The 57,671-nt window shown below is 43.1% G+C and carries 49 protein-coding genes (2 of these 49 running past the window's edge); 17 read left to right on the forward strand and 32 right to left on the reverse strand.

The window, feature by feature from the left end; translation table 11 throughout:
* Positions 1-480: the 3' portion of a 3-deoxy-8-phosphooctulonate synthase gene (gene kdsA, locus INP83_RS08140; protein ID WP_219127017.1), read on the forward strand. The gene continues 300 nt to the left of window position 1, outside the view; the window shows 480 of its 780 coding nt (coding positions 301-780); the start codon falls outside the window, past its left edge; its stop codon occupies positions 478-480.
* A 34-nt stretch (positions 481-514) separates the two neighbouring features.
* The gene (locus tag INP83_RS08145; protein WP_255563278.1) at positions 515-832 is read left to right on the forward strand and encodes a DUF6122 family protein; all 318 of its coding nucleotides are present in this window, start codon (positions 515-517) and stop codon (positions 830-832) included.
* Here INP83_RS08145 and INP83_RS08150 read toward each other — a convergent pair.
* Positions 829-1,305 carry a nucleoside deaminase gene (locus INP83_RS08150; RefSeq protein WP_219127018.1) on the reverse strand — a complete coding sequence of 159 codons (477 nt, stop codon included), beginning with the start codon at positions 1,303-1,305 and terminating at the stop codon, positions 829-831. The genes INP83_RS08145 and INP83_RS08150 overlap by 4 nt on opposite strands.
* A 100-nt stretch (positions 1,306-1,405) precedes the next feature.
* Positions 1,406-2,020: an OmpH family outer membrane protein gene (locus tag INP83_RS08155; protein WP_146268800.1), complete on the reverse strand. Its 615-nt coding sequence runs from the start codon at positions 2,018-2,020 to the stop codon at positions 1,406-1,408.
* Positions 2,021-2,193: 173 nt separating this feature from the next.
* On the opposite strand from INP83_RS08155, the gene gyrB reads away from it, so the two are divergent.
* Positions 2,194-4,152, forward strand: a complete 1,959-nt coding sequence (gene gyrB / locus INP83_RS08160) for a DNA topoisomerase (ATP-hydrolyzing) subunit B (protein WP_219127019.1) — start codon at positions 2,194-2,196, stop codon at positions 4,150-4,152.
* Between the two features lie 61 nt (positions 4,153-4,213).
* Here gyrB and INP83_RS08165 read toward each other — a convergent pair whose 3' ends face one another.
* From INP83_RS08165 to INP83_RS08175, 3 genes are all read right to left on the reverse strand, one after another.
* On the reverse strand, positions 4,214-4,660 hold the full coding sequence (locus tag INP83_RS08165; RefSeq protein ID WP_219127020.1) for a retropepsin-like aspartic protease: 447 nt from the start codon (positions 4,658-4,660) through the stop codon (positions 4,214-4,216).
* Between the two features lie 65 nt (positions 4,661-4,725).
* Positions 4,726-6,978: a BamA/TamA family outer membrane protein gene (locus INP83_RS08170; RefSeq protein WP_219127021.1), complete on the reverse strand. Its 2,253-nt coding sequence runs from the start codon at positions 6,976-6,978 to the stop codon at positions 4,726-4,728.
* Positions 6,975-12,092 carry a translocation/assembly module TamB gene (locus INP83_RS08175; RefSeq protein ID WP_219127022.1) on the reverse strand — a complete coding sequence of 1,706 codons (5,118 nt, stop codon included), beginning with the start codon at positions 12,090-12,092 and terminating at the stop codon, positions 6,975-6,977. Before INP83_RS08175 ends, INP83_RS08170 begins: the two co-directional genes overlap by 4 nt.
* Positions 12,093-12,655: 563 nt before the next feature.
* On the opposite strand from INP83_RS08175, the gene INP83_RS08180 reads away from it, so the two are divergent.
* Positions 12,656-13,534 carry a hypothetical protein gene (locus INP83_RS08180; RefSeq protein WP_219127023.1) on the forward strand — a complete coding sequence of 293 codons (879 nt, stop codon included), beginning with the start codon at positions 12,656-12,658 and terminating at the stop codon, positions 13,532-13,534.
* 23 nt (positions 13,535-13,557) lie between these two features.
* Positions 13,558-17,184, forward strand: a complete 3,627-nt coding sequence (dnaE, locus tag INP83_RS08185; RefSeq protein WP_255563279.1) for a DNA polymerase III subunit alpha — start codon at positions 13,558-13,560, stop codon at positions 17,182-17,184.
* A 202-nt stretch (positions 17,185-17,386) separates the two neighbouring features.
* On the opposite strand, the gene INP83_RS08190 is transcribed toward dnaE, so the two are convergent.
* Positions 17,387-18,364 (reverse strand): integrase core domain-containing protein, encoded by a 978-nt coding sequence (locus tag INP83_RS08190; protein WP_219127024.1) that lies wholly within the window; start codon positions 18,362-18,364, stop codon positions 17,387-17,389.
* Between the two features lie 82 nt (positions 18,365-18,446).
* Positions 18,447-19,973, reverse strand: coding sequence for a phytoene desaturase family protein (locus INP83_RS08195; RefSeq protein ID WP_370630613.1), 1,527 nt, complete (start codon positions 19,971-19,973; stop codon positions 18,447-18,449).
* A 27-nt stretch (positions 19,974-20,000) separates the two neighbouring features.
* Between INP83_RS08195 and INP83_RS08200 the strand changes: the two genes are divergently transcribed.
* From INP83_RS08200 to INP83_RS08215, 4 genes are read left to right on the forward strand one after another with little or no spacing between them, the layout of a single operon-like run.
* Entirely contained in the window at positions 20,001-20,834 is an 834-nt protein-coding gene (locus tag INP83_RS08200) for a phytoene/squalene synthase family protein (RefSeq protein WP_219127026.1), read from the forward strand.
* Positions 20,835-20,843: 9 nt separating this feature from the next.
* Complete coding sequence (locus tag INP83_RS08205) at positions 20,844-21,419, forward strand: hypothetical protein (RefSeq protein WP_146268790.1); 576 nt, start codon at positions 20,844-20,846, stop codon at positions 21,417-21,419.
* Positions 21,419-22,093, forward strand: a complete 675-nt coding sequence (locus INP83_RS08210; RefSeq protein ID WP_255563280.1) for a lycopene cyclase domain-containing protein — start codon at positions 21,419-21,421, stop codon at positions 22,091-22,093. Before INP83_RS08205 ends, INP83_RS08210 begins: the two co-directional genes overlap by 1 nt.
* Complete coding sequence (locus INP83_RS08215; RefSeq protein WP_219127027.1) at positions 22,093-22,329, forward strand: cytochrome b5 domain-containing protein; 237 nt, start codon at positions 22,093-22,095, stop codon at positions 22,327-22,329. Before INP83_RS08210 ends, INP83_RS08215 begins: the two co-directional genes overlap by 1 nt.
* A 161-nt stretch (positions 22,330-22,490) precedes the next feature.
* Here the strand turns inward: INP83_RS08215 and INP83_RS08220 are convergent, their stop codons facing one another.
* Together INP83_RS08220 and murB are read right to left on the reverse strand one after the other, a co-directional pair.
* A complete protein-coding gene (locus INP83_RS08220) occupies positions 22,491-23,030 on the reverse strand; it encodes an RNA polymerase sigma factor (RefSeq protein ID WP_146268787.1) in 540 nt (179 codons plus the stop codon).
* Between the two features lie 271 nt (positions 23,031-23,301).
* Positions 23,302-24,321, reverse strand: coding sequence for a UDP-N-acetylmuramate dehydrogenase (gene murB, locus INP83_RS08225; RefSeq protein ID WP_219127028.1), 1,020 nt, complete (start codon positions 24,319-24,321; stop codon positions 23,302-23,304).
* A 90-nt stretch (positions 24,322-24,411) separates the two neighbouring features.
* On the opposite strand from murB, the gene INP83_RS08230 reads away from it, so the two are divergent.
* Positions 24,412-24,624, forward strand: a complete 213-nt coding sequence (locus INP83_RS08230; protein WP_219127029.1) for a hypothetical protein — start codon at positions 24,412-24,414, stop codon at positions 24,622-24,624.
* Positions 24,614-25,033 (forward strand): putative toxin-antitoxin system toxin component, PIN family, encoded by a 420-nt coding sequence (locus tag INP83_RS08235; RefSeq protein ID WP_219127030.1) that lies wholly within the window; start codon positions 24,614-24,616, stop codon positions 25,031-25,033. Before INP83_RS08230 ends, INP83_RS08235 begins: the two co-directional genes overlap by 11 nt.
* Here the strand turns inward: INP83_RS08235 and INP83_RS08240 are convergent.
* Complete coding sequence (locus INP83_RS08240) at positions 25,023-25,463, reverse strand: sterol desaturase family protein (RefSeq protein ID WP_219127031.1); 441 nt, start codon at positions 25,461-25,463, stop codon at positions 25,023-25,025. The genes INP83_RS08235 and INP83_RS08240 overlap by 11 nt on opposite strands.
* Before the next feature lie 168 nt (positions 25,464-25,631).
* On the opposite strand from INP83_RS08240, the gene INP83_RS08245 reads away from it, so the two are divergent.
* The gene (locus INP83_RS08245) at positions 25,632-27,992 is read left to right on the forward strand and encodes an ABC transporter permease (RefSeq protein WP_219127032.1); all 2,361 of its coding nucleotides are present in this window, start codon (positions 25,632-25,634) and stop codon (positions 27,990-27,992) included.
* 404 nt (positions 27,993-28,396) lie between these two features.
* Here INP83_RS08245 and lpdA read toward each other — a convergent pair whose 3' ends face one another.
* The gene (lpdA, locus tag INP83_RS08250) at positions 28,397-29,800 is read right to left on the reverse strand and encodes a dihydrolipoyl dehydrogenase (protein ID WP_219127033.1); all 1,404 of its coding nucleotides are present in this window, start codon (positions 29,798-29,800) and stop codon (positions 28,397-28,399) included.
* A gap of 826 nt (positions 29,801-30,626) precedes the next feature.
* Here lpdA and INP83_RS08255 point away from each other — a divergent pair.
* From INP83_RS08255 to INP83_RS08265, 3 genes are all read left to right on the forward strand, one after another.
* The gene (locus tag INP83_RS08255) at positions 30,627-32,492 is read left to right on the forward strand and encodes a CocE/NonD family hydrolase (protein ID WP_219127034.1); all 1,866 of its coding nucleotides are present in this window, start codon (positions 30,627-30,629) and stop codon (positions 32,490-32,492) included.
* A 159-nt stretch (positions 32,493-32,651) separates the two neighbouring features.
* Positions 32,652-34,319, forward strand: coding sequence for a M1 family metallopeptidase (locus tag INP83_RS08260; RefSeq protein WP_219127035.1), 1,668 nt, complete (start codon positions 32,652-32,654; stop codon positions 34,317-34,319).
* A gap of 253 nt (positions 34,320-34,572) precedes the next feature.
* Positions 34,573-35,268, forward strand: coding sequence for a head GIN domain-containing protein (locus INP83_RS08265; RefSeq protein WP_219127036.1), 696 nt, complete (start codon positions 34,573-34,575; stop codon positions 35,266-35,268).
* A gap of 108 nt (positions 35,269-35,376) precedes the next feature.
* Here INP83_RS08265 and trxA read toward each other — a convergent pair whose 3' ends face one another.
* From trxA to ilvD, 13 genes are all read right to left on the reverse strand, one after another.
* Positions 35,377-35,697, reverse strand: a complete 321-nt coding sequence (gene trxA, locus INP83_RS08270; protein WP_146268779.1) for a thioredoxin — start codon at positions 35,695-35,697, stop codon at positions 35,377-35,379.
* Between the two features lie 245 nt (positions 35,698-35,942).
* Positions 35,943-37,193, reverse strand: a complete 1,251-nt coding sequence (ilvA, locus tag INP83_RS08275; RefSeq protein WP_219127037.1) for a threonine ammonia-lyase IlvA — start codon at positions 37,191-37,193, stop codon at positions 35,943-35,945.
* Positions 37,194-37,196: 3 nt separating this feature from the next.
* Positions 37,197-38,363 carry a 2-isopropylmalate synthase gene (locus INP83_RS08280; protein ID WP_219127038.1) on the reverse strand — a complete coding sequence of 389 codons (1,167 nt, stop codon included), beginning with the start codon at positions 38,361-38,363 and terminating at the stop codon, positions 37,197-37,199.
* Between the two features lie 95 nt (positions 38,364-38,458).
* The gene (locus INP83_RS08285; protein ID WP_219127039.1) at positions 38,459-39,214 is read right to left on the reverse strand and encodes a class I SAM-dependent methyltransferase; all 756 of its coding nucleotides are present in this window, start codon (positions 39,212-39,214) and stop codon (positions 38,459-38,461) included.
* Positions 39,215-39,277: 63 nt separating this feature from the next.
* The gene (leuB, locus tag INP83_RS08290; RefSeq protein ID WP_219127040.1) at positions 39,278-40,354 is read right to left on the reverse strand and encodes a 3-isopropylmalate dehydrogenase; all 1,077 of its coding nucleotides are present in this window, start codon (positions 40,352-40,354) and stop codon (positions 39,278-39,280) included.
* Between the two features lie 35 nt (positions 40,355-40,389).
* The gene (locus INP83_RS08295) at positions 40,390-41,190 is read right to left on the reverse strand and encodes a methyltransferase domain-containing protein (RefSeq protein WP_219127041.1); all 801 of its coding nucleotides are present in this window, start codon (positions 41,188-41,190) and stop codon (positions 40,390-40,392) included.
* Positions 41,191-41,229: 39 nt separating this feature from the next.
* Positions 41,230-41,820 carry a 3-isopropylmalate dehydratase small subunit gene (gene leuD / locus INP83_RS08300; protein WP_219127042.1) on the reverse strand — a complete coding sequence of 197 codons (591 nt, stop codon included), beginning with the start codon at positions 41,818-41,820 and terminating at the stop codon, positions 41,230-41,232.
* 51 nt (positions 41,821-41,871) lie between these two features.
* Positions 41,872-42,264 (reverse strand): GxxExxY protein, encoded by a 393-nt coding sequence (locus tag INP83_RS08305; RefSeq protein ID WP_219127043.1) that lies wholly within the window; start codon positions 42,262-42,264, stop codon positions 41,872-41,874.
* Positions 42,265-42,276: 12 nt separating this feature from the next.
* Positions 42,277-43,692 (reverse strand): 3-isopropylmalate dehydratase large subunit, encoded by a 1,416-nt coding sequence (gene leuC, locus INP83_RS08310; protein ID WP_219127044.1) that lies wholly within the window; start codon positions 43,690-43,692, stop codon positions 42,277-42,279.
* A 140-nt stretch (positions 43,693-43,832) separates the two neighbouring features.
* Positions 43,833-44,891, reverse strand: a complete 1,059-nt coding sequence (gene ilvC / locus INP83_RS08315) for a ketol-acid reductoisomerase (protein WP_146268773.1) — start codon at positions 44,889-44,891, stop codon at positions 43,833-43,835.
* 206 nt (positions 44,892-45,097) lie between these two features.
* Positions 45,098-45,703: an acetolactate synthase small subunit gene (gene ilvN, locus INP83_RS08320; RefSeq protein ID WP_117390892.1), complete on the reverse strand. Its 606-nt coding sequence runs from the start codon at positions 45,701-45,703 to the stop codon at positions 45,098-45,100.
* A gap of 43 nt (positions 45,704-45,746) precedes the next feature.
* Entirely contained in the window at positions 45,747-47,501 is a 1,755-nt protein-coding gene (gene ilvB / locus INP83_RS08325; RefSeq protein WP_219127045.1) for a biosynthetic-type acetolactate synthase large subunit, read from the reverse strand.
* A 91-nt stretch (positions 47,502-47,592) separates the two neighbouring features.
* The gene (gene ilvD / locus INP83_RS08330; RefSeq protein ID WP_219127046.1) at positions 47,593-49,302 is read right to left on the reverse strand and encodes a dihydroxy-acid dehydratase; all 1,710 of its coding nucleotides are present in this window, start codon (positions 49,300-49,302) and stop codon (positions 47,593-47,595) included.
* 449 nt (positions 49,303-49,751) lie between these two features.
* On the opposite strand from ilvD, the gene INP83_RS08335 reads away from it, so the two are divergent.
* Together INP83_RS08335 and INP83_RS08340 are read left to right on the forward strand one after the other, a co-directional pair.
* A complete protein-coding gene (locus tag INP83_RS08335) occupies positions 49,752-50,864 on the forward strand; it encodes a DUF262 domain-containing protein (protein ID WP_219127047.1) in 1,113 nt (370 codons plus the stop codon).
* The gene (locus INP83_RS08340; RefSeq protein WP_219127048.1) at positions 50,864-51,556 is read left to right on the forward strand and encodes an MAE_28990/MAE_18760 family HEPN-like nuclease; all 693 of its coding nucleotides are present in this window, start codon (positions 50,864-50,866) and stop codon (positions 51,554-51,556) included. Before INP83_RS08335 ends, INP83_RS08340 begins: the two co-directional genes overlap by 1 nt.
* A gap of 60 nt (positions 51,557-51,616) precedes the next feature.
* On the opposite strand, the gene atpC is transcribed toward INP83_RS08340, so the two are convergent.
* From atpC to INP83_RS08380, 8 genes are all read right to left on the reverse strand, one after another.
* Entirely contained in the window at positions 51,617-51,862 is a 246-nt protein-coding gene (gene atpC / locus INP83_RS08345; protein WP_117390887.1) for an ATP synthase F1 subunit epsilon, read from the reverse strand.
* 98 nt (positions 51,863-51,960) lie between these two features.
* Positions 51,961-53,466 (reverse strand): F0F1 ATP synthase subunit beta, encoded by a 1,506-nt coding sequence (atpD, locus tag INP83_RS08350; protein WP_146268770.1) that lies wholly within the window; start codon positions 53,464-53,466, stop codon positions 51,961-51,963.
* Between the two features lie 193 nt (positions 53,467-53,659).
* Positions 53,660-54,640 carry an NAD(P)H-quinone oxidoreductase gene (locus INP83_RS08355; RefSeq protein WP_219127049.1) on the reverse strand — a complete coding sequence of 327 codons (981 nt, stop codon included), beginning with the start codon at positions 54,638-54,640 and terminating at the stop codon, positions 53,660-53,662.
* Positions 54,641-54,682: 42 nt separating this feature from the next.
* The gene (locus INP83_RS08360; RefSeq protein WP_219127050.1) at positions 54,683-55,423 is read right to left on the reverse strand and encodes a hypothetical protein; all 741 of its coding nucleotides are present in this window, start codon (positions 55,421-55,423) and stop codon (positions 54,683-54,685) included.
* A 2-nt stretch (positions 55,424-55,425) separates the two neighbouring features.
* On the reverse strand, positions 55,426-55,800 hold the full coding sequence (locus tag INP83_RS08365; RefSeq protein WP_219127051.1) for a GntR family transcriptional regulator: 375 nt from the start codon (positions 55,798-55,800) through the stop codon (positions 55,426-55,428).
* Complete coding sequence (locus tag INP83_RS08370) at positions 55,801-56,598, reverse strand: hypothetical protein (protein WP_219127052.1); 798 nt, start codon at positions 56,596-56,598, stop codon at positions 55,801-55,803.
* Between the two features lie 9 nt (positions 56,599-56,607).
* Complete coding sequence (locus INP83_RS08375) at positions 56,608-57,447, reverse strand: ATP-binding cassette domain-containing protein (protein WP_219127053.1); 840 nt, start codon at positions 57,445-57,447, stop codon at positions 56,608-56,610.
* Between the two features lie 138 nt (positions 57,448-57,585).
* Positions 57,586-57,671: the final stretch of an ABC transporter permease gene (locus INP83_RS08380; protein ID WP_219127054.1), read on the reverse strand. Its footprint extends 2,335 nt past the window's final position; the window shows 86 of its 2,421 coding nt (coding positions 2,336-2,421); the start codon falls outside the window, past its right edge; it ends in the stop codon at positions 57,586-57,588.

Raw genomic sequence — 57,671 nt, forward strand, 5'->3', positions numbered from 1 at the left:
GTAGATATTTTGCAAATACCTGCCTTCCTTTGCCGCCAAACAGATTTGCTGGTAGCAGCGGCAGAGACGGGCAAGATAGTGAACATTAAAAAAGCGCAGTTCCTTTCCGGTCAGGATATGTTTTATCCTGCACAAAAAGTAAAGGAAGCAGGTAACGAACAAGTGATCCTAACCGAACGCGGTAACTCTTTCGGTTACAACAATTTGGTGGTAGATTTCAGGAACGTGGCTGATATGGCCGAGTTTGGATACCCGGTTTGTATGGATTGTACCCATTCGGTACAGCGCCCGGGAGGTGCCGGTGGTAAAACCGGTGGCGATCGTAAATTTGTACCATCAATGGCGCGCGCTGCAAAAGCTTTTGGGGCTAGCGGCTACTTCATTGAAACTCATCCCGATCCCGACCATGCCTTAAGTGATGGCCCGAATATGCTATATCTCCGTGATCTGGAAGATTTGATAAAATCACTGATAGCCTAATTGCCGCATGGGCAATCACGAATTTCTAAGTATAATGCGGACTGTAGTTCACTACAGTCTGCACTTTTTAGCGCCGGGTTTACTGGCGTTTTTATTTTTTAGAAAGGAATGGAAAAAAGCCTGGTTGATTATGATAGCCACCATGCTGGTAGATACCGACCATCTGTTAGCTGATCCCATTTTCGATCCCAATCGTTGCAGCATTGGCAACCATCCCTTGCATTCTTACTATGCAATTTGCGTCTACTTTGTACTGCTATTTTTCCCCCGCACGCGCATTATTGCGGTAGGGTTGCTGTTCCACATGCTTACAGATTGGCAGGATTGCCAGTGGCTGCATTGGCTGCACTAATAATCAGTTTTATTTTCCGTCCGTTGCCATTGCTTAAACACCTGCAAAGCATCATCGTGCATTAATTGCTCAAACGGTAATTTGCGGTTGGCCATAGGCAGTTCCAACTCATCGTAAATAAAATGATCATCGAAGCCTATGTCTGCAGCATCTTTCTTGGTGTTAGCATAATAAACCTTGCCTATGCGCGCCCAATAGATAGCACCAAGGCACATAGGGCAGGGCTCGCAACTGGTGTATATTACACAACCTTCAAGGTTGTAGGTGCCAAGCTCTTTGCAGGCCAGCCTTATGGCAGCAACTTCTGCGTGTGCGGTAGGATCATTAGTGGGCACAACGCGGTTGGCACTACGAGCTATAACATCGCCATCTTTTACGATCACTGCACCAAATGGCCCGCCTTGTTCATTATCAACATTATATTGCGATAGCTCAATGGCCATCTGCATAAATTTTTTGTGGTCTTGTTCCATAACTTGTTCCATTAAAAAACCCCAACCAATGGCCGGGGTTTTAAATTTTTTTTATCCTTCACATTGCATCCCAATGCTTGTCGGGACATCAACTTTAGAATTATTTTTTGTCTTTAGCGTAAGCGTCGTTCAGGCCTTTTACCACGTCAGCAGTAATATCAAGGCTTGGGTCGCCGTACATCATGGTAGGGTCGCCTTTTTTGTAGGTTAACACCAATTTGTAACCATGCTCTTTAGCGTAAGTTTTAACAAAGTCGCTTAACTTTTCGTAAAGCTTGGTTTGCTCGTTCATCTGGTCGTTCTGTACTGCAGCACCTGCGTTTTGCTGATATTGCTGAAACTCCTGGCCTTTACGTTGCAAACGTTGCTCAGTTGCAGCACGCTGGTCAGCGCTCATGGTAGCTGCATTTTTTTGATAGTCAGCAATTTCTCGCTGAATGGCTTGCTGGCGGGAACCTACATCACTTTGTGCAGCCTTACCTTTTGCCTCTAACCTTTTGTCCATGTCTTTGATGTAATTGTATTGAGACACTACAGAATCCTGGTTAAAGTAAACGATCTCAGGTTTATCGCCGGTTGTTGATGCAGCGGTAGCAGGAGTTGATGAAGCAGCAGCCGGTTTATCAGCTGTTTTATTTTGGTTGCAGGCAACAACGCTGGCAGCGATGCCTATTGCTAATATTGATTTAGTAACTAAAGATGCCGTAAATTTCATTGTATTGGTCTATAAAAATTTTGACAAATATAATTTTTTAACTCAAGTTTCCTATTCATTAATTACATGTTTATGAGCATTCTTAGTTATCAACAATGCAATTATTCTTGCACAAGCCTGAACTATTTCCGGGTTTAAAATCGTATTTTTGAAGGTTACTGTTTAAGAAAAATATGAGCGAAGAAAATCAGGATAGATCAAATTATTCAGCGGATAATATACAGGTTTTAGAGGGGTTAGAAGCGGTTCGTAAACGCCCTTCCATGTACATTGGTGATACAGGTGTAAAAGGCCTTCACCACCTGGTTTACGAAGTAGTTGATAACTCCATAGATGAGGCACTTGCAGGGTATTGCGATACCATCAACGTTACCATTCATCAGGGCAATTCAGTCACCGTTAAAGATAACGGTCGTGGTATCCCAACGGGTATCAACACAAAAGAACAAAAATCGGCACTTGAGATCGTAATGACCGTGTTGCACGCCGGCGGTAAATTCGATAAAGATACTTACAAGGTATCCGGCGGTTTGCACGGTGTGGGTGTTAGCTGTGTTAACGCATTATCTACCCATGTAAAAACCGTGGTACACCGCGAGGGTAAGATATTTACCCAGGAGTACGAGCGCGGCAAGCCAATGTTTGATGTTAAAACTATCGGCGAGTCTGACCTCACCGGTACCATACAAACATTTCAGCCAGACCCGGAGATATTTACTACTACACTTGAGTATAAGTTTGAAACACTGGCTACCCGTTTACGAGAGCTGGCGTTCTTGAATAAAGGCATCAGGCTAACACTTACAGACGAACGCCAGACCAATGATGACGGCAGCTTTGTTTCTGAAGAATATTTTTCAGAAGGTGGCTTAAAGGAGTTTGTTAAATACCTGGATGGTACCCGTGTTGCCATAATTCCTGAACCGATTTACGTTGAAGGTATAAAGCAAGGCGTACCTGTTGAACTAGCATTGCAGTATAACGATACTTACTCAGAGAACGTTCACTCATACGTAAACAACATTAATACCATTGAAGGCGGTACACACGTAGCCGGTTTCAGGATGGGATTGACCCGTACTTTAAAAGCATATGCCGATAAAGAGGGTTTGTTGAAGAACGTTAAGGTTGATGTTACCGGTGATGACTTCCGCGAGGGTTTAACCGCTGTTATATCAGTAAAGGTACAGGAGCCTCAGTTTGAGGGTCAAACCAAGACCAAACTGGGTAACAGCGAGGTAAGTGGCGCGGTTAACGTTGCCGTTGGTGAGATACTGGGTAATTACCTTGAGGAGAACCCTAAAGAAGCGCGTATGATAGTGCAGAAGGTTATCCTTGCTGCTACTGCCCGTGCCGCGGCACGTAAGGCGCGCGAAATGGTGCAGCGCAAGAGCGTAATGAGCGGCTCGGGCTTACCGGGTAAATTGGCTGATTGTGCTAACAGCGATCCAACCCTTTGTGAAATTTACCTGGTTGAGGGTGACTCGGCGGGTGGCACGGCCAAACAAGGCCGCGACCGCGAGTTCCAGGCGATACTGCCACTGCGTGGTAAGATCCTGAACGTGGAGAAAGCCATGGAGCATAAGATCTACGAGAATGAGGAGATCAAGAACATGTTTACCGGTTTGGGTGTAAGCATCGGCACGCCTGAGGATGCAAAAGCATTGAACATTACCAAGCTTCGTTACCACAAAATTGTGATCATGACGGATGCCGACGTTGACGGTTCGCACATTACCACCCTTATCCTTACCTTCTTCTTCCGTTATATGAAGGAGCTGATAGAATACGGATATGTTTATGTGGCATCGCCACCACTTTACCTGGTTAAGAAAGGTAAAGAGCAGGAATATTGCTGGAACGATGAGCAGCGTGATGTGGCTATACAACGCCTTAAAGGCGCGGGTAAAGAAGATAGTGTACACGTACAGCGTTATAAAGGTTTGGGTGAGATGAACGCAGAGCAACTATGGGACACCACCATGAACCCTGCCAACCGCACCTTAAAACAAGTAAGCATTGATAACGCTGCAGAGTGTGACCATACCTTCTCTATGTTAATGGGAGATGAGGTTGCGCCACGCCGCGAGTTTATAGAGAAGAATGCGCGTTACGCACGCATCGACACGTAAGATGAATATGCAAATGTGCAGATGCTAAACGTACAGATGTTTTAAAATACCTGAGCCCCGCCTAAAGCGGGGCTTTTTGTTTTAACGTTAATTTTTTCCTGCCGAAATCTACAATACCTTTATATTTCATCATGATATCGCTTCCTATAACACCCAATATTTCGGGATGGCCCATTTCGCGGTAAGCATAATTAATAGTTGACAGATCGAGCACAGCAACCTCTATTTCAGGAATCAAAAAATCGCTGATATAAAGCTTTTTGATAACCGCAGTGGCCGATTCCATTGTGGTTGTTCCTAAGCCTGTAGATAACCTTTCGCTGGCGATTATATCGGCTTCTGCGTTGGCCGCCGTTAATACCTCACGATCGAAAGCCGTGCGGGATGCACCTGTATCAAGCACAGCCTTAAATGGCTTTCCAAAAACGGTAATGTCTAACAGCGGATGAAAGCCATCATCATGTAAATTGATAATTTGCAGCGGGATAGTAGATGATATGAAAGGCATGTTTATAACAAAGGCGGCAATATAGTAATAAAGCCGCCTTTGTAAATGTTTGTATTTGCTGTTGGTTAGAATGGATAACCGATAGCGATGTTTAAAATAGCATTTTTAAAGCTTGGGCTTATTGATCTCGTTCCGTTTACCGGCGTGTAAGGGCGCATCAGCGGGAAACCCAAATCGGTGCGGAGTACCAATATGGTAGCATCAAACCTTAAACCAAAACCTGCATCTACTGCTAACTGGCTTAGGAAATTAGGCCCGAATGTACCGCCTTCCTGGTGTGGTTTCGCGTTCCAGATATTACCGGCATCAGCAAATAAAGCACCGTAAACTATGCTGAAAAGTTTTTGCCTAAGTTCTACGTTAGCTTCCAATTTGATATCGCCAGACTGGTCTGCAATAAAAGAGTTGCCATCAGGGTTAGGATTAACCGTGCCCGGGCCAATAGATCTCGGCCTGAAACCTCTTAAACTGTTTGGGCCGCCAATAAAGAATTGCTGGTTGTAAGGAAGTATGGTTGAGTTGCCATAAGGTAAGCCCACACCGGCAATTAAACGTGTAGCTATCTTTGTTTCAGAGCTTAGCTTGTGGAAGAAACGTATCTCGCTTTCTACCTTAACATACTGGTTAAAGGTTGTGCCAAACAATTTTTTATCCTTACCAGCCAAAGTATCAGCGCCAGTTATTAAGCCATAAAGATTATTTGATAAACTTAATTTACTACGGAAATACAAGCTATTGGTGCGGTAGTCTTCTGTTGTGTTATCATAAGTATACGCATAGCTTGGCCCTAATGTAAACTGCGGATCAATGACGTGTTTAAGGGCAGGATTATTTGTTTTTGTTATGCTATCGAGATATAGCTGCTGAATATTACGTGGTTTCACAAATGTTGCTTCCAACACGTTAAGCTCATGCATTTTGTGCTCGTCCGTTTTGAACTGGTAACCAAATGAACCGGTGAACGAGTTAAGCGAATAAAGCTTTTGCCTTACAACCGATGAGTAGCCCAGTTGTAATACGGTACGCGGTATGTAAGCATTAGATGATGACACACGCCAAGGTGTTATCAAACGCGGCCATGACAGGCTGGTTTGAACACCATATTGATAAACGTTGTATCCACTGTTTTGCCCGCCTACCTGCACGTCAGTACTTCCGAAAAGGGTTACAGTAAGTAACTCACCGCCTTTAAATGCATTGCGGTTTTTCCAGCTTAGGTTAATTTGTGAACCGGTATAATTGGCTGATGTAGTCCGACCCAATAACTCTAACTGTAATGACTTTTTCTTGTAAGGTGTAAGGAAATAATACACATCTAGCTTAGGAGAATCCGGCGTTACGTCCTCAAACCTGTTTTTTACATACCGGTAGGGGCCAAGATTAATAAACCTGTTTAGTGAGTTATTATGCGTGGTACGACTGTAAACATCATTAGGGTGCAGCAACACAGTATTAGCAAACAAGTAAGGGCGGGCGGTATTGCGCGGGTCAACAATATTATACCAGCGGTAAGGCTTAGCCTGATCTAACTTTAAAGAGGTATCGCGTAGCGAATAATTTGGGTACACGTAAATATTACGGATGGTGTAAATCTCACGTGCACGATCAGGCGTTTCGGGTTTTATCTGTAACACCACGTCAACCTGATGGTTGCCTACGGTGCTATCAACCTTTGCTAATAACTGTTCAGGGGCAAAGTAGAAAAAGCCTTCTTCCTTTAAACGGGCATCTATACGTAAACGCTCATTTTTTATCACGTCGAGGTTATACTTATCGCCTTTTTTAAGCAGGGTCTGTTTCATGGTCCCCTTAACCGCGGTATCCAGGTTGTTATCCGTAGCGTTAGGGAAGGTAAGGTTACGTATGGTATAAGACGGGCCGGGATAAGCGGTAAATAATGCTTTTGCAATTTTTTGCTTACCAATGGTATCACCCTTTACGGTTGCCTGGAAGTAGCTGATGTTCTGCAAACGGTTTTGCATAATGTCGCTGTTCTTTTGAAGGTCAACCTGGCTTGCCAATACAGGCGGCTCGCCATATTTACTCAGGAATTTGTTGATAAAACCCTTACGGCTTTTGGTTTTATAGTAAAGCCATAACTTAATACGCATACCCAGAAGGGATGAGTTTGGTTTAGGCCTGATAAAGGTTTTAAGTTCCGACTCCAGCGCCTTTGCATCTTTTTTAGGAATATTCTTATCTTCTACCTTAACATCGCCACCGGTGTATAACTTCTCGCCGGGTGGGAGATATTTGGTGGTACTGCAGGCAGTTAAGGCTACCGTAAGAAACAGAAAATATATTACACGTTTGATCATATTGTTGTAGTCTGGGTTTTTTCTCTCATCTCCTTATCCTTCAGCTGTTGTTGCTTTTCCTTCTCGTCTCTTTCCTTCTGTTCCTGTTTGTAGCGGCGCTGTTGTTCGCGTTCCTGTTGAGTACGTTTTCTGCCAAATATTTCGCGGAAGCGGTTGTAATCTACTGTCAGGGCAAAGCCTAGGCCTGTTTCAATGATCTGGCCCTGTATCACCACAAACTCGTCTTTACGGTAAGCACGTAGGCTATAGCGGCCATCCTTGCTAAGCTTGTAGTTCACCGAAACGTTACCTGCAATGTTCGATGTTTTTTGCCCTGCCTGTGCACCTTCCAGATTAAAGTTATTACCTACACTAACCGTTAGCCTGTCATTAAGGAAACGTTTAGACAAACCAATGTTCAGATCCGTTCGGTTGGTTGCCGTACCTGAAGAGTAGTCTTCTCCGGATGTTACACCAAAGTTAAGATCCACGCCTTGTATCAGGTCGCCTGCCAGGCTATTTAACTGGTCGGTAAGTAAGCTGCTTACGCTGCTGCGGATTGCACCTTCAACGCCGGCGCTGCCACCCTGACTTTGTAGCGGGTTATCGCCGATAAAGTGACCAAGGATAAGCACACCTAAAACTTGCTTGTTCAATTCGTTAGGATCAGAACGAACCTGTGCCAAACGAGTGTTAACTGTATTGGTTACCTCTGTTGATACGTTCAAATTACTATCAGGCAACATAATATCAAAACTGATCTGAGGCTTCAGCAACTCGTTCTTCAGGTTAAGATTTACGTTGAATGGCAATTTTTGCTTGTATTGCGTTGTGTTATCCGTTATCTGATTAGATACAAGATCTATAGGCGGAACGTTTGCCACATAAATAGCGGTAAGATCGATATTGGCGCTTGTAGGGTCACCCGTCCAGGTGATGGTACTACCACGTTTAAAGTTAAACTTGCGGTTTACAGTGGCGTATGAAAGGTTGTAAGATCCTTCGTTAACAGTATAAGTACCGGTTAAGCTAGTTTTGCCACTTGGGTCGATACCGCCGCTTAAGTGCGCTTCGCCCTTAATATTTACCACATCGCCGTTGCGCTCATCAACAACAATGGTGAAGTTGGCATTTTTATCGATGTTTACGGTTGCGTTAACATCCAGGCCGGTAATTTCAGATTGCTTTAGCGAATCTAATTGCCGGGCTACCAAAATTGAGTCGAGGTTTTTAGCATCGGCATCATAAAACTCCACCACGCCTTTCCGGTCTTCAACGCCAGGGTCGGTTGTTGGTAAAACAATGGCCAGGTCGGTTTTATCATTCACAGTCAAGTTCGCATCAACCACAGGTTTAGCCATATCTCCGCGGATCTTGATATCGCTATTAAGGAATAGCTTACCGTAGAACAACTTATTATCTGCTTTAGTGGAGTTGATGACCCGGAAGTTCCTGGTCTGGATATTCATTCCAAATTTAAAGTCGGTGTAGGTTTTTGTGTAAATGGCACCGGAGATAACCGCTTTGTTGTTTGTAGAATCAACCAGTGTAAAGTCGTTAAATCGGATACCCTCATCATTAAAGGTTATGCTCTCCTTAGGCATGGTAAAGTAGGAGTTTAGCATAGACACGTTAAACGCTACCTTATTAAAGTTGATATCGCCACGTACAGATGGTGCCGCTGTTGTGCCCGTTATTTTTAAGGCACCGGTAATGTTACCGCTGGAGTTACGGATAGATCCAAAGGTAAAGCCTTGTATGCTCTTCATGCTCAGGTTTACAATGTTCAGGTTCATATCAAACCTGCTTGATGGGGCAGTATAGTACATACCGTTTAGGTCAACCTGATTACCTTTGCCCGTAATGCTCACGTTGGCAGCAAAGGCATTGGCGGTTTTATTATCAACCTTTAAGGCAATGTTACCTACGGTATCGCCTTTAAAATTAAAGTCGCTGATGTTAATGGCCGATTCAACTGTCGGCGATTTCTGGAAGTTGCTCACTATGGCATTACCATTAATAGTGCCACCAATTAATAGCGAATCTTGCTTAGCCAGTTTGGTTAAGGTCTCTATCTTGAAATTGCGGAAATCAACAGTAATAGGAGAGTTCATGCCGCCGGAACTGTTGGCACTTAACACCTGGTTGCTGTTGGTAATACTGAAATTGCGCGCCAACACACCCTTGCTGCCAAATTGCAAAGCATTATCTGGGTTAACTGCCCATGCAGTGTAATCCAATAATAGTCCATCACGCACAAAGCTAAACTGGTATTCGTTAGGCATGGCGCTAAATTCGCCGGCAACGCGGTAACGTTCTTTACGTTCTTTATCCCTAACCTGTAATTTGATGCCCAGTTTGTTGTTTTGGGCAGCACCGGTGATGCTGGTATAAAGCAAATCTAAAGATGAGCCTACTTTTATCTCGTCAACATTTAAACCGTAATTAAGCGCATTGTTGCCGGCATTTACATCTAGCTTAAGGTTTTTAACCGTATTGGTGCCATAAATAACGTTAGGTGCAGACCCTTTAACGATCAACTCGCCTGATGAGCTGTTGAAACTACCGTTAAATAATACCGGATCCAGTTGCTTCAAGTCGGGCACAAACTTTTGAACCAGGGGTGTTTTTACAAAACGAGCATCAAACGTAAACTGCTGTGGTGAGTATTTAAACTTTGGCGCAGCTTTGCTACCGCTGGCCAGGTTCATGTCGTAATATTTATTGATCACGTCCTGTATGGCAGGGGCTATTTGAGTAAGCTTGTACTTGCCATTCATATGCGCATAAAACATAGGCGTTTTAAGGCGTAATGTACTGCTATCTGCGCTTGCTGTTGAGATGAGGCTTACTGTATCTAAGGCAATGCGCTCGCCTTTATTTACCACCAGGAGGTTTGTCGCAAGTATATTGGCGTTTAGGTAATCAGGGTCAGCAGTTGGTACATCGGCCTGTATCTTCCCATGGAAACGCATAGGGTCTTTTACAAAATTGAGCTTTTGCAGGTCTATGCTATCCACATTCAGTGTTGCGTTAACCGCCGGGTATTTTTTGTTGAGATTAGCCTTTGCATCAAGTGTAAAGTTGATGTTAGGATCGCGCATAGTGGCTTTAGCGGTATAGGCACCATTGCGGGCTGTCCCGTTCATCACCAGGTTGCGATAGGTGTAGCCTTTAACGTTAGCGCTAACAACATCGCCGTTAAATTTAAGGCTTGCTGTTTTTGGGTCTAAGCCAGCACCGCTAATGTTGGCGCGCATGGTTACATAACCAACCATTTGCGGCTGTTTAGTTAGCGCCCCTACGTTAAGGTTGTTGGCTTTTATATTAGCGGTGTACGTTTCGCTGCCTTTACGGGCGCCGCTTTTCATTTGCGCTGTAAGGTCAACCGCACCATAGCTGCTGCGTAGCGCCATCTGGGTATAAAAGTTTTTCATACTTCCCTTAAATGAGCCTTTAAGGTTCATATTCTCGGGTATGCTTACATTAGGCGGAATAGTTCCCTTGGGTACCAAACGGGCAATGTCATAGCGTGTAGTACGGAAGTCTGCAATGTTAAGATCAAAATAAGCCTTGTTCACATCAGGCAGGCCGCGCATGGTTGCAGATGCTTTTACGTAGGTATTCCCAAAGCCGCTTATTTCCAAACTTGGTATGTGCAGATTATTTACAGTACCATTTACGCGGCCATTGATTTTGATGGTTGAGTTTGGCGACGACTTAAACGGTTCCATTGAAGCAATGGTTGGCATCAGCAACAGCACATCGCGCAAGCCTAACTTGCTGCCGTCTAAATTGGCGTTAATGCTTAGCTTACCGATATCTTTGGTAAGCGACTCGATAGAAGGGTAGCCTACCTGTAGTTCTTTTTGAATGACAGAGCGGGGGGTTATCAATAGGAGATCTTTCAGGTAAGCGCTTTTGGGGCCGTACAGGAATGAGGTTTGGAATTTGTTTACCTCAAAACCACTCTTATCACTAAAGGTGAAAGAATTAACTTTACCGGCTATAGTATCGGGCGAGTAAGCCAGTTTCTCAATATCTGCATTTAAGTTTTTGATATTCATGTGGCTAAAGTCCAAGCCCCGAGGCAGGGCCTTTTGCGCGTCATTATCAAACTTAACGTTGTTGTTGCTTAATACTATTTTATCTAAAGAAGCTCTCCAGCCCTTGGCTTGTGTTCTGGAAGCAAGGGTGTCTATCTTTTTAACCGTTTTTTCAACCGCTTTGGCTACGGTTTGTGGCTTAGCTAAGATCAGTCCTGCGTCGGTGCCATCTAGGGTGATAGATTTGATGCGAACGTTCTGGTTCTTCATGTCTATCTTATCCATGCTTACCAGAAACTTACCCAAATCTACCTTTGCCTTCATCTCGGCGCTTTGGTAGTCGACCTTTACCTTTTGGATGTCAATATCACCAAGGTTCAGGTCCATATTTAAAGGCTTGGTAGCAGTGTCAATAGTAGCCGCTTGCTTTATAGACGAGCCAACAGGCGTTTGGATAATACGCGCGTTCACACCGCTCAAATTGATCTTGGGAATGCTGAACTTCATTTTGTCCAGGTCAAAATCTTTTACACGTGTATCAAAATGACCCAGTAAGAATTTCACATCATTACCGGTGGTAACGTCCTTGTAAGAAAGGTTTATTTTATCCAGGATGATCTTACCCAATGATATTTTCATCGCCGAAGTCGTATCCTCCGGCTTTGGCTCTTTTTTGTTTTCGCTTGCAAAGGCTTTAATAATATAATCAAAGTTAAAGGCGCTATCAGCACCCCTGCTAACTTTGGCTGTAATGCCCTGTAAGTTAATCTCGTTGATCTCTACCTGGTTTTTCAGCAGCTTAAGCATAGAGATATCAACCTTAAGCTTATCACCAGCTATAAGGGTGTCTTTTTTCTGGTCCTCAAAGTAAACATCCTCAAGCACCAGCATTTTGGGCAGGCCAAGGCTGATGTGCCCTATCTCTACCTTAGTGCCTATTTTTTTCTCTAAAAAGGTAACAGCTTTATCTTTTGCAAAATTTTGTACGGCCGGTACTTGTATAAGAATTACGATTAGCAGCACCAGGAGTATGACACTTGCTATTATCCAAAGTATAGTTTTGAGGGCGATACGTCCAAATCGTTCCAAATTATTAAAGGTTAGGATTGATTATTAGATTGTTAATTAATACCTGCAGTAAAGCTTAGTTTGGGGTACTAATCCGTTAACATTTTGCTTTACCTTTTGTTTTTATTGGTTAACCAGTAAATGAATTAATACATTATTGGAAGTGAGTTTTTGCTTATTATCATAACCTTTGAGAATAAATTAATTAACAGGAAATATCATTATTAAATTATTATTAAATCGCTTTAAGTCAGTTGCTAAAGTAAGGCCCCAAAGGTATCTTCGTGCGCTCAAAAAAAAAGAGCAGTTTAATACCCCCTATAATGAATAAGCTATTTCTTGCTGTCATGGCTTTGTGCCTTGTCATGTCCTCTTGTAGAAAAGGACAAATCGTAAAACCAACAGAACCAGTAAAAACAGTTGATCAACCTAAGACCGGACAATCAGTAGATAATCCACAACCAACAAACCCTACAACATTTTCCACTCTTGACCTTAATAGTATAGAGTTCACACCAAGCACAAATAGAATTCCTCTTAATGCGTTTGCTTTTTCCTGCAAAAACAACACGGTGCCTATTACTATGCAACTTTTGGGAATTGGCTGGACTCACCCGTCTGTATTACATTTTCCGGTTAAATGGAATGGTTATTTTTATTGGATGGCTATAACCCCTTACCCAAATGGGGACAATCAATGGGAAAACCCAACTTCATTTTGTTCAAATGATGGCATAAACTGGAGGGAGCCCGATGAAAAAACGGCCGTCATCAATCTTCCCCCTACAGGTGGTGCTTACAATTCAGATCCATCTCTTTTTTACAACGCGGCTGATAACAGCATATACTGTTTTTGGCGTCAAAACGGCGTAGAAAAAGGCCGTGCATTATTTTTTGAAAAAACCAGTGATGGTGTTAACTGGTCAGAGAAAAAATTGGTTTGCTCATGGCCGGCTAAGTCAGTAGACGTAATTGCACCTTCTATAATACAAGACGAAGGTAAGTTTTATTGTTACGGCGTAAGTACAGATGAAGCTGCCAAAGGTAGTTACTTTACAGAAAGGGCTATCAGAAGGATGAGTTCAGACAACTTAACCACCGGCTTTAAACCAGATAAAGCCAATGGATACGACTTGGTGAAGATTGCCAACAGGCCATGGGGAGAGACTCAGGAGCCATGGCACTTAGAGGTGCGTAAGGTAAATAAAGTATGGATCATGTTAGTGGCAACTACCAATAACGGACTCTATGGTGCCGGCGGCAGATTGTTTATGGGTTACTCAACAGATGGGTTGGACTTTACCTTCGGCGAACGCCCGATAGCGGATATTAAAGCCACCTATAAAAGTTCGTTTATACCTACGTATGACCCTAAAAATCAAGTTTTAAACGTAGAGTTATGGAGGGCTATGTCTGATACCTGGACGGTGTACCACGATTATTTCTCGATAAAAGTTAAATAAAACAGTAACTTATAAAATCCAGTTTGAGTAACTTTGTACTCCACTGGATTTTTGTTGCTATGCCCGATTTTTCTCACTTACACGTACATACCCAATTCTCGTTACTTGATGGCGCTGCAGACATCAGCAAGCTTTACAAAAAAGCCGCTGCAGATGGTATGAAAGCGCTTGCCATTACCGACCACGGTAATATGTTCGGTGTGTTTAAGTTTGTAGCCGAGGCGGGGAAACACAACGTGAAGCCCATTGTCGGCTGCGAATTTTACGTGGTTGATGATAGGCACGTAAAGCAATTTACCAAAGAGAAAAAAGACAAGCGCTACCACCAACTTTTCCTGGCAAAAAACCCTGAGGGCTACAAAAACCTGGTGAAACTGTGTTCATTAGGCTACATGGAGGGGCTTTACAGCAAATGGCCGCGTATTGATAAAGAACTGATATTAAAATACCACAAAGGCCTTATTGCTACTACCTGTTGTATTGGAGCATCAGTGCCGCAGGCCATTTTGCGGGATGGGGAAGAAGCCGCCGAAAAAGAATTTAAATGGTGGTTAGACCTGTTCGGTGAGGATTATTATATCGAGCTGCAACGCCACGAGATCCACGAGCAGGAGATCATCAATAACACCCTGTTAAAGTTTGCCAAAAAATATGGCGTTAAAGTTATTTGCTCTAATGACTCTCACTATGTAGATCAGCAGGACTCAAACGCCCACGATATTTTGCTTTGTGTAAACACAGGTGACATGCAAAGCACACCTATTGCTACTGACGAAGAAGGTGGTAAAGGTTATCGTTTTGGTTTCCCTAACGATCAGTTCTATTTTAAAACGCAGGCCGAAATGGGCCAGCTTTTTCATGATGTCCCTGAATCGTTAGATAACACCAACGAAATAGTTGACAAAGTAGAAACCCTTAAGCTTAAAAGGGATATCCTGCTTCCTAACTACGTTATACCGCAGGAATTTAAGATCCATAGCGAAAGCACACCAGACGCCGATACGCTAAATCAGTGGGAATACCTTAAGCACCTTACTTTTATGGGTGCGAAGGAGCGTTATAAAGACATCAGCCCCGAGGCCGAGGAACGTATAAACTTTGAGTTGTTCACCATCCGTACCATGGGTTTTGCGGGCTACTTCCTCATCGTTGCCGACTTCATTAGGGCAGGCCGCGATATGGGCGTGTTCATTGGTCCGGGCCGTGGCTCTGCGGCAGGGTCTGTAGTGGCCTATTGTATTGGTATCACCAATATTGATCCGCTAAAGTACAATCTCCTGTTTGAGCGTTTCCTGAACCCGGATCGTAAATCAATGCCCGATATTGATACGGACTTTGACGATGCAGGTCGCCAAAAGGTTATCGATTACGTGGTTGATAAATATGGTAAGAACCAGGTAGCGCAGATCATTACCTACGGTTCAATGGCTGCACGTACCAGTATACAGGATGTGGGCCGTGTTTTGGATATGCCGCTTAGCGATGTTACTGCACTAAAGAAGCTTGTGCCCGAAACATTAGGTATCAACTTAAAAACGGCTATTGAGCAGGTGCCTGAGTTGCAGGAGATCTACAAATCCAACGATCTGAAAGGGATTGTGCTTCGCGAGGCTGAAAAGCTTGAGGGATCAGTACGTAATACCGGTGTACATGCTGCGGGTATCATCATTGCGCCTTATGACTTAACGGAAATTGTACCCGTTGCTACCGCCAAGGACTCCGACCTCTTAGTTACCCAATATGATGGCCGTGTAATTGAGGATGCAGGCGTTATCAAGATGGACTTTTTGGGTTTGAAGACCCTTACCATCATTAAAGATGCCTTACGCCTCATCAAGCAGAACCACAATGTGGAGATTGATATAGATTACATCCCGCTGGACGACGAGACCACTTACGCGCTCTACCAACGTGGTGATACCAACGGTACGTTCCAGTTTGAGAGCGACGGTATGCAAATGTACCTGCGCGATCTTAAGCCCGATAAGTTTGAGGACTTAATTGCCATGAATGCACTTTACCGACCGGGCCCGATAGAGTACATACCAAACTTTATCAAACGTAAGCACGGGCAGGAAGAGATCGTATTCGACTTGCCGGACATGGAGGAGTATCTGGGTGAAACCTACGGTATTACCGTGTACCAGGAGCAGGTAATGCTTTTATCGCAAAAACTTGCAGGCTTTAGTAAAGGTGATGCCGACGTGCTGCGTAAGGCAATGGGTAAGAAGCAGATTGAGGTGCTTAATAAAATGGAAGCCCAGTTTATGGATGGCGCAATGGCAAAAGGCCATCCCAAAGATAAATTGACGAAGATATGGACAGACTGGAAAGCATTTGCGCAATACGCCTTTAATAAGTCTCACTCTACATGTTACGCCTTTGTTGCTTACCAAACTGCTTATCTTAAAGCACATTATCCTGCTGAGTACATGGCAGCGGTATTGAATAACCAGAACAGCATGGAGAAGATCACCTTTTTCATGGAAGAGTGCCGCCGCATGGGCATTGAGGTTTTGGGGCCTGATATTAATGAAAGTTACATGTCGTTCACTGCCAATGCAAAAGGCGTTATCCGTTTCGGTTTGGCCGGGGTTAAAGGGGTAGGCGAAAAGGCAGTAGAAAGCATTATTGAAGAACGTATTGAGCGTGGTCCCTACAAATCTGTTTATGACTTTGCCCAGCGATCAAACACGCGTAACGTTAACCGTAAATCATACGAAAACCTGGTGTACGGCGGCGCATTTGACGAGTTTGGTTTAAAGCGTGCTCAGTTTTTTGCCAAAACAGAAAATGGCCTGCTTACCGGGGTAGAGCGACTTATTAAATACTCCAACGATTATCAGAATACCCAGAACACTTCACAAGCATCTCTATTTGGCGGTGCCGTTGCTTCATACATTCCGGAACCCACCATGCCCGAATGTGAGGAGTGGGGCCTGATCGAAAAGTTAAAATATGAGAAGGACGTTATAGGTATATACCTAACCGGTCACCCTTTAGATAATTACAAGCTGGAACTGGATAAGTATTGTAATACTACCATAACAGAACTTAAGGTGCTCCAAAAAGCGCGCTCCGGTGAGGGTGGCGATGCAATAATGGCCAAATTTGCCGAATTACGTAAACGCGGCGAAATATGCATTGGCGGTTTAGTATCAAGTGTGCAGCATAGGTTCACAAAAATGGGTAAACCATTTGGGGCATTTGTACTGGAAGATTACAACGACTCTTACGAATTTGCCTTCTTCGGTGAAGATTATGTGAAGTTCCGTAACATGATGGTTGAAGGTTACTTCCTGCATATTAAAGGCAATATAGAGGAGAAATTCCGCCAGAAAGACAATTGGGACCTTAGGGTGACCAGCATGAGCCTTTTATCAGAGATGCGTGATAAATTGAGCAAATCATTAACCGTTTGCCTTGATGTACGTAACCTGAATAATCAACTGTTGGATAACCTGATAGAAGTGATCAATCAGAACAACGAAAAGTACCCAGCCAAAAGCTGCCAGCTACGCTTTAAAATCATGGACGGAGAAGAAGCGATGACGGTTGATCTGTTCTCCAAGCTTTTCCGCGTAAGCCCAAGTGATGACCTGATGAATGATATTTATAACCTAACCAACGCAAGGGCTGTGTTGGCATAGTCTGAACCCGGATCTCAAGAATTAATGGAATTTATAGAAAGCTGCCCTATAGTCGGGTGGCTTTTTATGTTTACCACCTTGTCATTGCGAGCGATAGAGCGGCAATCTCCTCAAATACAGAGTATAAACGCGATGAGATTGCCACGTCGCTATCGCTCCCCGGAATTGTAAGGGTTAGGTAATTCGGTAACAGAATTAGGTATTATTTTTTGTTGTTTAGGGTAGCCATATCAATAGGTTTCTTTCCACCGATACCCTGATGAGGTCTTTCCCAATTATAGTAAACGAGGTATTTAAGCAGTTCATCTTCCAGTTCCTGGAGGCTATCGAAGTCTGTATCTTCGATCAGGTCCTCTTTGAGCGTCCGCCAGAAGCGTTCAACCTTGCCGTTAGTTTGCGGCCGGTAGGGTTTCATATATCTTCTTTTGATACCTGTTTCGACCAGCATACGCTCAAAAGGGTGGTTCATTTTGTTTTGACTTACAGCCGTTCCGAACTCCGGGCCGTTGTCTGCAATGATCTCCTCCATCTGGATGCCGAACTCCCGTTTGAGCGCCTGCATGCAATGCATTGCGGTGAACATCGTAGTGAGTGCTGTGATATCTGTCATCACCTGTGCCCATGCCAGGCGGCTGTAGTCATCCAGTACGCAAAGCAGGTACAGCTTTCTGTTTTGTCCGCGTATAACGCTTTTACTTAAATGATGGCAATCGATATGTCCTAACTGGCCCATGCGCTCCTTGACGATCTTTTGTTTGATTTCCCTGTCAACCGGTTTTAAACGGTTACGCCCATTGCGCTTCAGAATATTGTAAATACCTGATGGCGATGGTGTAAAGGTATTGGATTTCTGCCTGAGCTGGCTGTTGATCTCGAACTTATTGCAGCCTTTATCCCGCAATTCGAGCACTTGCTGTTCCTCAACCGGAGAAGGCCTGCGACTGCCGTACTTCGGCCCGCGCTTCTGCGGGAGCAGATCAAGCTCATTGCCTGATTGTTTGAACAGATTGTAGTATTTCAAAAACGCTCGGGCATCGGTATCATGGGCCAAATAGAAATCCCTGGCAAAGCGATAAACAGGATGTTCCCTGCGTTTGACCTGCTCGTATTCGCTGATCAGAAAACGGTATTTGCTCAGATAATTCCGCTTTAACGTAAGGTCATTATTAATGTTCCGCATAACAATATTGCTTTATTCTTTAAAGCTAATTCTGTTACCGAATTAATTGACCTTTACAGCAATGACATACTCTTTAATTTTTTTATTCCCCCATCATCTTCATCGCTTCCTTAGCTGCTATTTGCCCCGATATCAATGCTGGTGGTACACCCGGTCCGGGAACGGTTAACTGACCGGTATGCAGCAGATTTTTAACGTGCTTGGCGCGCATCGCCGGTTTAAAGAAAGCGGTTTGCGCAAGCGTGTTTGCCAATCCGTAAGCGTTTCCTTTAAATGAATGATAATCGGCTTTAAAATCATCAACTGCATAGCTTCTTTTTACAACAATGTTGTTTCGGATATCCTGACCGGTAATGCGTGCAAATCTATCCAGCAGCAAATCAAAATAACGATCACGCGTAGCTTCATCATCTTTCAGATCCGGTGCAATCGGCATCAGGAAGAAAAGGTTTTCGCCACCTTCAGGAGCACAAGCGGTATCTGTTTTTGAAGTACAGCAAACGTAGAATAACGGTTCGCTTGGCCATTGTGGTTGTTTGTAGATCTCGTTTGCGTGGCGGTCAAAATCTTCATCAAAGAAAAGGTTATGATGCTGTATGCCCTTAACCTTTTTATTGGTACCGATGTAAAATAACAAACTTGAAGGCGACATAGTACGTGTATCCCAATACTTGGCAGTATAATTGGCAGCCTGCTTTGGCAACAGGTGCTGATCGGTATATTCATAATCAGCTCCTGATATTACCATATCAGCCTGGTAAGCGCCATTCGTGGTTTGTATGGTGCTTACTTTATCGTCGCTTACCACTAAGCGGGTAACCTCAGTATTCAGCTTTATGTAGACACCTAAATCAGTAGCAATGCGTACAATTGCTTTAACGATCTCGTTCATGCCGCCCATAGGGTACCAGGTGCCTAATGCAAGGTCGGCATAGTTCATCATGCTGTACATGGCCGGTGTATCTTTTGGGGTTGCTCCCAAAAACAGCACCGGGAACTCCAGCATTTTTATCAGCTTAGGGTTTTTAAAATATTTACGCACGTGGCTGCTCATACTGGTTAGTAGTTGCATGCTAAAGCTCTTACGTATCAGCTGAAGATCTATAAACTCGGTAATGGAATGCGACGGGCGAAAAACATAATCGCTCATGCTTACCCTGTACTTGTATTCGGCCTGTTTCATAAACTCGCGCAGGCCTTTGCTGCTGCCCGGTTCAATCGACTCAAAAAGTTGCTCAAGCTCCTGCATGTTTGCGGGTACATCAAGTACATCATCTTTGCCGTAGTAAATACGATAGCCGGGGTCAAGCCGTTTCAGGTCGTAAAAGTCACTTGCCTTTTTGCCAAACAAAGCGAAAAAATTATCAAAGACATCTGGCATCCAGTACCAGCTTGGGCCCATGTCAAATGTAAATCCGTCTTTTTCCCAAACACGGGCACGGCCACCGGGCTGGTCGTTCTTTTCTAAAACGGTAACCTTATAGCCATCTTTAGCCAGTACACACGCCGAAGCAAGGCCGGCAAAGCCAGCGCCTATTACCACTACCCGCTCTGTTTTGTTCATCGTAGCCAAATTAAAACAATTACATTCACCTTGCTCAAAAACAATACACCTTTCATTTTGTACATTTGGGTAATGAACTTATTTGACGAAACCTGTTTTGAGTGCAGTAAAGTTATAACTAAAAAATACAGTACGTCTTTTAGTACCGGTATACGCGCCTTTAACAAACGTTTTCGTTATCCTGTTTACGCTATTTATGGTTTTGTTAGATATGCTGATGAAATTGTTGATACTTTTTACGGGCACAACCAGCGCGAACTCATAGATGATTTTCAGGCGGAAACCTTTAAGGCTATCGATAGGGGCATCAGCACCAATCCGGTACTGCAGGCTTTTCAGCAAGTGGTTAATCAGTATGGCGTTGAAAAAGATCTTATTGAGGCGTTTCTACTATCCATGCGTATGGATCTTGACAAGACAGCCTATAATGATGATGGTTACAAAACATACATCTACGGTTCTGCAGAAGTAGTTGGCCTTATGTGCCTGCGTATTTTTTGCGAGAACGATTCAGCATTGTATGACAGGCTGGTGCCAAGCGCCCGCAGTTTGGGTTCGGCCTTCCAGAAAATAAACTTTTTGCGTGATATTAAGTCTGACTATGAAGACCGTGGACGTACTTATTTTCCCGAGGTAGATTTTAGCAATTTTACCGAGGAAGATAAAAAACTGATTGAGAAAGATATAAAGCAGGATTTCGACGATGCCCTAATTGGCATTAAGCAACTGCCGGCGGGCAGCCGGTTAGGTGTTTACGTAGCTTACATCTACTACCTACAGCTTTTTAAAAAAATAAGTGCAACTTCGGCCCATACAATTATTGAGAAACGCATAAGGGTTTCTGATACGCAAAAGATAGGCCTGTATTGTAAGGCCCTGCTGCACCGGAAGCTCAACTTTATTTAACTGATACCCATGAGTGGCGTAGTTGTTATACCTCGTAAAATTTGGTTGTGGGTTTCCGTCCTTGCCGTTACAGTTATGTTCACCACCTCAGCATTCACTTTTGATCATGTAGCCGATACCGAAGTTCATAAAATAAGAAAGCTGCTGGTGACCGCGTTGGACAGTAAAAAAACAACCGATTCTCTGTACACGCATTTATCGGGAATAAAAGACCGGTCGGCATTGTTAAATGCCTACATGGGCACGCTTGAAGCATTGAAAGCCAAACACGCCTGGAATCCTTATTATAAGATCAAATACCTCAACGACAGCGAAAAAACCTTCAAGGGTGCCGTACAAGCTGACCCGCATAATATCGAGATCCGTTTTATGCGATTTTCAATTGAGCATAACGTGCCTAAGTTTTTAGGCATCAACAAAAATCTTACGGCTGATAGGGAAGAGATCATCAAACAGATTGACCGTAAGTATTATTCATCGGCAGATAAGGCACTGGTCAAAACCATTATCAATTTTCTGCTCGAGTCTAAACGCTGCACACCCGCGGAAAACGCCAATTTGAAAGAACACTTAGCCGCATTGTAGTGAAGCTATACACCTACCTTATCATCAACATACTTACCATATTTTTTCCGGTGGTGCTGTCTTTTGATAAAAGGGTGGCCTTTGCAAAAACATGGCGCTACATCTGGCCGGGAATGGCCATCACGGGCTTCGTCTTTTTGTTTTGGGATGTATTGTTCACCATTTACGGCGTATGGTCGTTCAATGATAAATATATTATCGGCCTTCATTTTTTCGGCTTACCGTTAGAAGAGATACTATTCTTCCTTACCGTACCATTTGCATGTATATTTATTTATGCCTGCTTAAATTACTATGTAAAGTGGCAGTTACCGCAGAACGCCGGTAAAGGCATATCTATTATGCTGATAATAGTTTCTCTGGTGCTATTGGCAATTTATCATGACAGGCTTTACACCGCAGTAACCTTTGCGTTGTTGCCGGTGGTTTTACTGGTTACCTTTAAAAAAAATTGGCTGCCGAGATTTTATCTGGCCTACTTGGTTTCTCTTTTACCATTTTATATTGTAAATGGGTTACTTACATCAATACCGGTTGTATTGTATAATAATGCGCAGAACATGGCTATAAGGGTAACAACCATACCGTTTGAAGACCATTTCTACAGCATGGCATTGTTGCTGATGAACATAGCTTTTTACGAATATTACAAAAATCGCAAAGCAACGCTCTGATGAACGATCTCCCTATTTATTCACGTTCACAACTGGCACTCCGAAACGGGCAGGATAAACCGCAGATATGGGTGGCCTTTAAAGGCATAATCTATGATGTTACCGAAAGCCGCTTATGGCGCAATGGTAAACACTATGAACACTGGGCCGGGCAAGACCTTACCGAAGAGTTAGCTGATGCACCACATACAGAAGGTGTGTTTGAAAAGTTTGTAGCTATAGGGAAGTTAGGCTAATCATATTTGTCATGCTGAACGTAGTGAAGTATCTAATGGGCAACTTGCATAAGGTGTAACAGATGCTTCGCTATCGCTCAGAATGACATGAGTTAGTGTGCAACAAAAAAAGCCCGTTTTACAACGAGCTTCTTGCTATATATATTGAGTTTATTTTATAATTAATCGATCTCAGCGTAAACCGGTTTTGCTACACCGTTATCATAAGCTTTCAAATTCTTTTTAAGCAATTTGCGTGCTACGTGGATACGGGTTTTTACAGTTCCGATAGGAATATCTAAATGGTCAGCTATCTCGTGATATTTGTGGCCTTCAAAATACATGGTGAAAGGCACATAGTAATCAGATGGTAAACGGTCTAAAGCGCGTTTAATATCGTCCATTACAAATTTAGCTTCGCCTTGGTTTTTAGTTGAACTGAATACCAGGTTTGGAGATGATATCTCATCGCTTTTGGTTACAAAAGTGCTCATCTTAACAAAACGGCGGTAGTTGTTGATGAAGGTATTTTTCATGATGGTGTACAACCAACCTTTAAGGTTAGTACCTTCTTTAAACTTATTGTAATAAGTTATCGCTTTCAACATCGTATCCTGAACAAGGTCGTTAGCATCGTCGGCGTCATGAGTGAAGTGCAAGGCATAAGACCTTAATGAACTTGCTTGACGTAATACCAGGGTGTTAAACTCAATCTTTGTCATTCTGTTAATGTTTTGTATCAAGGTTTATACAAACACGATACCAGTAATGAAAATTGAATGAAAATGGAGAAGAGACTAATACGCTTACCTAAATTGAAGGAAATTTCTTTTATATCTAAAAAGAAATTTAAGCTACTGAAAACAAGTGGTTTACAATACTATGACAACTGTAATTAAGGTTATTTGCAACCTAAAACTAACAACACATAATTGCTGCATTAAGTTTTTGTAAATGAATTAAATTTGAAGAAAATTGATTTCAGGAAACGCTTTACCGTACGATATTTACTTCACGCTGTAGTAAAACGCCAAATTTATCGTACACACTGTCTATAATTTGCGACGAAAAATTGTACACTTCTTCGCCCGTAGCGCCGCCGTGGTTTACCAATACTAATGCCTGGTTCTTCCATGTGCCGGTATGGCCTACCTGTTTTCCCTTCCAACCGCATTGCTCAATCAGCCAGCCGGCAGCGAGTTTTACCATGTTATCAGGCGCGGGATAATTTACAACATCGGGATGTTTGGATATCAGGGCTTCAAAATCAGCGCGACTGATGACCGGATTTTTAAAGAAACTGCCCGCATTGCCAATGGTAGATGGATCTGGCAGTTTAGATACACGGATGTGTGATACTACCTGCGATACATCCTTAAGGGTAGGGTTCTCTATGTTTCTATTAGCAAGCTCCTGCTCAATGGCGCCATATTTTAAATTAAGGTGTGGCACCAATGATAATTTAAACTTTACCGAAGTAATGATGAACCGCCCGGCAAGCTCCGCTTTAAACACACTTTCGCGATAGCCGAATTTACAATCATCCTTACTGAACGTACGAAACTCGCCGGTAGCTATTTCAAAAGCGTGGCAGCTTTCAAATACATCCTTCAATTCTACACCGTATGCACCAATGTTTTGGATAGGCGAGGCACCAACCGAACCCGGGATGAGGCTTAAATTTTCCATACCGGCAAAGCCGTGGGCAACACAATAATTAACGAGGTCGTTCCAAACCTCACCGGCACCAGCATCTACATGAACATCATCATGACTAATGCGGTGCTGAATGCCGCGAATATTTAACCGGATAACTAACCCATCAAAATCATTCACTAAAAGCATGTTGCTGCCGCCGCCCATTACAAGGCGCTGCACTTTGTGCCACTGCGGGTCGGCAAAAAGCTCAACCAGACCTGCTTCGTGGTTTATCTCAGCGAAGTAACGTGCGTTTACATCAATACCAAAGGTGTTAAAGTTTTTGAGGGATACATTTTCCTGTATTTGCAGCATGAGGCGAATTTCGGGAAATTTGTTGGAATTGATAACAACATGAAACTATTGTAAGATTGTTTGTTATCTCTTCATAATCTATATTTGTTTATGGACACACTGAAAATTGAAATAGTGAACCCCAAAGCGCTTAAGCTTTTAAAAGATTTGGCCGACATGAATTTGATTAATATAAAAGAGAGCCCAAAAAAAAGGTTTGAAAAAGTATTGGATGGTTTACGTTCGCAGTATGACACAACACCTTCTCTTGATGATATCACAGCAGAAGTAGAGGCTGTTAGGAAAAGCCGCAATGCCAAGTAGGGGATTAAGAGTTATTCTTGATACTAATTTATGGATCAGTTTCCTCATTAGGAAAGATCATTCTTTTTTGACTCAATTAATTCTTTCAAAAAAAGTCAGGTTATTATTCAGCGAGGAATTATTAAAAGAATTTATTGAAGTAAGCCGACGTCCTAAGTTTATAAAGTATTTTTCCGGAAACTCTGTCGACGAGATTTTAGATATTATAAACGACTTTGCAGAGTTTATAGAAGTCGATTCAGTAGTAACTGCATGTCGTGACGAGAAAGATAATTTCCTACTCTCCTTAGCAAAAGATGGGCGAGCTGATTATTTAATTACCGGGGACAACGACCTTTTGGAATTAAATCCTTTTGGTAAGACCAAGATCATTTTATTGTCTGACTTTATTTTGGAAGTCAATTCCTAAACCACTTCTTACTCGCCACAAGCAACCCAAATTCTTCCGAAGGGTTTTTCTCTGTGGATTTGTGGTGTATCTTATGCGCCCTCCTGATGCCTAACAGGTAGCGGTTAGTGCTCTTAAAGGCTTTAAAGCGGTTATGGATAAACCAATCGTGGAAGATGAAGTAAATGATGCCGTAAACGCTGATGCCTGCACCTATCCAAAAATGATAATCAAATGTCTTGCGGCCTGTCCACATCAGCCATAATGAAATTGCCGCAAAGCCAATGCTGAACAGGTCGTTCAATTCAAACCAGCCGTGGCGTTGCTGGTGGTGGGTTTTATGGATAAACCAAAGCGGCCCATGGAAGAGATATTTATGCATAGCCCATGAGAGGAGTTCCATCGTGGCGATGGTACCCAGTAATATTGATATATTTATCAGTATTTGCATGTGTAATTAACCGCTAAATTCCAAAGCTGTTTTATGTATTGATGCCGTACGTTAAGTGTTCGATTTCGAACGTTCATTTCTTAATTTTTTATTATAAATAATTGATAATCAATCAAATGAACTATTGGCACAAGCTTTATCATATATTAAGTAATAACGCTTACAGCTATGATCAAAAACTATTTCAAGATTGCCTGGCGCAATTTATGGAAAAACAAGGTGTTTTCCTTTATCAATATAGTCGGCCTTGCCACTGGTATGTGCGGCGCCATTTTGATATTTACCTGGGTGCAAAATGAGTTGAGCTTTGATAGGTTCCATAAAAATGCAGATAACCTCTACAAGGTTTGGAACCGTTCATACAAGGATGCAACCGGCAATATTTACACGTGGGACGTAAGTTCGGCACCGATTGCAACAGAGCTGAAACAGAAATATCCGGAAGTGAAAGCGGTGGCAAGGGTGTATTGGCCTACCGACCGCCTTTTTAATTACAAAGATAAGAGCATAATGGGCAATGGCCTTGATGTCGACCCGGAGTTTTTAAGCATGTTCAGCTTTCCGATGATCAATGGCAGCAAACAGGCTCTTAACGATCCTAAAAGCATTGTATTGACTCAGACTTTTGCAAAGCGAATATTTGGTAGTGACGATCCTACAGATAAGATACTCCGTATCAACGATAATGGCAATTATAAAGTTGCGGGAGTAGTTAAGGATCCTCCGGTAAATACACAGTTCCAATTTGATTACCTGGTATCTATAGTGCCGCTGGTAGGTACTTCCGAAGCAAATAACTGGAGCAATAGCAGTTTCAATACCTATGTACAGCTGCAGCCCGGAACTAATGTTAATGCTTTGGACAAAAAAATAAAGGGCATGATCACTCAACATGATCCCAATCTTAAATTCGGTATATTCTTGCACCCGTCAACAAAATGGCACCTCAACTCAAGGTTCGAGAATGGCGTAGCGGTGGGCGGTGCCATAGAAACGGTAAGGCTTTTATTGGGCATAGCGGTGTTGATATTGCTAATAGCCTGCATCAATTTTATGAACCTTACTACTGCCCAAAGCGAAAAGCGTGGAAAAGAGGTGGGCGTACGTAAAGTAATTGGCGCGGGCAGGCTATCTATTATCAAACAATTTTTAACAGAGTCCATACTAATTACCGCAATAGCAGGCGTTATAGCCATTGCATTGGTGCAATTAGTGCTGCCTTACTTCCAGGAGCTAACGGGCGTTAAAATGTTCATTAACTATACTGATCCTTACTTATGGTTGGCTGGTTGTGCTTTTGTATTACTAACAGGCCTGCTGGCGGGCAGCTACCCTGCATTTTATCTGTCGTCATTCAGGCCAGTTAATGTGCTTAAAGGTTTGTTTAAAACGAAGGCGCAGGTTATCAATCCGCGTAAGTTTTTAGTGGTTACCCAATTCACCGTTGCCATTGTATTGATCATTGCAACCATAGTTATTTATCAGCAGATCAATTATGTTCAAAGTCGTGATACGGGTTATGTGCGCAATAACCTGATAGAGCATCCGGTTACCGGCACGATAGGGAAGAACTTCGAAGCTTTAAAAAATGACTTGATAAACAGCGGTACCGCCGTGGCAGTAAGTAAAACAAGCATGCCGGTTACGCTTGATGCCAGTAACGGCACAGGTTTTAATTGGGGCGATATGGACCCGGCTCACAAAAATTTAAACTTCACCAGGTTTGGCACCACCGGAGATTTTGTTAAGACATTTGGGTTTAAACTTATTGCCGGGCGGGATATTGATTTCAATAAATACCCGTCAGACTCAAGCGCGGTTATGATGAATGAAGCAGCGTTGAAAGTAATGGGGTTAAAGGACCCGATAGGGCAAACCATACTAAGCGGAACCAACAAGCTTACAATTGTTGGTGTTATTAAAGATTTTATTATCGGCTCTCCATCTCAGGATATTAACCCCATGCTGGTTTTTGGTAACAAATACTGGTCAAACTCTTTAACCTTTAGGCTTGATGCCCATAAACCTGTTTCGGCGAGCCTTAAACAGGCGGAAGCTATTTTCAAAAAATACAACCCGGCATATCCCTTCCAATATCATTTTGTTGATCAGGCTTATGCCCAAAAATTTAAGAACGAACAACGAACCGGCAAAATTGCCTTTACGTTCTCCTGCTTAACCATCATCATATCTTGCCTTGGCTTATTTGGTCTTGCCGCCTACATGGCCGAAAGCCGTGCAAAGGAGATAGGCATCCGTAAGGTATTAGGTGCTGGGGTAGCCAACCTTATGCAATTATTAACGCGCGATTTTGTAGCTCTCGTGCTTGTATCCGTTGTAATAGCCGCGCCGATAGGTTGGTGGTTTATGAATAAATGGCTGCAGGATTTCAATTACCGCATCCACATCAGCTGGACTATCTTCCTGTATTCGGGATTGGCAGCAGTAGTGATATCAGTAGTAACGGTAAGCTACCAGGCAGCCAAAGCAGCTTTGGCTAATCCGATAAAGAGTATTAAAACAGAGTAGGAAATGTTTGTTGGAATGTTGTAAGTTTCGAAAGTTTCTATTGCTTCAGCAAGGCTAATAGTCAACTGATCAAACATCGAAGAGTTGACTCACCCGGTCTACGCTACGCTTGACCACCCTCTCTGCTGCAAGCAGCAAAGAGGGTTAAGAATAAAAGCTTTTTGATACCCTCTTTTCGCGCAGCGAAGAGAGGGGCGGCGAGCGTAGCGATGTCGGGGTGAGTTGATTGTTTGAGCGATACTTACCTCCTGTCAAATTACATGCTATTAAACCCATAAGCGGAACGCTTTAGGTAGCAGCAGAAATAAATAAAAAGGCGTACCAAATGGTACGCCTTTTTATTTATTCGATTAATAGAAGGACCACTTAATTGAACTGTTTAAACATTACAACCTTCCACAACATTAAATATGAATAGCGCGATTCTCTGTCGCTGCTAAACAAGCTTCACGCATTGCTTCGGTATAAGTTGGGTGGGCATGGCTTGCGCGGGTTACATCCTCTGCAGAGGCACGGAACTCCATGGCAATAACTGCCTCAGCTATCATATCTGCAGCGCGCGGACCTATCATATGTACACCAAGGATCTCGTCGGTAGTAGCATCAGCCAGTACTTTAACAAAACCATCCAAATCGCCGCTTGCACGTGCACGGCCGCTGGCTTTGAACGGAAATGAGCCCACTTTATATTTTGTACCGGCTTCTTTCAACTGCTCCTCGGTGAAGCCAACTGCAGCAACCTCCGGCCATGTGTAAACTACACCGGGTATCAGGTTGTAATTAATGTGTGGTTTTTGTCCGGCAATGATCTCGGCAACAAAAGTACCTTCGTCTTCCGCCTTGTGGGCAAGCATAGCGCCTTTAATTACATCGCCAATAGCATAAACACCTTTAACACTGGTTTCCAGGTGGTCGTTAACAGGTATTTTGCGGCCACGCTCTTCAACGGTAATGCCAATTTTATCTAAGCCCAAACCATCGGTGTAAGCTACACGGCCAACGGCTACCATACAGTAGTCGCCTTTAAGCTCTTGCTTTTCGCCTTTGGCGTTATCAAAGGTAACAGTTACCTCTTTGCCTTTAACGGTAGCGCCGGTTACCTTGTGGTTAAGATAAAAATCCATGCCCAGTTTCTTAAGCACCTTTTGCAGCTCGCGGCCAAGGGCCTTATCCATGGTTGGGATAATGCCATCCATAAACTCAATCACAGATACCTTTGCACCCAAACGGGCGTACACAGAACCCAATTCCAAACCAATAACACCGCCACCGATCAATATCAGGTGATTAGGTATTTCGGTCAGTTTTAAAGCTTCTGTTGAAGTGATGATGCGTTTTTTATCGATCTTCAGGAAAGGCAGGCTCGATGGTTTTGAACCTGTAGCAATAATTACATTTTTACCGGTAATTTCAGTAGCTGCACCATCAGCTTTAGTAACTGTGATGGTATTTTTATCTTTAAAAGAACCTACACCCTGGTGTACGTCAATCTTATTTTTTTTCATCAGGAAACTGATACCGCTGGTGTTGGCATCAACCACTTCCTGTTTGCGTTTTATCATCTGGCCAAAATCAATACCCAGGTTATCCAGCTTAATGCCATGTGTTGAAAAAGTATGTGCGGCATTGTGGTAATGCTCAGAAGAATCAAGCAGGGCTTTTGATGGGATACAGCCCACGTTAAGGCAGGTACCGCCAAGGGTATTATATTTTTCGACTATTGCGGTTTTTAACCCCAATTGGGCACAGCGAATGGCAGCCACATAACCACCAGGACCAGACCCTACAACGATAACATCATATTGCATAGTAGTGTAATTTGGAGGCCAAAGTTACGCAATGTTTACAGCCTTATAAATAGCTATTTAATTAAAATGTGAAGGGTTTGACAGAGATATATCTGTATAGGTTCTTTATTATATGTGTTGCGAGATCTTTAAATAATATCTAATTAACCAATCACTAATCTCTAACTGAGGGCGTTCCCCCGATGTATATCGGGGTCGGGCTTTACGTTCATACGCTTGCAGGCCTTAGGCGCGAGAGCATGTATCCACTACAATCCCTAACGCAAAATTGTCTGAATCAGAATTTACGGAATTAATGAATTAAAAGAATAATTAAATAACCTGTCATTCTGAGCGTAGCGAAGAATCTATGTACTCTACAGAGAACGCGGTTAGATTCTTCGCTACGCTCAGAATGACAAAGTATTTTTCTTCCGCCGCGTCAGCAAAAAAACTTCGGACGAAAGCGGGCAGAACAATGGCGGGCGGTGCGTTGGCAAGGGCATAGCAATACTTGCCTGAAGCGCCAGTCTCGAGGGAACGAAGTAGCGGCAAGATTTTGCAGCCCGTGGTTCTGCCCGCTTGCAGGGCATAGGCTTGTGCGCAAAGAAGCCTATTTGCTGACTTGATCTTTGGTTACTTTATATCAAGACAAAGTAACAGCCTCCGCGGCAATTGAGCGGACTAACGCAGAACAAACAAAATCTTTAATGTGGCCTGCTGACTCAAAAAATTTAAAAGACTTTAAATGAAACAATGTTGCTTTTGTAACATCATTGTAACTATGTAGTTAATTAGCAATTTACTTAGTAAATTACACCCGTTAACACTATTACTGACCCACATCATGAAAAAACTCTCCGCATTATTATTGCTGATAGCGGTTGCCTGCAACGCAGTGCTTGCCCAAAGCAGTTACGTAAAAGAGCACTACACCAAAAAGGACGTTTACATCACCATGCGAGATGGCGTAAAGCTTTTTACTTCCATTTACACGCCTAACGACGCTGCTAAGGATAAAAAGTACCCGATCATTATGCAGCGTACCTGTTATAGTATTGCCCCTTACGGCGAAACCAAATATCCCAACCAGGTTGGTCCTTCAAAATACATGATGCAAGAAGGTTATATCTACGTTTACCAGGATGTGCGCGGCCGCTACAAAAGCGAAGGCACCTGGACAAACATGACCCCGGTTATCGATAACAAGAAGACCAAAAAAGACGTTGATGAAGGTTCAGATACTTATGATACCATTGATTGGTTGATCAAGAACGTAGCAAACAATAACGGTAAAGTTGGTCAGTGGGGTATAAGCTACCCTGGGTTTTACACCGCTGCGGGTATCCTGAGTAATCATCCTGCACTGAAAGCTTCATCGCCGCAGGCACCAATTTCCGATTTCTTTTTTGATGATTTTCACCATAACGGAGCATTTATAGAAGGCTACTTCTTTACTTTCCCGGTATTTGGTGTGCAAAAAACAGATACCACCTCAAAAGCCTGGTACCAAAACACCATGTTCAATCCTGGCACACGTGATGGCTACCAGTTTCTGTTAGATCTTGGTCCGTTAAGCAATGCCGATAAATATTATAAAGACAATTTCTTTTGGCAGGAAACAGTTAATCACCCCAACTACGATGAGTTTTGGCAAAAACGCGGTTTGTTAAAACACTACAACAAAGTAAAACCTGCCGTAATGCTGGTTGGTGGCTGGTTTGATGCCGAAGACTTAACCGGTCCGTTGGCAATTTTCAAAACCATCGAAAAGAAAGACCCGTCCGCTTATAATACAATTGTAATGGGACCATTTGGCCATGGTCGCTGGTCGCGCGAAACGGGGCATACCATGCATAGCAACATCTACTTTGGCGATAGCATTGCTACCTTCTACCAAAAGGAAATGGAGCAGAAATTCTTCCATCACTTCCTAAAAGAGAATGGTGATAAGAACTCAGGCCTGCCTAAGGCTTACATGTTCAACACCGGTAAAAATGAGTGGCGCAAGTTTGATAAATGGCCTTCTCCGACTGCCAGCCATGTTAAATTTTACCTGAATAACGATGGTAAGCTTACCGAAACCGCACAAAACGGTGGCGCAGGTACCAGCTTTGTAAGCGACCCGCTAAAACCTGTTCCGTACACCGAGGATAATACCACTACCATGGGCTTTACCCCTCACAATTACATGAGCGAGGATCAGCGCTTTGCCGGCAGGCGTACGGATGTGCTGGTTTTCCAAACAGATGTTCTGACAGATGACGTTACACTTGGCGGTGAGATAATGGCTAACCTAAAAGTAGCTACCACCGGTACGGATGCCGATTGGATAGTTAAACTGATTGACGTTTACCCACCCGATGAGCCTAACAACCCTTATATGCCAAACAAGAACATTATCCTGAGTAACTACTGGCAAATGGTGCGTTCGCAAATCATGCCGGCACGTTTCCGCAACAGCTTTGAGAAGCCCGAGTCGATGGTGCCAAACCAGAAAACCCCGGTGAACTTCCACCTGAATGATGTACTGCATACCTTTAAAAAAGGCCACCGCATTATGATACAGGTGCAAAGTACGTCGTTCCCGCTTTACGCTCGTAACCCGCAAAAGTTTGTTGAGAACCCATACAAAGCAGCAGCAAGCGACTATCAGAAAGCTACCCACACGGTGTTTAATGATAGCTTTATTGATGTGGAGGTGTTGAAGTAATTAATTAGAGATAAGAGAATATTTTCACATTGTCATTGCGAGGAGCAAGAAGGGCTTTGTGAAAGGGAGCGACGTGGCAATCTCATCAGCTGATCGAATACGCTTGTCCTTTAAGATTGCCGCGTTACGCTCGCAATGACATAGTTTTATATTATTATTATGAAAATCAAAAACTCAATATATGCCGGCATCCTGATAGCCGGTTTTCTTTCTTCAAATGCCCACGCCCAACTTGGTGTTAGCAAAGAAACTTTTACCCGTGCTGATACGTTGCGCGGCTCGCTCACTACGCCATTGCGTACCTGTTATGATATCAATTATTATCACCTGGATGTGAAGTTTGATATCGATAACAAATTCATCAGCGGCAATGTACTTTTTAAATACACCGCCACGCAGGATTTTACTAAGCTGCAGTTTGATCTGTTCTCTAACCTTAAGGTAGAGAAAGTGCTTTATAAGGGCAAGGAAGTACCATACACCCGCGAGTACAATGCGGTGTTTATAACCTTCCCGCAGACCATAAAAAGCGGTAGTAAGGAGCAGTTCACCGTATATTATTCGGGTAACCCCACTATTGCTAAGCGTGCCCCTTGGGACGGCGGCGTAGAATACAATGTAGATTCACTTGGGCATAAATGGGTATCAACCGCATGCCAGGGTATGGGTGCCAGCGTCTGGTGGCCTACCAAAGACCAGCAGGCCGACGAAGTTGATAGCGCATTGATCAGCATAAGTGTACCCAATGGTTTAAAGGATGTAAGCAATGGGCGTTTGCGTAAAGTTACCAAACTTAAAGACGGATATACCCGCTTCGATTGGTTTGTAGCCAACCCCATCAATAATTATGACATTGAAGCCAACATAGGCGACTATGCGCACTACAGCGATGTTTACCAGGGCGAAGATGGCAAGCTTACGCTTGATTTTTGGCCGTTAAGTTACAACCTGGAGAAAGCTAAGAAACATTGGGGAGCAAACGTTAAACCGATGCTAAAAGCTTTTGAACATTGGTTTGGGCCATATCCGTTCTACAAAGATGGATACAAACTGGTAGAAACGCATCACTTAGGTATGGAGCACCAAAGCGGCACTGCTTATGGCAACCATTACCAGAACGGCTACCTTGGTCGCGATCTTTCCGGTACGGGCTGGGGTTTGAAATGGGATTTTATTGTAGTGCACGAGAGCGGTCACGAATGGTTTGGTAACAACATCACCTCAAAAGATTTGGCCGATATGTGGATCCACGAAAGTTTTACCAATTACAGCGAATCATTATTTATTGAGGATAACTGGGGCAAACAAGCCGGTCAGGAGTATGTGCATGGCACCCGCTTAGGCATACAAAACGACGGGCCTATTGTTGGTCCGTACAATGTTAACAAGGAAGGCTCCGGCGATATGTACCCTAAAGGTGGTAACATGCTCAATATGATACGCACCATTATTAATGATGATGAAAAATGGCGTGGCATTTTACGCGGACTTAACAAGACCTTTTACCACCAAACCGTTACCTATAATGATGTGGTAAATTATATTAACCAGCAAAGCGGCATTAACCTTTCACCTGTTTTTGAGCAGTATTTGAAGCATACCGTTATACCTACCCTGGAGTTTGATACCATTAATGGTAAACTGATGTGCAGATGGATTGCCGATGTGCACGGTTTTAACATGCCGGTTAAAGTGAGGGTAAAAGGCGGCGAATACCAGTTTATCAAACCAACCCAACGCTTTTCTCCTGTAAATATCCAGGGCGCAAATAAAGAAAACATCGAGGTTGACCTGTTTAATTATTACATAGGGGTCTTGGTAGATTAAGGTTCGCAACTTCAGTTGTTCTATCATTTCGAACGAGCGACAGCGAGGAGAAATCTTATGCATTGTAAGTGTCACGCGAATAAGATTTCTCCTCGTTCCTCGTTCGAAATGACATTTTTTGTAATGTAAACCCTCTCCCGCAGCACACGCGTATCGCTCATATCTATTTCAATAACTTCTTTCAAATTTATTTTTTGTTCTGTGCAACTTTTTGGTTACATGCTGCATCTAATAGTTAAACACTCGAACTAACATGAACACACTTAAAACCTTTTTACTGGCAGCTACCATGGTTGCCACAGCAAGCCTGGTTAAGGCAGATACGCAGGACAGGCACCTTGCTGGCTTCCACGCAGTAGAAGTTGCAGGCTCTTACGATGTATTTATCACTCAAGGCTCAAGCGAGTCTGTAAAAGTTGATGCACCGTCTGAAGTGATCAACAAAATTATCACTGAAGTTAGCGGCGGTGTACTTAAGATATACAATAAAAATAATCTTAGCTGGAACTGGAATGGGAACAAGAAAATGATCGTTTACGTGAGCATCAAGGACGTAGATGCAGTAAGCCTTGCGGGAAGCGGTGATGTAATGTTTAAGAATGGCTTAAAAGCACCTGCTTTAAAATTGAAATTAACAGGTAGTGGCGATATTACCGGCAGGGTTGATGTTAAAGAGCTTGAGAGCAGCATTGGCGGATCAGGCGATATCACAGTATCCGGCCGTGCAGATAATTCTGTTGTTAAGGTTGTAGGCTCAGGAGATTTTACTGGTCAAAACCTTACTACCAATAATACCCAGGTAAAGGTTGCAGGCAGCGGCGATGCACGTGTTAATGTTGGCGAAAAATTAGATGCTTCGGTAGTTGGCAGCGGCGATGTGCATTATACTGGTGCTGTCAGAAATATCTCTACCTCAAAAGCAGGCAGCGGCAGCGTTAGCAGGATGTGATTTATTTTGAATAAGGAATTTAGAATAAAGACAAAGGACAAAATTCCTCCAAATAAGAAAGCCTCTGGATGTTTTTCAGAGGCTTTCTTATTATATCGTTCAGCTCAATTATGCTAATTGTTTTGCTAATTTGTCGGCAAGGATAGATTTTGGCACTGCACCAATTTGCTTGTCAACAATTTCGCCGCCTTTAAAGTATAATAAAGCCGGGATGTTGCGGATGCCATACTTCATTGATATACCTGGATTGTTATCTACGTTAACTTTACCTACAACGGCCTGGCCTTCGTAGTCTTTAGCAAGCTCTTCAACAACAGGGCCTACCATTCTACACGGACCACACCACTCTGCCCAAAAGTCGATCAATACCGGTTTATCTGATTTAAGAACAAGTTCTTCAAAGTTTGCATCAGTTATTTCTAAAGCCATGATTTCTATTTTTTAAATAATGTTATACAAATATATACTAATCAAAACGCTTGCCACAACACCCACCCTGACATTGTGACAATAAGATTATCAACAACTACGATCCTGACAATGGCTTTGTTTTATCCCGTGCCCGATAAAGTATTTTGACTGTGGATAACGTAACGTATAATTAGTAACCGATAAAAAAAGCCGCCCGACAATGAGCAGCTTTCAGCAAATTCTTTTATTCTTCTGATCCGTATTCAGACCAAATATTCAAACAATGTAGCATCCTTGTTGATCTCAATCACCTCGAAACGGTTCTCCTGCATACGTTGCAGCAGGGCAGGATAGTCGCCGGCATTTTTTAATTCGATGCCTACCAGGGCCGGGCCGTTTTCTTTTGATGTTTTTTTAATGAATTCGAAACGGGTTATATCATCGCCGGGGCCTAATACCTCGGTAACAAATAATTTTAAAGCACCCGGGCGTTGTGGGAAACGAACGATGAAGTAATGTTTAAGGCCCTCGTACAACAACGATTTTTCTTTGATCTCGGCCATTCGGTCGATATCGTTATTACCACCACTGATGATGCACACCACGTTTTTACCTTTTATCTGGTCTTTAACAGCATCCAACGCAGTAACTGATAACGCACCCGCAGGTTCAACTACAATGGCGTCCTCGTTGTATAATTTAAGGATGGTAGTACAAACCTTACCCTCTGGTACGGTGAGCATATCATCCAATATCTCCCGGCAGATGGTAAATGTTTTTTCGCCTACGCGCTTTACAGCAGCACCGTCAACAAAGCGGTCGATATTCGTAAGCGTAGTATTCTCGCCGTTTTGCATAGAGGTAAGCATTGATGGTGCTCCTTCAGGCTCAACCCCAATCAATTTGATACCGGGTACGGTTTGTTTTAGATAAGTACCCATGCCCGCGGCCAAACCACCACCGCCGATAGGCATAATGGCAACCTCGGTGTTAGGAAGGTCTTGTAAGATCTCAACACCAACAGTTCCCTGGCCTTCAATGGTGCGATAATCATCAAACGGCGGGATGAAGGTCATGCCGTGTTCTGCGGTGTAGGCCAAAGCTTCGCGCAGGCAATCGTCAAAAGTATCGCCGGTTAAAACCAGCTCTACATTGCCGTTACCGAACATCTCGGTTTGGTTAACCTTTTGTTTCGGAGTGATCTCAGGCATAAAAATTACGCCTTTAACACCCATCTTTTTGCAGGAATAAGCCACTCCCTGTGCATGGTTGCCCGCACTGGCGCAAACCACACCGCTACTCAGTTCATCCGCACTTAGCTGACTGATCATGTTATAGGCGCCTCTTAACTTATAAGAGCGCACTATCTGCATGTCTTCGCGCTTTAAATATATGTTGCACTCGTATTTTTCGGACAGGCGCTGGTTGTACTCCAATGGGGTACGTTTAACCACGTCTTTTAGCCTTGCGTAGGCCGCGTCAAAATCCAAATGCAATGCTGTATCTGTATCCATTAGTTAGTTCTTTACCAGCTTATCTGCTATAAGGCTTTGCAGGTCGTCGTCGTTTATATCCAGTTTGCTATCAGCAAGAGTTAAAAAGCGCTGATAGGCTTCATAAAGCTCATCTTTATCCAGTTTATAGCCCAATCTTTCCAGGTGGAATTTCAAAGCATGGCGGCCGCTGCGGGCAGTCAAAACAATGCTTGCACTTGGGAAACCTACATCTTCTGGTTTAATGATCTCGTAATTTTCACGGTTTTTAAGGAAACCATCCTGGTGGATACCTGAGCTGTGTGCGAAAGCGTTAGCACCTACAATAGCCTTATTTGGCTGCACTGGCATACGCATCTGCGAGCTTACCATACGGCTCATCTCATAGAAATTTTTGCTGTTTACGTTGGTGTACAAGCCAAGTGCTGCGTGTGTTTTCAGCACCATCACCACCTCCTCGATAGAGGTGTTACCTGCACGCTCGCCGATACCGTTGATTGTACCTTCTACCTGTCGGGCACCGTTCTGTAAACCGGCTATGGAGTTAGCGGTTGCTAAACCCAGATCGTTATGGCAATGCACAGAGATAATGGCCTTATCGATGTTTTTAACGTTTTCTTTCAGGAACTTGATCTTAGCACCATACTGGTCTGGTAAACAGTAACCGTTTGTATCCGGGATATTAACCACCGTAGCACCGGCAGCTATCACAGCCTCAACCATTTGCGCCAGGAAAACCACATCTGCACGGCCTGCATCTTCGGCATAAAACTCAATATCTTCTACTGCCTTTTTGGCGTATTTTACAGCATCAACCGCACGTTCCAAAATTTCTTCGCGGGTGCTGTTGAATTTATGTTTAATGTGCTGATCTGATGAACCAATACCTGTATGGATACGCGGATGTTTAGCATATTTTAAAGCTTCGATTGCTGAATCGATATCACCCTTGTTAGCGCGGGTAAGTGCACAAACAGTAGGGGCAGATACAGCCTTGGATATCTCCATAACGCTCTGGAAATCGCCGGGGCTTGATACCGGGAAACCTGCCTCAATAATATCCACGCCAAGCGTTTCCAGCTCGCGGGCTATCTCTATCTTTTCCGGGGTTGTTAGCTGGCAACCCGGTACCTGCTCGCCATCGCGAAGCGTGGTATCAAAAACGTAAACGCGGTTTGGATCGTGTAACATATTTCTTCGTTTTGTATTAGTTTTAATATCGGGTAGTTAGTATCAAGTATTTATTCAAGCTCTGCGATGTCTTGCTACTTGATACGATATACTTGCTACTCTTTAACAGCTGTAAATCTTAATCTTACGTAGTCTGCGTACCATTGGCCGTTCTCGTTGTAATGCGGCTCAAGCAGTTCGGTAACTTCTGTAAGCATTTGTTTTTTCTCTTCTTCGGGGATGCCAACCAAATAAAGGGGCGCAAACATGGTGATCCATTTAGCTACGCCCTGGTCGCCGTCCTGCAGCGGTGTTTTTCGATCGAAATGGGCCGCAAACGTTACCCTGAAGCCTTGCGCTTCTAACCGTGCGGCATATTCTGCCAGCGACGGGAAATACCACACCTCGGTTTTGGATTGTTTTGCATAGCCGTGGTTGATAAGCACCTGTTTTGTAGCGGCTATCAGTTTGCCTACGTTGCCTTTGCCACCCATCTCGGCTACAAAGCGACCGCCCGGTTTAAGTGAGTCATATACGCTCTTGATAACCGCATCGGCATTGCGTATCCAATGCAGGGTAGCATTTGAAAACACGGCATCAAACTTTTCATCGAAATGAAAATCGGCACCATCAGCCACAAAGAAATCTACGTTACTATAAGTTTCACGTGCTTTCTTTATCATTTCCGGAGATGAATCGATACCGGTTGCTACTGCACCCAGCTTTTGTATTTCATTTGTTAAATGCCCCGTACCACAGCCCAGGTCAAGGATGTGTTCGCCCGGTTTAACATCAAGCATTTCCAACACACTCTCGCCGTATTGAAATACGAAAGCATGTTTGTTATCATATAATTCAGCGTTCCACTTCATTTTTAGTCATTGGGTCATTAGTCATTGAGTCATTATTTTAACTTTTGACTTTTCAATTTTGACTTATAAATACTCCAGCACTTTTTGGCCCATGGCTTTGGTGCCTAATATTTTTGCTTTGTCGGTATTACTATCAGCAATGTCGCCGGTGCGGTAACCGTCTTTTAATGTTTTGTCGATAGCGGCGGTTATCTTTTTGGCTTCTTCTTTTAGGCCGAAGCTGATCTCCAGCATTAGCGCAACCGATAGGATGGAAGCCAGCGGGTTAGCTTTGTCCTGACCGGCAATATCATGTGCCGAACCGTGGATAGGCTCAAAGAAACCCGTACCATCACCAACCGAAGCTGATGCTAGCATACCCATAGAGCCTGCTATCTGCGATGCCTCATCGGTAAGGATATCACCGAAAAGGTTGGCGGTTAATACTACATCAAACTTTTTAGGGTTCTTAACCAGTTGCATGGCTGCGTTATCAATAAACATGTGCTCGGTCTCAACATCAGGGTATTGTTTGGCAATTTCCTGCACTACCTCGCGCCATAGGCGTGAAGCCTCTAAAACGTTAGCCTTATCAACTGAACATAACCTTTTGCCGCGTACGCGTGCTGCTTCATAAGCTTTGATGGCGATACGCTCAACTTCGTAACGTGAATAGATCATCAGGTCTGACGCTGTGTTGCGGTCATCACTGCGTTTTTTCTCACCGAAATAAACATCTCCGGTCAGTTCACGGAAGAACAAAATATCAGTACCGCGCAGTATCTCCGGTTTAAGGCTCGATGCATCCAATAACTCATCAAACAGCATAATAGGGCGCAGGTTGGCATATAAGCCCAGTTCCTTGCGGATCTTTAACAAACCCTGCTCAGGGCGAACTTTTGCCGATGGATCATTATCATATTTGATGTGGCCGATAGCGCCAAACAGGATGGCATCACTTGCCTTTGCTTTCTCAAGCGTTTCATCAGGCAGTGGGTTGCCCGTAGCCTCGATACCGGCGTGACCCATCAGCGCCTCGTCAAACGTAAACTCATGGCCAAAATCAGAACCAATTTTCTCTAAAACCGCTTTACCCCAGGTTGTCACCTCGGGGCCAATACCATCGCCCGGTATTACTAATATGTGTTTTTGAACTCCCATGCCACCATACCCCTTAAAGGGGGATTTTTGTTGTGTTAATTTTTATTAATTCCGCGCACTTCTTTAAGTTTCATTACCATTTGTTGTGCGTGGGTTGGTATCCAGTTATTGTACTCTTCAATTGCTTTAAGGCGGTCTGCATCGCTGATGTATCCTTCATCAACTATCTGGTTCATTTGCGCAACAGACGACCAAATGCCCACTTTATGCTCAAAGTTCGCATTACCTTTTGTGTAAACCTCATTAGCTTCAAGCACCTCAATACCCTGCAAACCGGCTTCTTTAAAAAGCTCAGGCAAGCTATTAGCCATTATGTTATCCATGCCGGCCTCTGAGCGCCATCTCAGGAAGGTGGCATAGAACTGCCTCATACTTGCAGGCGGTTCGGGCAGCCATTCCAGTGCCTCGTGGTTATAGTCGAGGATGGACAGAATGCCGTTGGGCTTTAACAAACTTTTTAGCTTGTTCACCGCTTTCTGCGGATCACTTAGCCATTGTAATGTTCTTGCACTTACGATCAGGTCGAACTTCTCTTCCGGTTCGTAAGTGTAAAGATCAGCGTGATAAAGTTCAAGGTTTTCTATATCAGCGTAAGTTTCCCTGCCGCTTTCAATAAAATATTGAGTGTTATCAATTCCAGTAACCCTGCCGGTTGGCCCAACCAGTTTGGCAATATCTTTCGATATAGCACCGGTACCGCAGCCCACATCAAGCACGCGCAGCCCCTGTTTTAACAGCGGCTGTAAAGTGGCATAGTCGGCAGCTAAACTGCGTTCATCGAACAGTTTTGCGGTGCCTTTGCCTTCGCGTTTTATCTCTTTTTGAGTTGTGTTCATCAGTTCACTGGTTCAATAGTTCATTTGTACTTCAATGCACTATTTTGCTTCTTCAAACTCTTCTATTTTATTTTTTTGGCTAAGGATGTAGTCAATATCATCATAACCGTTTATCATGCAGGCTTTTTTGTAAGCATTAACTTCAAAGTGTTCCTGTTCGCCTGTGGCGGAAATTTTGATAAACTGGTTTTCCAGATCGATCTCTACTTCGGCAGTATGATCGGCAGCCACAGCATCAAAGATCTTCTGCAGGAAATCGTCGCTTACCTGCACCGGCAACAAGCCATTGTTTAGGGCGTTGCCTTTAAAAATATCAGCGAAAAAGCTGCTTACTACAGCATCAAAGCCGTAATCGGCAATGGCCCAGGCGGCATGCTCGCGGCTACTGCCGCAACCGAAGTTTTTACCTGCTACCAGCACCTTACCGCTGTAGGTAGGGTTGTTCAGCACAAAATCAGGTTTGGGCTGGTCGTTCTCATCAAAACGCCAGTCGCGAAACAAGTTGTTGCCAAAACCATCGCGGGTAGTAGCCTTTAAGAAACGGGCCGGGATGATCTGGTCAGTATCGATGTTCTCAATAGCCAAAGGCACCACCGGTGTTTGTATGTGTTTGAATATTTTAGTCGCCATTTGAATCAGAATTTACAGGATTTAAGAATTTTCAAAATCCTGTTTGGTGTTCTAATTATTGTTAATTTTAATGTTATATCTCGGGTTGAATATCAACTTATATTGTAGGCTTTGGCTTCCAAAATTAATTAGTAAACCAATCGGGAAATCGTAAGCAACAGTATAGTTTTTAGCCTGTGCCAGATGAACATCTTCTAAATTAATTATTGCCTTCAATTCCAAACATAGTCTACCTTCGATCACGAAGTCAGCTCGTCTTGAGCCAACTTCAATACCGTCATAAAATATCGTATGCTCTTGTTCTCTCACGAAGTTTACACCTGCGTTTGCCAATTCAATCGCCAAACATCTTTGGTAAATCACTTCTTGAAAACCATTGCCAAGGGTGTTATGAACTTTCATAGCACAACCAATCACTTTATACGTTAGTTCGTCTTTTTCCATTCTGTTAATTCACTAATTTTGTGAATTCTGATTCAGAAATGAACGTATATCCGTCACTTTACCCGTAATTGCACTTGCTGCTGCGGTTAGCGGACTGGCAAGGAAGGTGCGGCTGTTAGGGCCTTGTCTTCCTTCAAAATTGCGGTTTGAGGTTGATACACAGTATTTACCTGCCGGTATCTTATCCTCATTCATACCTAAACATGCGCTGCATCCCGGTTCGCGTAACGGGAAACCTGCTGCGTCGAATATCTTGTCCAGGCCTTCGCGGATGGCTTGTTCCTGTACTTGTTTTGAACCGGGTACTACCCATACGGTAACATTATCTGCTTTGTGTTTGCCCTTTACAAATTCGGCAACCTGGCGCAGGTCTTCAATACGCGAGTTGGTACAGCTGCCGATAAATACGTAGTCGATAGGTTTGCCTAACAATTGCTCATCATCATGCAGGCCCATGTAGTCAAGGGCTTTTTTGTATGATACCTGCTCTTTTACATCAAAAGAAGCAGTCTCAGGTACGTGTTGTGTAACACCGATGCCCATACCCGGGTTGGTACCGTAAGTGATCATCGGTTCAATATCTTCTGCGCGGAAGGTTAAAACGCTGTCAAACGCTGCATCATCGTCAGAGTAAAGCGTTTGCCAGTAAGCAACTGCTTTGTCCCACTCTTCGCCTTTAGGAGCAAATTCGCGGCCTTTAACGTAGTTAATGGTGGTTTCGTCAGGCGCTATCAGACCGCAACGGGCACCCATCTCGATGCTCATGTTACAAATGGTCATGCGGCCTTCCATGCTTAATGAGCGGATGGTATCGCCGGCGTACTCAACTGCGTAGCCGGTACCGCCTGCGGCAGAGATCTGGGCAATGATGTAAAGGATAATATCCTTTGCGCCAACGCCGTTCTGAAGTTTGCCGTTCACTTCAATCTTCATACGTTTAGGGCGCGATTGAAGCAGGCACTGGGTAGCCAAAACCTGCTCAACCTGCGATGTGCCTATACCAAATGCTATGGCGCCAAAAGCGCCGTGCGTTGAGGTATGGCTGTCGCCGCAAACGTAAGTACCGCCGGGGCGGGTGATGCCCAGTTCAGGGCCTATAACGTGGACGATACCCTGGTACGGATGCCCCAAACCGTAAAGCTCAATGCCGAACTCTTTACAGTTTTTGGTAAGCATATCTACCTGGTATCGGGAAAGTTCTTCTTTAATGGGGAGGTGCTGGTCCCAGGTCGGGACGTTGTGGTCGGCTGTGGCAACGGTTTGTTGCGGCCTGAAAACCGGTAACCCTCTCTGACGCAAACCATCAAATGCCTGCGGACTGGTTACCTCGTGAATAAAATGCGTGTCGATGTACAAGATATCCGGGAAGCCTTCAGCGCTACTGACGACGTGCGCGTCCCATATCTTATCAAATAATGTTTGTCCCATATTAGTATCAAGTAGTGAGTATCAGGTATCAAGTAAACTTTCAATCGATACAAGTATTCTTTTATGAAAAGTAGCAAGTATAAGCATCCGTATCAAAAAATCCTGATACTTGATACTAAATACTTGCTACTTAAAGAAAATTACGCTTCTACAGCCTGGTTCTCAGGGCGTAAGCTGCGTACGGTTTTACCCGCTTGCCACATTTCGCTTTCGCGAAGTTCGCGTAATTCTTCGTTTAATTTTTCGCGGTAATCCGGCTGGCTGTTTGAGTCGATAGAACGTTGAGATTCTTTACCGGTAGCAACGCTATCGTAAAGTTTTTCAAATACCGGTTTAGTAGCATCGCGGAACTCTTTCCACCAGTCTAACGCACCGCGTTGTGCAGTGGTTGAACAGTTTGCGTACATCCAGTCCATACCGTTCTCAGCTACCAATGGCATCAAAGATTGGGTTAATTCTTCAACAGTTTCGTTGAAAGCCTCAGAAGGTGAGTGGCCTTTGCTGCGCAATACATCGTACTGTGCCGCGAAGATACCTTGCACACAACCCATTAAAGTACCACGCTCGCCGGTAAGGTCGCTGAATACTTCTTTTTTGAAATCGGTCTCGAACAGGTAACCGCTACCTACTGCAATCCCTAATGCAATAACGCGCTCCTGTGCTTTACCGGTTGCATCCTGGAATATAGCGAAGCTTGAGTTTAAGCCACGGCCTTGCAGGAACATGCGGCGTAATGAAGTACCTGAACCTTTTGGTGCAACCAGGAATACGTCCACATCAGCAGGTGGAACGATTCCAGTTTGCTCTTTAAAAGTGATACCGAAACCGTGAGAGAAGTAAAGCGCTTTACCAGGGGTTAAGTGCTTTTTAACAGTTGGCCAAAGTTCAATCTGGGCAGCATCGCTAAGCAGGTAGCAAATGATGGTACCGCGCTCTAAAGCCTCTTCGATCTCAAAAAGGGTTTCGCCCGGAACAAAGCCATCACTTACAGCTTTATCCCATGATTTTGAATCTTTACGCTGACCAACAATAACGTTGATGCCGTTATCTTTTTGGTTTAGCGCCTGGCCCGGGCCTTGTACACCATAACCAATTACAGCTACGGTTTCATTTTTTAATACTTCCTGAGCTTTTGCTAAAGGAAACTCCTCGCGGGTTACTACATTCTCTTCAGTACCGCCGAAATTTAGTTTTGCCATTGTTTTTGTTTTTACTTGATTACACCGATGTGATTTGATGATTACACCGATTGTTATTTGTATAGTTCTTGTAAATAGTTACTTAATTGTTTCTGAATCAGAATTTTCAGAATTAATGGATTTACAGAATTCTAAAATTATGAAGCTTTTTCATTTTTCAGCCATGCAGGATTCTGTGAATTTTTAAATCCTGTAAATTCTGATCCTTACATCGTAAACACCTTTTGCCCTTTATTCAGGTATTCGTTCTCAATTACCTCTTCGCCCGGTTCAAGGCGTTCAAACTCGCGCAGTTTGCTGTTGAAGCCCTCGCTGTCTTTAATGATTGCTACACGGGCGCTGCGTACAAATTCGATCAAGCCATAAGGCTGAAGGATCTTGATCAGGTTATCGGTCTCCTCGCGGTGGCCGGTTGCCTCAAACACGGTATAATCCTTACGGATGGTTACCGCACGCGCACCATTTTCGCGCAACAAACGCTCTACGCTTACTTTCTCGGCAATTACATCTGTAGACACCTTGTACAGCGCCATTTCCTGCCAAACTACATCAGCATTGGTATGGTAGTATACTTTTAATACTTCTACCTGCTTCTCAATCTGGCGGGTAAGTTTGCGCACCACCTCTTCCGACTCTGTGATCACGATATTAAAACGGTGAATACTATCGATCTCTGATGGAGATGTGTTCAAACTGTCGATATTTATTTTTCGACGGGTAAATATAATAGCTATCCGGTTTAGTAACCCTATCTGGTTCTCGGTGTAAACCGTGATGTTAAATTCCTGCTTATCAGTTTCCTGGATTTCCATTGTCTTAGTTTTTAAGTTCCCCCTTCAGGGGGGTAGGGGGCCTTTATTTTAACCTGATCTCTGCTACGCTGCAACCTTGCGGTACCATCGGGAATACGTTATTCTCTTTAGTAACGAAAACTTCTAAAAGGAATGAGCCTTCGTGAGCCAGCATTTCTTTCAATGAACTTTCCAGTTCGCCACGGTCTGATATTGATTTACCTGCAATGCCATATCCTTTAGCAACGGTTACAAAATCTGGGCTTTGGATATCCACGAACGAGTAACGACGCTGATTGAATAATTCCTGCCATTGGCGCACCATACCCAGGAAACGGTTGTTAAGTATAACAATCTTAACATTGATGCCAGATTGCATAATGGTACCCAACTCCTGCAAGGTCATCTGGAAACCGCCATCGCCAATGATGGCAACCACTTCGCGATCTTGCGCACCGAATTTAGCGCCGATAGCAGCGGGCAAAGCGAAGCCCATTGTACCTAAACCACCACTGGTAACGTTGCTGCGGGTTTTGTTGAACTTGGCATAACGGCAAGCCACCATCTGGTGCTGACCAACGTCAGTTACGATAACAGCATCGCCGTTGGTTAACTCATTAAGATGTTTGATCACCTCACCCATGGTCATTTCCTCGGTAGAAGGATTTAACTCTTCGTGGATAACCTGCTCAATTTCCTGGCGGGTATATTCATTAAAAGTGTTTAACCAATCGGTATGCTCGCGTTTATCAATTAGCTGCGTAAGCATTGGGATGGTTTCTTTGCAGTCGCCCCATACCGGTACGGTTGATTTTACGTTTTTGTCTATCTCGGCAGGGTCAATATCCAGGTGGATAACCTTGGCTTGTTTAGCGTATTTATCCAAACGACCAGTTACACGATCATCGAAGCGCATACCTATCGCTATCAATACATCGCATTCGTTGGTTAAAACGTTAGGGCCGTAGTTGCCGTGCATGCCCAGCATACCCACATTTTGCGGATGATCTGTAGGGATGGCACCCGCGCCAAGGATGGTCCATGCTGCAGGGATACCGCTTTTTTCAACAAAGGCTTTAAATTCTTTTTCGGCCTCCCCCAAAATAACGCCTTGGCCCCAAATGATAAATGGTTTTTGAGCGCTGTTGATCAGCTCTGCAGCCTGCTGAATATATTGCGGCCTAACAATAGGTTTTGGCCTGTAGCTGCGGATATGGTTACAAGGTGTATAACCCTCGTAGTTGAATTTCTGGATCTGTGCATTCTTAGTAATATCTATCAACACCGGGCCTGGCCTTCCGCTGCGCGCGATATAGAAGGCTTTGGCAAGCACTTCAGGAATCTCCGTAGCATCAGTTACCTGGTAGTTCCATTTGGTAATAGGGGTGGTGATATTGATCACATCGGTTTCCTGGAAGGCGTCGGTACCTAAAAGGTGCGCAAATACCTGCCCGGTTATACAAACCAATGGAGTGCTGTCTATCTGTGCATCGGCAAGGCCGGTAACCAGGTTGGTAGCACCGGGGCCACTGGTAGCAAACACAACGCCTACTTTACCGGAGCTGCGCGCATAGCCCTGGCCGGCGTGGATACCGCCCTGTTCATGACGGACCAGGATATGGTTCAGTTTTTCGCTGTAGTCATAAAGTGCATCATAGATAGGCATAATTGCACCACCCGGATAACCAAAAATGGTATCCACACCTTCAACTATCAGTGCCTCTAATAAAGCTTCTGAGCCTGATAATTCTACCGCCTGCGCTTTAGCCGTTTCGGCCTTAGCATCGCTGATCTCCTGTGTGATTGTTTGTGTTTCCATAAAGCCCCCCGTCCCCCCTAAAGGGGGAGTGTTTGTTTAATTGTTTATCGTTAATGCCCTTTTATTTCCCCTTTAGAGGGTAGGGGGCATTCTAAAATTCATCCGTTACGCAACCTTCGGCTGCATTGCTTACCGTTTTGGCATAGCGGTATAAAAGCCCTTTGCTTACTTTTAATGCAGGCTGTGTCCAGGCAGCTTTGCGGGCTGCCAATTCTTCGTCAGATATTTTAAGGTTGATGCTATTTGTGGTAGCGTCGATCTCTATCAGATCGTTATCCTGTACTAAACCAATAACACCACCTTTGTAAGCCTCAGGTGTAATGTGGCCTACCACAAAACCATGTGTACCACCGCTGAAACGGCCATCGGTAATTAACGCTACCGACGCACCTAAACCGGCCCCATAAATGGCCGAGGTCGGTTTCAGCATCTCGGGCATACCCGGTGCGCCAACAGGGCCAACGTTGCGAATAACCACAACATCACCTGCTTTAACACGACCATTAGTAATACCATCTATCAGATCAAACTCGCCATCAAATGTGCGGGCAGGGCCTGAGAAACGCTCGCCTTCTTTACCGCTGATCTTGGCTACGCTGCCGCCTTCTGCAAGGTTTCCGTAAAGGATCTGCAGGTGACCGGTAGCTTTCACCGGTTTTTCAACCCGCCAGATGATATCCTGCTTGCTGAAGTCCAATCCCGGTACTTCGGCTAAGTTCTCAGCTATGGTTTTACCGGTAACCGTTAAACAATCGCCGTGTAGCATGCCTTGTTCAAGCAGGTATTTCATAACTGCTGGCACACCACCGACATTGTGCAGGTCGGTCATCATGTATTTACCGCTCGGCTTCATATCGGCCAGTACCGGTATACGATCACTGATGGTCTGGAAATCATCCTGCGTTACTTTTACGCCGATGCTTTTTGCCATCGCTATCATGTGCAATACCGCGTTGGTGCTGCCGCCCAATACCATGATAACCACCATTGCATTCTCAAATGCTTTGCGGGTCATGATATCGCTTGGTTTGATGTCTTTCTCTAACAACACACGAATAGCTTTACCCGCTGCTAAACACTCAGCTTTTTTCTCATCGCTCAATGCAGGGTTGCTTGATGAATACGGCAAGCTCATGCCTAAAGCCTCGATAGCTGCAGCCATGGTATTGGCGGTGTAAACACCACCACATGCGCCAGCGCTTGGACAAGCATTTTTGATCACACCTAAAAAATCTTCGGGAGTGATGGTGCCGGCAATCTTTTTACCTAAGGCCTCGAAAGCCGATACAATGTTAAGATCTTCGCCTTTCCAATGCCCCGGGTGGATGGTACCGCCGTATACCATAATAGAAGGGCGGTTTAAACGGCCCATAGCTATAATAGAGCCAGGCATGTTCTTATCACAGCCCGGCAATGCAATCAGACCATCATAATATTGTGCACCGGTAATAGCCTCAATTGAATCGGCAATAACATCGCGACTGATCAATGAGTAGCGCATACCCGGTGTACCATTACCCATGCCATCGCTAACGCCAATGGTATTGAAGATAAGGCCTACCATATCGCTGTCCCAAACGCCTTGCTTAACAAGTTGTGCCAGATCATTAAGGTGCATGTTACAGGTATTGCCATCATAACCCATGCTGGCAACACCTACTTGTGCCTTCTTCATGTCATCGTCGGTCAAGCCAATGCCGTAGAGCATAGCCTGTGCTGCGGGTTGAGTAGGGTCTTGCGTAAAAGTTTTGCTGTATTTGTTTATTTCTACAGCGTTTAAGGTATCCTGTTGCAAACTCATATTATGTAATGGCAATGTGCCTTAAGCGTTTAATTTAGTCCCCGGCTTAGCGGGTTGTTTTTCATTTCTGTAAGTTAGGGATCGGCGTTTTTAAACACAATAGCAAGCAACTGATTTTTTTATTTAGAACATTATTCTATATAAATCTTATTTTATTATTTATATTCTTATTTATATAATTTATACAGAATATAATTCTTTAACTACTATACCAAAATTCAAAACGGTATTCGGTACAAATTTTATGCGTGCATAGTAAGTTTTGAAAATTCGGCGTGAAATGGGGAACTGTGGAGATAATAGTTGATTTGCGGGAGATAAAATAAGGGTCTGTTTTAAATGATGGTGTTACTCTTAGTGAGTTGTGTAAGGATGGCATTATATTTAATTGCTAAATGATTTTAGATAGGTTTTTTATATTTTGCAGAATAAACAAATCACAATAGTATATGAATCTTGAGGAAAAACTTTTAGCTGAAGTAGACAAAAAAAGATCAGAATTTAGAACTGATAATTATAGTATGTCTATTGGCGAGTTATTGAACTTATATGAAAAAGGTGAAATAGTAATTAATCCTGATTTTCAAAGATATTTTCGTTGGACTGATTTGCAAAAAACAAAGTTGATTGAATCAATTATATTGGGTATTCCCGTTCCGCCAATTTTTGTTTTTCAACGTGACGATGGTATTTGGGAAGTAGTAGATGGCCTTCAAAGAATTAGCACCTTAATACAGTTTATGGGAGGGCAATTACCCGTAATTCCTGAAGTCCCAGCAAAAGGCAAGCTTGTTTTAAAAGGGACAAAATATTTACCAAGTTTAGAAAATTCTGTTTGGGAGGTCAAAAATGCTGATGAAAAAGAGTTACCACCATCTTTAAAACTGTTTATCAAAAGAGCAAAACTAAATTTTTCAATAATTTTAAGTGGTTCTGGTAAAGATGCAAAGTTTGAAGTATTTCAAAGGCTAAATACTGGGGGTAGTTACGCGTCTGATCAAGAAGTTCGGAATAGTGTCATGATAATGATTAATAAACCAAAATTTGAATGGTTTAAAGCATTATCACAGAACGAAGCGTTTGTAGAAACTACATCTTTGTCTGATAGGCTCACTGATGAGCAGTATCCTATGGAGCTTGTTTTGAGACATATAGCTTTATTACATTTCGATTATTCTCCCAAAAAAGAATTGAGTGATTTTTTTGATGATATTACAGAGTTGATTTTATCTGAGCCGGGTTATCCTCTGGAAAAATTTAGTGAACAGTTTGTGGGTACTTTTGACTTATTGAATAAGTTGGAAGGCGACAATGTATTTAAACGTTTTGACGGGAATGTTTTCAAAGGAAAGTTTTTGGAGTCGGCTTATGAGGCAGTATCTGTTGGAGTAGCATTTAATTTAAGCAGTTATAAGTTACCTGATGATATTGATTTTTTGAGAGCGAAAATTAAAAATCTTCATACTGAAGAACATTTTAGAAAGTATACTGGGTCTGGTTCAAATGCTAAGACAAGAATACCCAACATACTGCCTTTCGCTAAAGAATACTTCAAAAAATAATGGCAAAGGATTTATATACATACGATAGTTTATCAAATAAGTTGTATGATGAACTCGGATGGCGACGCAAAGAACTTCTTCTTGTTAAAAATTTTATCCCAACAGAAAAAAATACTGTTCAATCTGCGATGCTGAGAGCTGCGCTTCCATTATTATATGCTCACTGGGAAGGTTTCGTCAAATTGACGATGTCTTATTACTTAGAATTTGTTTCTAAAAGATTTTTGAAACATTATAAACTGAATACGAAATTCATTGCTTTATCTCTGCAAAACAAGATTGGTGACTTGGCAAGCGCTGATTTTGAAAATCGCGTAAAAATAATTGATTTTATACTTAACAAGTTTAATTCTCAATCTAATATACCTAAAAGAAATATAATCAATACAAAATCCAATTTAACATTTAGTGTTTTAAAGGAAATACTATTCATTTTGGACATAGACAGTACTCATATAGAAGGAAAAAAATCGTTAATAAACGATTTGGTTGATACAAGAAATCATATTGCCCATGGAGAATATAAAATACTCGATTATGGAACTTTTCTGAACTTTTATGATGACGTGTTATCTCTTATGGAATTTTTAAAAACTTCTATAGAGAATGATGCAACGTTGAAAAAGTATCAGGTTGAAAGAAAAGATTATGACAATATTTTTGATTTGCAGTTGGCAGTTGCGGCACCATAGTAAATAACAAAAAAAGCCCGGACATTTGCCCGGGCTTTTTCATAAAGAAAATTTTTTTGATTACTTGTGTGTAATGCCTTCAGCTAAAACGGTTACCTTATTGTTTAAAGCTTCAACTACACCACCTTTGATAAAAAATACTTCTTCGGTAGCGCCTCTTACAGTCAGCTTGCCGTCGTTTAAAGTTGAGATGATAGGTGCGTGGTTATTTAATATTTCAAAAAAACCTAAAGTGCCCGGCAGGGTAACCGATTTGGCTTCGCCTTCAAATACTTTTTTATCGGGTGTAAGAATTTCTAAAGTCATGCTTGTAGTATCAAGTAGTTAGTATCGAGTATCAAGTAATTATTTTGATATCAAGTAGCCAGAAAAGATCTTGCTACTTGATACTGTATACTTGCTACTTAGCTATTCGCTTCAGCTAATAATTTTTTACCTTTTTCAATAGCATCTTCAATGCTACCTACAAGGTTAAATGCTGATTCTGGGTATTCGTCAACTTCGCCATCCATGATCATGTTGAAACCTTTGATGGTATCTTTGATATCAACCAATACACCTTTCAAACCGGTGAACTGCTCGGCAACGTGGAACGGCTGAGAAAGGAAACGCTGAACACGACGAGCACGGGTTACAGTCAGTTTATCTTCTTCAGAAAGCTCGTCCATACCTAAAATCGCGATGATATCCTGAAGTTCTTTGTAGCGCTGAAGGATCTCTTTAACACGTTGTGCAGTGTTGTAGTGCTCATCACCTAATACGGCTGGGCTAAGGATACGTGAAGTTGAATCCAGAGGGTCAACCGCAGGATAGATACCTAACTCGGCAATTTTACGTGAAAGTACAGTAGTAGCATCCAGGTGGGCGAAGGTTGTAGCCGGCGCAGGGTCGGTCAAGTCATCCGCAGGTACGTATACCGCTTGTACCGAAGTGATTGAACCACGTTTGGTAGAAGTGATACGCTCTTGCATGGTACCCATCTCTGTTGCCAAAGTTGGCTGGTAACCCACCGCTGATGGCATACGGCCTAATAGTGCCGATACCTCAGAACCTGCCTGGGTAAAGCGGAAAATGTTATCGATAAAGAATAATATATCGCGGCCTTTACCATCTTCATCACCATCGCGGAAATATTCTGCAATAGTTAGACCTGATAACGCCACACGTGCACGTGCACCAGGAGGCTCGTTCATCTGGCCAAAAACGAAGGTTGCTTTTGAATCTTTAAGGGCTTCGGTATCAATTTTAGATAGATCCCAACCACCTTCTTCCATAGAGTGCATAAAAGCATCACCGTATTTGATAATGCCCGATTCAAGCATCTCGCGAAGTAAGTCGTTACCTTCACGGGTACGCTCACCTACACCTGCAAATACTGATAAACCGGCATAAGCTTTTGCGATGTTGTTGATCAGCTCCTGGATCAATACGGTTTTACCTACACCAGCACCACCAAACAAACCAATTTTACCACCTTTAGCATAAGGCTCTAAAAGGTCGATAACTTTGATACCGGTGAACAATACCTCAGTTTCTGTAGAAAGATCTTCGAAACGCGGAGGGTTTGCGTGGATAGGGCGACCATTGGTTTTCTCAAGGTTAGGGATACCATCGATAGCATCACCAACCACGTTGAATACGCGGCCTTTGATGTTATCGCCGATAGGCATTTTAATCGCAGCTTCAGTATCTAAAACCGGCATTCCGCGTAATAAACCATCAGTTGAGTCCATCGCGATAGCACGTACACGATCTTCACCTAAGTGTTGTTGTACTTCTAAAACAACTTTCTGACCGTTCTCTTTTGTGATCTCGAGAGCGTCATAAATTTTAGGAAGATGTGCCTCATCAGCGAAGCTAACGTCCACTACCGGACCAATGATCCTTGATATTTTTCCAATGTTTGGCATATATAACCTGGTATTTTAAAGAATTTAAAATGAAACAGATAGTGTTTATACAAAGCACTGCTATTTCAGAGGCGCAAAGTTAAGCTTTATTACTAAAATATTAAACACTTGTGTCAACTTTTTATCGGCTTACAACCAGCACGTTGCGCAATCAGTTGTAACAGGTATTTTACAGGCTACCCGTACTGTAGCACTACCAGCTTAAAACTATTTTGCCCATGTGCGTACTGCCTTCCATCAGTTGATGGGCAGCGGAAGCTTCTGCCGCTTGGAAGGTTTTGTAAATGACAGGCTTGATCTTTCCGGAAGCGATCAACGGCCAGGCGTACTTTTCAAGGTTGGATGCGATAGCGGCTTTAAAAGCTACATCGCGGTTGCGTAGGGTTGATCCAGTAATAGTCAGCCGTTTGCGCATAATGAGGGAGAGGTCTAAGGCAACGTCTTTGCCTTTCATGGTATTGATCAATACCAAGCGACCATCTTCAGCCAGTATTTGCAGGTTTTGATCGGTGTAATCACCACCAACCATATCCAATATCACGTTTACGCCTTTACCATTGGTGAGCTCTTTTATTTGCTCGCTAAAATTTTCTTTTTTGTAATTGATGGCTTTTAGTGCGCCTAATTCCTCGCAAAACCGGCATTTATCTTCACTACCTGCTGTAACGTAAACTGTGCTGCCGAGCGCAACGCCCATTTGGATTGCTGTAACGCCGATGCCGCTGCTGCCACCATGCACTAACAACGATTCGCCGGGTTGTAGTTTGCCGCGGTCAAAAACATTGCTCCAAACGGTAAAGAAGGTTTCCGGCAGCGAAGCCGCCTCCCCAAAGGTAAGGTTACCTGGGATAGGCAAACATTGACCTTCCGGCGCGGCGCAGAATTCCGCATAGCCACCACCACTTACAAGGGCGCAAACCTTGTCCCCAATTTTAAAGCGGGTAACCTCTTTTCCTATTTGCGTTATTTCACCGGCAATTTCCAACCCTGGTATATCCGGCGATGCGCCTTCAGGTGGCGGGTAATTTCCCTTGCGCTGCGCAACATCGGGCCGGTTAACGCCTGATGCTTTCACTTTGATCAGCACCTCATTATGTTTAATGACGGGTAAAGGCCGCTCTTGCAATTGCAAAACATCCGGCGCGCCGGGTTGGGTAATAACGATGGCTTTCATGTTATGGTGAACGTTTACGGCCACCTTCTGGTTTTGAGTGTGCTACTTATGCATTGCTTTAACTGATTTACCTGAAAGGATGATAGCTGCACTATCGGCAATATCCAAATTGAGTTTATTAGCATAGCCGCGGCCTATATCTAATATCGTATAGTCTTTTAACTGCGCGTTCACATACCCAAATTGCATGCTTTTACTGCCCTTGGTTTCTGGTGACATTTCAAACATAACCTGGCTAGAATCTGCTTGCGAAATGTTTACTGTATCAAACCTTCGATTATCACTTTCTACCTCGAGATGCGATTTACCCCTTAAGTTGATAGTGATGTTTGCTTGCTTCAGTTTTTCAATTTCAAAATTGGTGTTGTTTCCGTCTACCGATAGCAATTGCGGAGCGAAAAGCCTAACCAAAACCGTACGGCTCATCCAATCCCGTTCGTTTAAGGTCTTGTATTTGTTTGGAAAAATCAGATGCAGTGTGTCGTCTTTCACGAACGTCTTAAATGTAACATCCTTTTCATATTCCTGCCAATCGTTAAGTACCCTTAACGAATATTTTTTGCTTGGTTGGAAAATTATCTGAGTTATGTTACCACCTTCTATTTTCAGGTGTTTGTATGGTTGCTCAAAAACAGGAGTGTAATTCCAGTATGGATCATTTTTATCTATTTTTTCATAAACGTTTTTCATGGCTATGTTAGCCAGGAAAATTCCTGCAAAGAGAATAGTTAAAAGTGTTGACACAATGATGTTGCTTAGTTTAAAGCGTGGTTTATTTTTCATTGCTATTCTTTAAAGTTTTGTTTTATAAATTGACTGTAACGTTCCGCTATCTCAGAAGCCGGGATTTTAAGAAGATACATATTGCGGAAGAACAGAGGCAATTCAGTTTCTATGAATTGCTGTTTTCTCAAAGCAATAACTTTGTTTATCGCATCTTCATCTGCAAAGTATCCTATACCTCGTTTATTTGTTATAATATATTGCTGCTGTAGAAAATCATATGCCCGCTGTACAGTATTTGGGTTCACTTCCATCATCACTGCCAGATCCCGGATACTCAGTATTTTTTCTCCCGGTGGCCATTTATCAAGTAATATCTGATCGCACACATATTCGGCTATCTGCAGGTATATCGCTTGTTTTTCTCTAAAATCCATCTAAATCTCTTTTTCTTTCAGCCTTATAAAAGCGGTAGCCCATAGCGTTGCGGGCATTAGGTAATAAATAAAAATATCTGAAGCTTTGCCTGCGCTTCGTGGCAAATTTATAACGCCGACTTCCGATCTTACTTTTATCAATACCGTATAATAAGGGAACGCTACATCTACGTTTTTAAACAATGCCGAAGCAACAGCCAAATTAAGGAAGTAAATAACTCCCAGTATACCACAAACCGAAAGTGCGACTTTGACGATCGCAATCCGGTTAAAATATAATGAGCCGAGTAGCATTGCCCCGGAAAAATTGGCCCACATTACAAATACCTTTTCTGCAACATTATTGCCAAGGAAGGGATAGATGTAAACATGATCATAAAGCTTTTTATACAATGGACTATGATGGTCTAAGCCATTACGGTAAGAAGTTATAAAAGCGAGGTCCATCAAGCGGAAAAAAACTAAAAAAATAAAAAGGAATAATACGCCGGCAATAATAACTCCGCACAACCATTTTTCTAATACAGAAGCGGGTAGGGTTAAGTAAGTTGCTCCACTGGCGTTTGTATTAAAGTAGTTGAACACAAATGCTGATAAAACTGTTCCACCTCCGGTAAGGCCCCAAATAAAAGATAGGTTTTGTGCAGGATTGTAATCGATACTGTATAAAACCAGTGAATATATAATTAGCGTAAAGGCTAATATGAGGCCGGTGAGACCAATCAACTGCATTGGGCGCTCCAAAATAATTTTTTTGAAAAGTAACCCAAAACGGGTTAGGTTAAAGGTATCGTTCATAATGTGAAGTTAATTTAGTGGAAATAGTTTTTTAGCCATCTCCTGGTTTTCCGTAACTCCATTGAACAGGTGTTCGAGATTGATCGCTGTATCCTCACCGGTTATATTTTCCGTAATGATAGATGTGCCGCGCAGCATCTTTTCTGCGTACAATACATTTAGATCTGCAGGTATATCACTAACTGTATTAAAGCAAAGCTTTTCCGAAATTTCAGCTATTGAAGCATGAAGAAGCAGTTTGCCGTTATCCACGATCATTACTTTATCGATCATATTTTCCAGATCGCGTATCTGGTGCGTGGATATGAATATCGTTCGATCTTCATCCATCACAGAAGCAATAAGCTTTCTGAATTGAGACTTAGAAGGGATATCAAGTCCGTTGGTTGGTTCATCCATTAATAGCACCCTGGTGTTGCAAGCTAAAGCGAATGCTATCACAAATTTCTTCTGCTGACCGAAAGATAATTTATTCAACTTGCTATTAACATTAACCTCAAATTCTTCTAAATAGCTGTAAAAATTGATTTCGTTAAATAAAGGATAGAACGGAGCAAATAAATTTTTATACTTTTTAATAGTCAGGGCTGGCACATAAACATCTTCGGCTATGTAATATATAGTTTGCAAGAATGATGGTCTTCGGGTTTTAGGTTCAATACCATCTACTATTACGCACCCCGTCACCGGAAAAAGCGTGCCCACCATATTCTTCAAGAGGGTAGACTTGCCTGCTCCATTTTTCCCTAATAGGCCGTATATGCTTCCTCTTTGAATTGAAAGCGTAAGGTTTTCGTACAATAATTTTTTACCTGGATAACCGAAGGATAAATTATCAAATTGTATCATTAGTGTATTAGTTAAGTAGTACACTGCAAATGTTCAATTTGAATTTGATATTTCAAAGAGTTTTTTGAAATTTTTTCTTTGGAACAATCGATAGGTTGCTATCTGTAATTAATTACAGATAAGAATTACATAGAAGTTTTATTCACTCTTCAAACTCTCCGCCGGATTAGCCACTGCGGCTTTAAATGATTGGGTACTGATAGTTGCAAAGGCAATAACCAAAG

The organism is Mucilaginibacter sp. 21P (assembly GCF_019331605.1).
Lineage (GTDB): Bacteria > Bacteroidota > Bacteroidia > Sphingobacteriales > Sphingobacteriaceae > Mucilaginibacter > Mucilaginibacter achroorhodeus.

Excerpts from the sequence above, each read along its gene's own strand:
- INP83_RS08145 (WP_255563278.1), top strand. The coding sequence starts at position 515 with ATGCGGACTGTAGTTCACTACAGTCTGCACTTTTTAGCGCCGGGTTTA.
- INP83_RS08150 (WP_219127018.1), bottom strand. The coding sequence starts at position 1,305 with ATGGAACAAGACCACAAAAAATTTATGCAGATGGCCATTGAGCTATCG.
- INP83_RS08155 (WP_146268800.1), bottom strand. The coding sequence starts at position 2,020 with ATGAAATTTACGGCATCTTTAGTTACTAAATCAATATTAGCAATAGGC.
- gyrB (WP_219127019.1), top strand. The coding sequence starts at position 2,194 with ATGAGCGAAGAAAATCAGGATAGATCAAATTATTCAGCGGATAATATA.
- INP83_RS08165 (WP_219127020.1), bottom strand. The coding sequence starts at position 4,660 with ATGCCTTTCATATCATCTACTATCCCGCTGCAAATTATCAATTTACAT.
- INP83_RS08170 (WP_219127021.1), bottom strand. The coding sequence starts at position 6,978 with ATGATCAAACGTGTAATATATTTTCTGTTTCTTACGGTAGCCTTAACT.
- INP83_RS08180 (WP_219127023.1), top strand. The coding sequence starts at position 12,656 with ATGCAACTTTTGGGAATTGGCTGGACTCACCCGTCTGTATTACATTTT.
- INP83_RS08190 (WP_219127024.1), bottom strand. The coding sequence starts at position 18,364 with ATGCGGAACATTAATAATGACCTTACGTTAAAGCGGAATTATCTGAGC.
- INP83_RS08200 (WP_219127026.1), top strand. The coding sequence starts at position 20,001 with ATGAACTTATTTGACGAAACCTGTTTTGAGTGCAGTAAAGTTATAACT.
- INP83_RS08205 (WP_146268790.1), top strand. The coding sequence starts at position 20,844 with ATGAGTGGCGTAGTTGTTATACCTCGTAAAATTTGGTTGTGGGTTTCC.
- INP83_RS08215 (WP_219127027.1), top strand. The coding sequence starts at position 22,093 with ATGAACGATCTCCCTATTTATTCACGTTCACAACTGGCACTCCGAAAC.
- INP83_RS08220 (WP_146268787.1), bottom strand. The coding sequence starts at position 23,030 with ATGACAAAGATTGAGTTTAACACCCTGGTATTACGTCAAGCAAGTTCA.
- murB (WP_219127028.1), bottom strand. The coding sequence starts at position 24,321 with ATGCTGCAAATACAGGAAAATGTATCCCTCAAAAACTTTAACACCTTT.
- INP83_RS08230 (WP_219127029.1), top strand. The coding sequence starts at position 24,412 with ATGGACACACTGAAAATTGAAATAGTGAACCCCAAAGCGCTTAAGCTT.
- INP83_RS08235 (WP_219127030.1), top strand. The coding sequence starts at position 24,614 with ATGCCAAGTAGGGGATTAAGAGTTATTCTTGATACTAATTTATGGATC.
- INP83_RS08240 (WP_219127031.1), bottom strand. The coding sequence starts at position 25,463 with ATGCAAATACTGATAAATATATCAATATTACTGGGTACCATCGCCACG.
- INP83_RS08245 (WP_219127032.1), top strand. The coding sequence starts at position 25,632 with ATGATCAAAAACTATTTCAAGATTGCCTGGCGCAATTTATGGAAAAAC.
- lpdA (WP_219127033.1), bottom strand. The coding sequence starts at position 29,800 with ATGCAATATGATGTTATCGTTGTAGGGTCTGGTCCTGGTGGTTATGTG.
- INP83_RS08255 (WP_219127034.1), top strand. The coding sequence starts at position 30,627 with ATGAAAAAACTCTCCGCATTATTATTGCTGATAGCGGTTGCCTGCAAC.
- INP83_RS08260 (WP_219127035.1), top strand. The coding sequence starts at position 32,652 with ATGAAAATCAAAAACTCAATATATGCCGGCATCCTGATAGCCGGTTTT.
- INP83_RS08265 (WP_219127036.1), top strand. The coding sequence starts at position 34,573 with ATGAACACACTTAAAACCTTTTTACTGGCAGCTACCATGGTTGCCACA.
- trxA (WP_146268779.1), bottom strand. The coding sequence starts at position 35,697 with ATGGCTTTAGAAATAACTGATGCAAACTTTGAAGAACTTGTTCTTAAA.
- ilvA (WP_219127037.1), bottom strand. The coding sequence starts at position 37,193 with ATGGATACAGATACAGCATTGCATTTGGATTTTGACGCGGCCTACGCA.
- INP83_RS08280 (WP_219127038.1), bottom strand. The coding sequence starts at position 38,363 with ATGTTACACGATCCAAACCGCGTTTACGTTTTTGATACCACGCTTCGC.
- INP83_RS08285 (WP_219127039.1), bottom strand. The coding sequence starts at position 39,214 with ATGAAGTGGAACGCTGAATTATATGATAACAAACATGCTTTCGTATTT.
- leuB (WP_219127040.1), bottom strand. The coding sequence starts at position 40,354 with ATGGGAGTTCAAAAACACATATTAGTAATACCGGGCGATGGTATTGGC.
- INP83_RS08295 (WP_219127041.1), bottom strand. The coding sequence starts at position 41,190 with ATGAACACAACTCAAAAAGAGATAAAACGCGAAGGCAAAGGCACCGCA.
- leuD (WP_219127042.1), bottom strand. The coding sequence starts at position 41,820 with ATGGCGACTAAAATATTCAAACACATACAAACACCGGTGGTGCCTTTG.
- INP83_RS08305 (WP_219127043.1), bottom strand. The coding sequence starts at position 42,264 with ATGGAAAAAGACGAACTAACGTATAAAGTGATTGGTTGTGCTATGAAA.
- leuC (WP_219127044.1), bottom strand. The coding sequence starts at position 43,692 with ATGGGACAAACATTATTTGATAAGATATGGGACGCGCACGTCGTCAGT.
- ilvC (WP_146268773.1), bottom strand. The coding sequence starts at position 44,891 with ATGGCAAAACTAAATTTCGGCGGTACTGAAGAGAATGTAGTAACCCGC.
- ilvN (WP_117390892.1), bottom strand. The coding sequence starts at position 45,703 with ATGGAAATCCAGGAAACTGATAAGCAGGAATTTAACATCACGGTTTAC.
- ilvB (WP_219127045.1), bottom strand. The coding sequence starts at position 47,501 with ATGGAAACACAAACAATCACACAGGAGATCAGCGATGCTAAGGCCGAA.
- ilvD (WP_219127046.1), bottom strand. The coding sequence starts at position 49,302 with ATGAGTTTGCAACAGGATACCTTAAACGCTGTAGAAATAAACAAATAC.
- INP83_RS08335 (WP_219127047.1), top strand. The coding sequence starts at position 49,752 with ATGAATCTTGAGGAAAAACTTTTAGCTGAAGTAGACAAAAAAAGATCA.
- INP83_RS08340 (WP_219127048.1), top strand. The coding sequence starts at position 50,864 with ATGGCAAAGGATTTATATACATACGATAGTTTATCAAATAAGTTGTAT.
- atpC (WP_117390887.1), bottom strand. The coding sequence starts at position 51,862 with ATGACTTTAGAAATTCTTACACCCGATAAAAAAGTATTTGAAGGCGAA.
- atpD (WP_146268770.1), bottom strand. The coding sequence starts at position 53,466 with ATGCCAAACATTGGAAAAATATCAAGGATCATTGGTCCGGTAGTGGAC.
- INP83_RS08355 (WP_219127049.1), bottom strand. The coding sequence starts at position 54,640 with ATGAAAGCCATCGTTATTACCCAACCCGGCGCGCCGGATGTTTTGCAA.
- INP83_RS08360 (WP_219127050.1), bottom strand. The coding sequence starts at position 55,423 with ATGAAAAATAAACCACGCTTTAAACTAAGCAACATCATTGTGTCAACA.
- INP83_RS08365 (WP_219127051.1), bottom strand. The coding sequence starts at position 55,800 with ATGGATTTTAGAGAAAAACAAGCGATATACCTGCAGATAGCCGAATAT.
- INP83_RS08370 (WP_219127052.1), bottom strand. The coding sequence starts at position 56,598 with ATGAACGATACCTTTAACCTAACCCGTTTTGGGTTACTTTTCAAAAAA.
- INP83_RS08375 (WP_219127053.1), bottom strand. The coding sequence starts at position 57,447 with ATGATACAATTTGATAATTTATCCTTCGGTTATCCAGGTAAAAAATTA.